Origin of the sequence: Lentibacillus salicampi (assembly GCF_004565465.1) — a bacterium.
In the GTDB taxonomy this organism is placed as follows: Bacteria; Bacillota; Bacilli; order Bacillales; family Amphibacillaceae; genus Lentibacillus; species Lentibacillus salicampi.
On the sequence record NZ_SRHY01000027.1, the window covers coordinates 1 to 46,381 of the forward strand.

The 46,381-nt window shown below is 41.8% G+C and carries 36 protein-coding genes and 3 pseudogenes; 2 read left to right on the plus strand and 37 right to left on the minus strand.

Going from position 1 to position 46,381, the window contains the following annotated elements:
• Positions 1-436: 436 nt before the first annotated feature.
• The 18 genes from E4U82_RS13490 to E4U82_RS13575 form a co-directional block, all read right to left on the minus strand.
• Complete coding sequence (locus E4U82_RS13490) at positions 437-2,371, minus strand: BglG family transcription antiterminator (RefSeq protein WP_135110698.1); 1,935 nt, start codon at positions 2,369-2,371, stop codon at positions 437-439.
• 116 nt (positions 2,372-2,487) lie between these two features.
• Positions 2,488-3,876, minus strand: coding sequence for a glycoside hydrolase family 1 protein (locus tag E4U82_RS13495; RefSeq protein ID WP_135110699.1), 1,389 nt, complete (start codon positions 3,874-3,876; stop codon positions 2,488-2,490).
• A gap of 17 nt (positions 3,877-3,893) precedes the next feature.
• Entirely contained in the window at positions 3,894-4,205 is a 312-nt protein-coding gene (locus tag E4U82_RS13500; protein ID WP_135110700.1) for a PTS lactose/cellobiose transporter subunit IIA, read from the minus strand.
• Between the two features lie 85 nt (positions 4,206-4,290).
• Positions 4,291-5,586 (minus strand): PTS cellobiose transporter subunit IIC, encoded by a 1,296-nt coding sequence (gene celB / locus E4U82_RS13505; RefSeq protein ID WP_135110701.1) that lies wholly within the window; start codon positions 5,584-5,586, stop codon positions 4,291-4,293.
• A gap of 23 nt (positions 5,587-5,609) precedes the next feature.
• Positions 5,610-5,918, minus strand: a complete 309-nt coding sequence (locus E4U82_RS13510) for a PTS sugar transporter subunit IIB (protein ID WP_135110702.1) — start codon at positions 5,916-5,918, stop codon at positions 5,610-5,612.
• Between the two features lie 154 nt (positions 5,919-6,072).
• Positions 6,073-6,357: a hypothetical protein gene (locus E4U82_RS13515; protein ID WP_245183587.1), complete on the minus strand. Its 285-nt coding sequence runs from the start codon at positions 6,355-6,357 to the stop codon at positions 6,073-6,075.
• A 122-nt stretch (positions 6,358-6,479) separates the two neighbouring features.
• Positions 6,480-9,608, minus strand: coding sequence for an alpha-mannosidase (locus tag E4U82_RS13520; RefSeq protein WP_135110703.1), 3,129 nt, complete (start codon positions 9,606-9,608; stop codon positions 6,480-6,482).
• A 32-nt stretch (positions 9,609-9,640) separates the two neighbouring features.
• Complete coding sequence (locus tag E4U82_RS13525) at positions 9,641-10,486, minus strand: carbohydrate ABC transporter permease (RefSeq protein ID WP_135110704.1); 846 nt, start codon at positions 10,484-10,486, stop codon at positions 9,641-9,643.
• Positions 10,476-11,402, minus strand: a complete 927-nt coding sequence (locus E4U82_RS13530; RefSeq protein ID WP_135110705.1) for a carbohydrate ABC transporter permease — start codon at positions 11,400-11,402, stop codon at positions 10,476-10,478. The genes E4U82_RS13525 and E4U82_RS13530 overlap by 11 nt, the downstream gene beginning before the upstream one ends.
• Before the next feature lie 14 nt (positions 11,403-11,416).
• Positions 11,417-12,703 (minus strand): extracellular solute-binding protein, encoded by a 1,287-nt coding sequence (locus E4U82_RS13535; RefSeq protein WP_135110706.1) that lies wholly within the window; start codon positions 12,701-12,703, stop codon positions 11,417-11,419.
• Between the two features lie 234 nt (positions 12,704-12,937).
• Entirely contained in the window at positions 12,938-14,071 is a 1,134-nt protein-coding gene (locus tag E4U82_RS13540; protein WP_135110707.1) for a GntR family transcriptional regulator, read from the minus strand.
• A gap of 425 nt (positions 14,072-14,496) precedes the next feature.
• Positions 14,497-18,393 (minus strand): glycoside hydrolase family 84 protein, encoded by a 3,897-nt coding sequence (locus tag E4U82_RS13545; protein WP_167751417.1) that lies wholly within the window; start codon positions 18,391-18,393, stop codon positions 14,497-14,499.
• A gap of 611 nt (positions 18,394-19,004) precedes the next feature.
• Complete coding sequence (locus E4U82_RS13550) at positions 19,005-19,934, minus strand: LCP family glycopolymer transferase (RefSeq protein ID WP_135110709.1); 930 nt, start codon at positions 19,932-19,934, stop codon at positions 19,005-19,007.
• A 140-nt stretch (positions 19,935-20,074) separates the two neighbouring features.
• A complete protein-coding gene (locus tag E4U82_RS13555; RefSeq protein WP_135110710.1) occupies positions 20,075-21,241 on the minus strand; it encodes a nucleotide sugar dehydrogenase in 1,167 nt (388 codons plus the stop codon).
• A gap of 545 nt (positions 21,242-21,786) precedes the next feature.
• Positions 21,787-23,340: an ROK family protein gene (locus tag E4U82_RS13560; RefSeq protein ID WP_135110711.1), complete on the minus strand. Its 1,554-nt coding sequence runs from the start codon at positions 23,338-23,340 to the stop codon at positions 21,787-21,789.
• A gap of 3 nt (positions 23,341-23,343) precedes the next feature.
• Complete coding sequence (locus E4U82_RS13565; RefSeq protein WP_135110712.1) at positions 23,344-24,435, minus strand: S-methyl thiohydantoin desulfurase family protein; 1,092 nt, start codon at positions 24,433-24,435, stop codon at positions 23,344-23,346.
• Positions 24,432-25,748: a purine-cytosine permease family protein gene (locus tag E4U82_RS13570; RefSeq protein ID WP_135110713.1), complete on the minus strand. Its 1,317-nt coding sequence runs from the start codon at positions 25,746-25,748 to the stop codon at positions 24,432-24,434. The genes E4U82_RS13565 and E4U82_RS13570 overlap by 4 nt, the downstream gene beginning before the upstream one ends.
• The gene (locus E4U82_RS13575; RefSeq protein WP_135110714.1) at positions 25,738-26,337 is read right to left on the minus strand and encodes a TetR/AcrR family transcriptional regulator; all 600 of its coding nucleotides are present in this window, start codon (positions 26,335-26,337) and stop codon (positions 25,738-25,740) included. Before E4U82_RS13575 ends, E4U82_RS13570 begins: the two co-directional genes overlap by 11 nt.
• A gap of 209 nt (positions 26,338-26,546) precedes the next feature.
• Here E4U82_RS13575 and E4U82_RS13580 point away from each other — a divergent pair, with 209 nt between their 5' ends.
• Positions 26,547-27,230, plus strand: a complete 684-nt coding sequence (locus E4U82_RS13580; protein WP_135110715.1) for an Ltp family lipoprotein — start codon at positions 26,547-26,549, stop codon at positions 27,228-27,230.
• 518 nt (positions 27,231-27,748) lie between these two features.
• Here E4U82_RS13580 and E4U82_RS13585 read toward each other — a convergent pair.
• From E4U82_RS13585 to E4U82_RS13600, 4 genes are read right to left on the minus strand one after another with little or no spacing between them, the layout of a single operon-like run.
• Positions 27,749-29,236, minus strand: a complete 1,488-nt coding sequence (locus E4U82_RS13585) for a sodium:solute symporter family protein (protein WP_135110716.1) — start codon at positions 29,234-29,236, stop codon at positions 27,749-27,751.
• A gap of 3 nt (positions 29,237-29,239) precedes the next feature.
• Positions 29,240-29,491 carry a hypothetical protein gene (locus tag E4U82_RS13590; RefSeq protein WP_135110717.1) on the minus strand — a complete coding sequence of 84 codons (252 nt, stop codon included), beginning with the start codon at positions 29,489-29,491 and terminating at the stop codon, positions 29,240-29,242.
• Between the two features lie 55 nt (positions 29,492-29,546).
• The gene (locus E4U82_RS13595; protein WP_135110718.1) at positions 29,547-30,452 is read right to left on the minus strand and encodes a hydroxymethylglutaryl-CoA lyase; all 906 of its coding nucleotides are present in this window, start codon (positions 30,450-30,452) and stop codon (positions 29,547-29,549) included.
• A 12-nt stretch (positions 30,453-30,464) separates the two neighbouring features.
• Complete coding sequence (locus tag E4U82_RS13600; RefSeq protein WP_135110719.1) at positions 30,465-31,661, minus strand: CaiB/BaiF CoA transferase family protein; 1,197 nt, start codon at positions 31,659-31,661, stop codon at positions 30,465-30,467.
• A gap of 227 nt (positions 31,662-31,888) precedes the next feature.
• On the opposite strand from E4U82_RS13600, the gene E4U82_RS13605 reads away from it, so the two are divergent.
• A complete protein-coding gene (locus E4U82_RS13605; protein ID WP_135110720.1) occupies positions 31,889-32,566 on the plus strand; it encodes a GntR family transcriptional regulator in 678 nt (225 codons plus the stop codon).
• Between the two features lie 277 nt (positions 32,567-32,843).
• Here the strand turns inward: E4U82_RS13605 and E4U82_RS13610 are convergent, their stop codons facing one another.
• The 15 genes and pseudogenes from E4U82_RS13610 to E4U82_RS13680 all read right to left on the minus strand — a co-directional run bounded on the left by E4U82_RS13610 (position 32,844) and on the right by E4U82_RS13680 (position 46,018).
• On the minus strand, positions 32,844-33,497 hold the full coding sequence (locus E4U82_RS13610) for a class II aldolase/adducin family protein (protein ID WP_135110721.1): 654 nt from the start codon (positions 33,495-33,497) through the stop codon (positions 32,844-32,846).
• Positions 33,498-33,510: 13 nt separating this feature from the next.
• A complete protein-coding gene (locus tag E4U82_RS13615) occupies positions 33,511-34,785 on the minus strand; it encodes a TRAP transporter large permease (protein ID WP_135110722.1) in 1,275 nt (424 codons plus the stop codon).
• Positions 34,782-35,282 (minus strand): TRAP transporter small permease, encoded by a 501-nt coding sequence (locus E4U82_RS13620; protein WP_135110723.1) that lies wholly within the window; start codon positions 35,280-35,282, stop codon positions 34,782-34,784. The genes E4U82_RS13615 and E4U82_RS13620 overlap by 4 nt, the downstream gene beginning before the upstream one ends.
• A 14-nt stretch (positions 35,283-35,296) precedes the next feature.
• Positions 35,297-36,298, minus strand: a complete 1,002-nt coding sequence (locus E4U82_RS13625; protein WP_245183588.1) for a TRAP transporter substrate-binding protein — start codon at positions 36,296-36,298, stop codon at positions 35,297-35,299.
• 12 nt (positions 36,299-36,310) lie between these two features.
• The gene (locus E4U82_RS13630) at positions 36,311-37,339 is read right to left on the minus strand and encodes a zinc-dependent alcohol dehydrogenase (protein ID WP_135110724.1); all 1,029 of its coding nucleotides are present in this window, start codon (positions 37,337-37,339) and stop codon (positions 36,311-36,313) included.
• A 13-nt stretch (positions 37,340-37,352) separates the two neighbouring features.
• On the minus strand, positions 37,353-37,976 hold the full coding sequence (locus E4U82_RS13635; RefSeq protein WP_135110725.1) for a GntR family transcriptional regulator: 624 nt from the start codon (positions 37,974-37,976) through the stop codon (positions 37,353-37,355).
• A gap of 26 nt (positions 37,977-38,002) precedes the next feature.
• Positions 38,003-39,337: a four-carbon acid sugar kinase family protein gene (locus E4U82_RS13640; protein ID WP_135110726.1), complete on the minus strand. Its 1,335-nt coding sequence runs from the start codon at positions 39,335-39,337 to the stop codon at positions 38,003-38,005.
• A 200-nt stretch (positions 39,338-39,537) separates the two neighbouring features.
• A pseudogene (locus E4U82_RS13645) lies at positions 39,538-39,726 on the minus strand (NADP-dependent phosphogluconate dehydrogenase); the annotation flags it as partial.
• An 88-nt stretch (positions 39,727-39,814) separates the two neighbouring features.
• Positions 39,815-40,825 (minus strand): annotated as a pseudogene (locus tag E4U82_RS13650) (FGGY-family carbohydrate kinase); the annotation flags it as partial.
• Positions 40,826-40,830: 5 nt separating this feature from the next.
• Positions 40,831-41,052, minus strand: a pseudogene (locus tag E4U82_RS13655) (PTS sugar transporter subunit IIA); the annotation flags it as partial.
• Between the two features lie 92 nt (positions 41,053-41,144).
• Complete coding sequence (locus tag E4U82_RS13660) at positions 41,145-42,470, minus strand: 6-phospho-alpha-glucosidase (RefSeq protein ID WP_135110730.1); 1,326 nt, start codon at positions 42,468-42,470, stop codon at positions 41,145-41,147.
• 19 nt (positions 42,471-42,489) lie between these two features.
• Positions 42,490-44,100 carry a PTS transporter subunit EIIC gene (locus E4U82_RS13665; RefSeq protein WP_135110731.1) on the minus strand — a complete coding sequence of 537 codons (1,611 nt, stop codon included), beginning with the start codon at positions 44,098-44,100 and terminating at the stop codon, positions 42,490-42,492.
• Positions 44,101-44,248: 148 nt separating this feature from the next.
• The gene (locus E4U82_RS13670) at positions 44,249-44,998 is read right to left on the minus strand and encodes a MurR/RpiR family transcriptional regulator (protein WP_135110732.1); all 750 of its coding nucleotides are present in this window, start codon (positions 44,996-44,998) and stop codon (positions 44,249-44,251) included.
• Positions 44,999-45,225: 227 nt separating this feature from the next.
• Positions 45,226-45,429, minus strand: a complete 204-nt coding sequence (locus tag E4U82_RS13675; RefSeq protein WP_135110733.1) for a hypothetical protein — start codon at positions 45,427-45,429, stop codon at positions 45,226-45,228.
• 157 nt (positions 45,430-45,586) lie between these two features.
• Positions 45,587-46,018 (minus strand): sigma-70 family RNA polymerase sigma factor, encoded by a 432-nt coding sequence (locus E4U82_RS13680; protein ID WP_342447741.1) that lies wholly within the window; start codon positions 46,016-46,018, stop codon positions 45,587-45,589.
• Positions 46,019-46,381 lie beyond the last annotated feature (363 nt).

Here is a 46,381-nt window from a genome sequence, read left to right on the forward strand (position 1 = left end):
TGACGAATTCCGTTTGTACCTTGAAAAATTAATAAGAAATTCATTCGCAATCGCAGGGATAAACTGGCTGGCAAGGTTATGTAAAAAAGTATTGCCAACTTATGTACTTTTCACTTGCCAAACACACTTCCCAAACGGTTAATAACTGTGCATCCCGTAACAACCGCGGTGTGACAAAATCCTCGATATAACCATTCCCGTTTTTTTGAAACATTTTCCCGAACAAATTTTTCATGTCGTTACATTTGTAGTAGATAAGTTTCGCTAAATAAACATAAGCACTTTTTAGGGAAACTTATAAACATAAAACCGGTAAATAGGCCTCCAGTTCTCTTCCTTATTCGCCTCATTAAATAGAAAGATTCGATTTTACGTTGCCTCAACCCAACCATACAAAAACAAGCTGCGGCTACATTCAAACCTAACAGCTAGCTCTTCACTGCAATAAAACCTTCACAAACTCGTCATACGTTTCTGCTTTAATTAATTCCTGCACAAGGGATGGACTATCAATAATGTTGCCAAGCAATTCATACATGGACTGCAAATCTTCCGTGCTATTTCGTTTAACACTCAGGACACAGACAAACTGGACAGATTGGCCTTCCCAAGTAATCGGGTTTTCCAGTGTACAAACATACAAAAATGTCTCGTCAGATTGCGGCGATATCGGATGGGGTACAGCAACCAGATTACCATACGCGGTTGCAGCAACTTCTTCCCGTTCATAAATGGCATCCAAAAACGCTCCATCGATCCGACCTTTTTCCTGCAGATACCTAGACATAAAGCAAAGCACAGCCTCTTTGGAATCAAAGTCCCTCCTTAGGTGCAGCAGTTCCGGCTGAAAATAGTCGTAAATCGATTGTTCATTTTCAATGAATGATTCGATATTATCAATATCCTGCTTCCCAAGGACGGAATTCACTTCAATTACCGGTATAGAAATCTCTGCTGGTATTGGAACAGAACTGATAATAAAGTCAATCGTACGCAAATCATGCTGGTTCAGTTTATAATATTCGGTCGTTCCAGTAACTTCCAACTTGCCTTCAAATTTTGACTTGATTCGATAGTATAGTAAACGGGCACTGCCCAAGCCTGATGCACAGACAATAAGACAGCGTTTCGGTTCTGTCTCCATTTTGCACCGTTCCATGGCAGCACCGATGTGTAACGCCAAATAACCGATTTCATTTTCATTTATTTCTGAGCCGGTTTGTTCTTCAATCGCCAACCCGGCTATAATCCCAGCTTCATACGCTAAAGGATAATTACGTTTAATGTCCTCCAGCATTGGATTCCGGATATTCATACCATATTTATATCGATTAATAGCAGGCTTAAGATGTAAACCAAGAGCAACCATCAATTCCTGATCCCCATTGATTTTTAAATTCATTTTATCTTCTATCTTTTCAAGAATGGCGTCTACAAGATGGTACGTGCCGGGTTCAATCAAGTGATCAATCGTTTTTCCTTCACTTGTTCCGGATACAGATACCATTTTCGTTCCCAGTAAATGTATGGCTACATAAGCCACTTCTTCTTCAGGAAACGTTACACCAAATACAGTTTCAACCTTCTTCACGATACGCTCGGCTACTTGAAATTCCTTCTGTTCCACTATTTCCTTAAAATCTGTGTGATACAACGAAACGTGATGGCCTTCGTTGACGCGCTTATAAGCAATGACAATATGGATCAGGAGATTGTTAATCGCAATATCCGATAACGTAATATTATTGTCCCTGATTTCACTTACAATAATAGCCAGCACTGCATCCATATCTTTTTTATTAAAAGAAGAAAAAACTTCATCCGGCAGTTTATCGCCTATTTCTTCACTCCGGTCAAAAATATACTCGGCCATGCAAAATCTATGTTTCAGCTCATCGCCGACTGCCTTCAACCCATGATTTGGCCGGGAATCCAAATGGATATCATAATCATCCAATACGTTTTTTACATTTTTTAAATCATTTTGGATCGTGGATTTGCTGACATAAATTTCATCAGCCAAATCATCCAGCTTCAGATAGTTATTGCTGAGTAAGAGTCGTTTAATCAGGTATGCTGTACGTTCCTCCGGCAGACTTGGTACCATACGACCATCTGACACTTTCTCAGTAAATACAATCCCGAGAAAATTCCGGAACTTTTGGTTATCGGTAACTTCCAAGTGATAACCTTTTCCCATGGTTGTACAGATTTCGGCACCATGTTCAGAAATAATCTCATTTAAATTCTTAATATCATTCCTGGTCGTTCGTGATGTAACCTGATTGGTGTTAGCCAGATAAGTGCCTGTTATCGGTGAATCCAGTGCCATCAATTCTCGCAGTATATTTTTTATTCTGGCGTTTAGCATTTTGTTTTTCTCCTTATGCTACGGCAGTTATCGTTCAAAAGACATTAATGCTTAGCCGCTTCAAAGAATTTTGAAAAATAATCACAGAGCGCTTCCAGCATCTCATTACCACCTGACTAAAATCCATTATTTTCTGATACCGATTTGAACCAATGTGCACTTTTCTTCGCCGTCCGTTCTTTCGTTACCAAATCAACCGAGAAAAACCCATAACGGTTCTTATACGCATTCATCCAGGACCAGTTGTCCATGAATGACCACAGATGGTAACCTTTAGCATTGCACCCTTCTTCGATTGCCTTATGCAGCCATTTCAGATGTTCTCCGATGAATTCGATCCGGTAATCATCCTGAATCTCGCCATTTTCAATAAACCGATCTTCATTCTGCACACCCATGCCATTTTCGGAAACAAATGATGGAATATTACCATAGTTATCTTTTAAATTAATCATAATATCATAGATACCTTTTTCATAGATTTCCCAGCCGCGATATGGATTCATTTTCCGGCCAGGCATTTCATACATGTCGAAAAACCAGTCAGGCATAAATGGCCCATACGGGTTCGGCAGGCTTTCTTTCGCTTTGACACGGCGCGGCTGATAATAGTTGACACCCAAAACATCCGCTGTATTGGCTTTCAGTAAGTTCGAATCGCCTTTCTCCGTTTGCGGCAGCTGCCCATGTTCCTGCAAAAGATCAATCAGTTCCTGTGGGTATTCCCCTAAAACAGCCGGATCCAGAAAACTCCGATTGAAAAATAAATCCGCTATCCGGGAAGCCCTCAAGTCAGCAGGATTCTCGCTTCTAGGATACGACGGTGTCAGATTCAAAATAATCCCAATCTGACCCATCTTTACATTATGCTCCCGGAAGACTTCCACAGCCTTCGCATGAGCAATCATGGTGTTGTAGGCAACCTGAAACGCACGTTTAGCATCGACTATATTTGGATAATGAAAATCATATAAGTAGCCGCCCTCAACAGGAACGATGGGCTCATTGAATGTGAACCATTTCGAAACACGGTCACCGAACAGTCTGAAGCATTCATCCGCATACTTGGTGTATGCTTCGACAACATCTCTGCTTTCCCAGCCGCCTTCTTCCTGTAATTCCATCGGCATATCGAAATGGAACAGATTAACGAATGGTTCGATATCGTTTTCCAAAAGCTCATCAATGACATGATTGTAAAATGTCACAGCTTCCGGATTCACCTCACCACGGCCACCGGGAATCAGTCTTGCCCAGGAAATCGATAATCGGAATGTGTTATGGCCGATTTCTTTCATCCGTCGTATATCTTCTTTATAGCGATGATAAAAATCCGACGTCGCTTCCGGTCCGATATTTTCAAAGAAACGATTCGATTCTGTTTCATACCAATGATCCCAAATATTCTTTCCTTTACCGCCCTCTGAAGCGGCACCTTCAATTTGTGTAGCGGAAGTCGCACTTCCCCACCAGAAACCTTCTGGAAATTGATACGTAATTGTCATGATCTTTTACCGCCTTCCTATTTATTTCGATAAATTTCAACAAGTTCGATTGCAAGGTCCCGGACCGTCATGGACGTCATCAAATGATCCTGGGAATGAACCAGCATCAGATTTAAGGGAGACTCATCACCATTGGCCTCACCTTGAAGCAATTGAGTCTGAAAATCATGTGCTTTATTTAGCTCTTCGCCGGCTGCTTCCATCAATTCGTCCGATTTCTCAAAGTTTCCTTCTTTCGCTTCCTGGATAGCTTCCATTGCGTTGGATTTACCATTACCCGCGTAAAGAATAATTTGAAATGCTGTTTCCGTTATATTTTTAGTTGTCATGTGTACTCACCTCTGAAGAAGATAGATTTTCCTATAACTAAGATAATGGCCCTGCCAATGAACAAGGCCATTATTAATCTGTTGTTTAACTTGCTTGACTATTTTCCCCTTTATTCTCAGATTCATAATAACTTTTATCGAGGATTTTCAAGAATGGCCACCATATCAGGAATACGACCGCCATGTTAAAGAACTGCAGCACTGCACCCTGCCAGGCATTCCCTGTTGCAAGAAATCCACTCAGTCCTACCGGCGTCGTCCACGGCACAATAATCCCAGCTGGTTTTGGCACCAGCCCCGTAGCCATCGAAAAATACGTTATGAACGTAACAACAACCGGAGCTAATAGCCATGGAATCAGTGCCAACGGATTCATGATGATCGGCAGTCCGAAAATAATTGGTTCGTTCACGTTAAAGATACCTGGAGGACCGCCAAGTTTACCGAGTTCCTTAAGCTGTCGGCTTCGGCCAATCACAAATATACCAATGACAACTGCCAGCGTCATACCTGATCCGCCCATACCTACCAGGAACGTGTCAATAAACTGCTTCGTAACAATATTCGGCAGTTCGCTTCCAGCCTGAAATGCTTGCAGATTTTCATCATTCAGTGCATACCAGATTGGGTCAAACACCGAGTTAATAATAATCTGTCCGTGCAGCCCAAAGAACCAGAACACCTGAATCAGAAGCACAGCTACAAGGGTAGCCGGTAATCCACTTCCCAAAGCAGTCAACGGTTCCTGTATAATCGTATAAATAAAGTTCTGAACTGTATCGAACGGGGTATAACTAAAGATTATCCGAACAACTAAAAATACACTCAGTGTTAATGTGATTGGAATCAAAGCGCTGAATGACCGTGACACCGCATCAGGTACACCAGCAGGCATCTTGATTGTCCATTTTTTTTGGACAAAGAACCGATAAAGCTCTGCAGCGATGAATGCCGTGAAAATACCAAGGAACATTCCCTCTGCACCAAGTATCGACGTCGGAATGACACCTGATACGCCTTCCAATGTCTGTGGCGTCAAGATTAAAAATGCCGCAAATGCTGCCACACCACCATAAATACCTTCTATGTCATATGACTGTGTTAATTTCGTACCAATACCAATAATTACAAAAGCACCCATAATACTAAGTGTCGCAGCAGACGCAGGTCCCAATGCACTTTGATAAGTTGCATAAGCTTCTTCACCAATCAACATGTCCAGAAATGGCAGATTGGCTAACACGACAAAAATCGAACCAAAAATAATTAATGGCAATGCAATCATAAAACCATCGCGCAATGCGGTTAAATATCGGTTGTTATTTAATTTATCCGCAATGGGCATTAGAAAATTTTCAAGCACTTCCATAAACTTGTTCATTTTTTAACTCCCCTTTTTTGAATTTATCCATCTATCAGTTTAAGTGCATGCTCGAGAACTGCTTTTCCATCCACTCTTCCATAAGCAACCGGATCAATCACATCCAACGGTGTACCTGCCTCTTCAGCTGTCTTTGAATACTTCTTCTTCATGAATCGCATCTGCGGACCTATAAGCAGCACATCTGCATTTTCAAGCTCTTCCATTGCTTTGTCCTGAGCAACAGCCCATATCTTCACCTCAATTCCCTTATTTTCCGCTTCCTCTTCCATTTTCTTGACTAATAGACTTGTTGACATTCCTGATGAACACGCTAGTAATATATGTTTCATATTAGTTCCTCCCAAAAGTATGTTTATCTTGATTTAGTTTCATTATAAAATAAAAACGCTTTCATTAAGACACAACAATTTTCCGCTAGATGTAGGAAATTGTTACTATTTAAAAAACTGCCAGTGTCTTTACTAGCAGTTTCTTAAATAGTATTCAGCTTAACAAACGGATTTTCTGCAGGTTAGTGTGATAGAAGGGGAACTCGACTCTGCCAGTCACCTTCCATCTACTCACCCCAAAATAATCATTTTCAACGAGGTTTGTCATAGCCAAATCTCCCGAAACGACTTCTTCCTGTTTCAGCTTAGGAACCTGGTGCGGAACGTTCGTCACCGCTGCAGCTTTTTCTAGGTGCAATTCTCGTTTGTTTCCACCTGCATCTGTCCGGTCATAATCATACACACGATAAGTCGTATCCGAACTCTGCTGTGTTTCCAAAATAACGATCCCCTTGCCGTTTGCAATCTGTACGTGCTTCGACTTTAAGAATTGGAATATCTTCACTACCTGTCAAACCAGACTATTAAAGCCCTATTAAAAATAATAGGGCTTTAATATATTTAATTGTTTTTCATTTTAACTTTGAACGTTTTGATTTCATAAGGTGATATAGTTGAATGAATGGTATTACTGTTCATTTTATTTTGTATCGTGTTTTCCATTAAATCACATTCTGCCCATTCAACTATTTCATAATCACTCATAAGCTCGAAGTTATTTCTGTTCCCGGCATACTCATGTAACCTTACGATAATTTCATCACTTTGTTCAGCTTTTTTGATGGCGTCTATCATAATATTCTCTGATGAAACAGAAAATAGGGATTCCGTCTCCTTTTCAGCTTTACCTTGAGCGCAAGAAAGTGTATTGTTTAGATACCAGGCTTCTTTAACTGTTCCACCTTCAAACCAGTCACCTCTGTGAGGATATAATGAATATGTGAACACATGTCTTCCCTGGTCTTGCTCGCGATCTGGTTTCACTGCAGATTTTATAAGCGAGAGACGGATGACGTTATCTTTTATGTCATAGCCATATTTGCAATCATTCAAAAGGCTGACGCCATAATTTCTTTCTGATAAATCTGCCCACTGGTGACCGACCGATTCAAATCTTGCATAGTCCCAGCTTGTATTCCAATGTGTCGGACGCTTCACATTCCCATATTGAATATCATATGTGGCTTCAGTTGCTCGTATGTTTACAGGGAATTTCACTTTTAACAATTGATTATTTTCGTGCCAATCAACATTCGTACTAAAGTCAATTCTTCGGCTTTTTGCGAAGAGGACCATTTCCTGATCAATCAGCGAATCATGATACCGCCATTTAAATGACACAACCGCTCTTAAAGGGCCAATTTCTTTGATAGATATGCTTTCGATCTGTTGAACAACTTTATACTTTTCCTGGTAGAATAAATCGATATCCCACGCATCAAAATCCAGTGGTTTATCCTCAAATACCTGCAGCACATTTCCAGGGTTCTCTTTTAATACGTGTCGTTTATTCTCTATATCATAAATTTTTGTCAGCTGCCCCTTCTCGTTCCACTCAATTTCATAAAACGGGGTTACGATTCCATTTCGGGATGTTTCAAAGCCATAGACCTCATTTTCCTGAGCTGGAGACCCATCAAAATAGATTGTGGTATAACCCAATGAAGGGATATCGTTCACGTGGACATACCAGATGCCATTTTCATTTTGGGCTTCCAGTTTATTATAACTTTGGTCCTGCCAAACGCCGCTGATTGACTTTACACCTTCTATTTCTGCAATATTTGATTGCTTCCATGGCGACGAATTAAAAACGGTAAATGCATTTTCCTTTGTTTCGGATAAAATCGTATCCTGCTGCTTATCTCTTGATTGTGTAATCAGTTCATTTGCCTTTTCATATTCTTCCTTACTGTCCTTATATACTTCATGTATAGAACTTCCCGGAAGAATATCATGAAACTGGTTCCTTAAAATAATTTTCCAGCCCTCATCAAAATTTACCTGAGATTGCTGATCCCATTGACCTGAAAGCAAATAACCGAATACACTGAGCCATTCTGTTTCACGATAAGCCAATTCCATTTTCCGGTTCATTCGTTTATTGTGTGCCTGGCTGGTATATGTACCCCTGTGGTACTCCAAATACAGCTCGCCATCCCATGTATGGACATATTGACCACTGTTTTCAACTCTGTTTTTTAAATCGCAAAAATAATCATCTGCCCTTCCTGTTATCACATTGGGCATTCCGGGTATTTTATCGAGCCGGCGTCTCATCTCCAGCATATCACGGTTAACACCGCCGCCACCGTCCCCGTATCCGTAAGACAGTATAAGCTCTTGATTTAATGATTTATCTTTATACTCATCCCAGATACCTTTTACAGACTTTGCATTTATTACACCATTATAAGTATATCGGCTCACGTGAGATTCCGGAGTGGTTATAAAATGTGTCAAGATTTCTGACCCATCAATCCCTCTCCATCGAAATGTATCATGAGGCATGCGGTTGTATTGATTCCAGCTTATCTTAGTTGTCATAAAAACTTCTACACCGGATTTCTTTAAAATTTGCGGAAGTGCCCAAGAATACCCAAACACATCAGGCAACCATAGATACTTGAATGAAGTTTCCCCAAATTCTTTATCAAAAAATGTTTGGCCTTTCAGTATTTGTCTTACCAATGATTCGCCAGAGGGAATGTTATTATCAGGCTCAAGCCACATAACTCCCCCGACTTCCCATTTTCCTTCCTTAACCCTGCCCTTGATGCCTTCATAGATTTCCGGGTAATCATTTTTAATGTATTCATATAATTGTGGCTGAGTCTGCAGGAATATATAATCAGGATACTTTTCCATTAATCTTAATACAGTGGAAAAGGAACGTGCAGCTTTTTCACGCGTGTGACGCAGCCGCCATAACCATGCCACATCGATATGCGTATGACCAATGCCCCTAATTGTTACAATATCTTCCGTTTGTATTTTATCCAGTTCAGAATTCAGCACATCGACCGCCGATTGAATTGACTGATAAAAAGCCTCTCCTGCCGGATTGGACCAGTCAATCATCTTAAATGTCCTATCCAGTATTTTAAGAAGCTGTATTCTTGTTGCATCGTTTTCATCCATGACATATATCGATTCAAGTACAGCCTTTGCCGTATAGAATAAATCATCCGTGTGCTCATCCAGCCAAGACACCTCTGCCTGACGGATCTTATGTTCCTGCTCTTCATGCAATCCTTCCATTCCATCAAGGCCAGACCATAATCTGAAACAAAGGTCCAATTCATGGCCGGCATAATCATTTGCGAAAAAGACTTCTTTATGGTTTGAATCTACACCTTGATATGCCTCCCCGTTAACGTAAAGAAGCGACTCAAAACCGGAATTATGCCCCCCGCCTGTTGTACCGAAATCAAATTTTCCTATTACTGAACGGTTTTTCCATTTAACCGGAAATTGAACAGAGGTTCGCAGCCAAATATATTTGTCCCAGCCTTGCCAACGATCCTCAAGGCTGATTTTACCCCAGGGCCCCGATTCCGGTGGTCGTGCCCCGACCTCACCCTGCTCATCTTCCAAAAAAGCAAAATCCTCTATTTTAATGGAGTCCCGATACCTGTACACATTGAGTTCATCAATTCTTTTTTTAAGTTTTTCCAGCGTTTTAAACATCCGTAAGTTCCTCCTGTCTTATATAACTTTAATTAACCCTTTACAGCACCAGTAGTTAAAGCCCCCACAATAAATCGCTGTAACAGCACAAATAGAACAATAACAGGCAGTATTGAAAGGACACTACCTGCGGCGAGATAATGGGTTGTAACGGCTTGCTGTGTTGATTGCAGGTTAACGATACCCACTGAAACAGGATATAAGCTTTGCATATCTAGTAAAATGAATGGAATGACAAATTGCGACCAGCTCTGTACAGCCACCAATAATGTAACTGAGACTATTCCTGGCATACTCGAGGGGAGAAGAACCCGCGTTAATATTTGAAATTTATTACACCCATCCACAGTAGCCGCTTCGTCCAATTCAATTGGAATCGTATCGAAATAACCTTTCAAAAACCATGTGGAAAAGGGCAGCACAACGGCTACATAAACGATAATCAGAATTGCAAAGTTATTGAGCAATCCCAATTCTGCAAAAAGCCGGTATAAAGGGATTGATATGACGACTGCTGATATCATCTGCGTTAATATGATACCGAGCAATAATAACCCCTTAAGCTTAAACTTAAACCGCGATAAGGCAAAAGCAGCCGGGAGCACAATAATCAACGTAAGGATTACCGTTAGTGCAACGACCTGTACAGAATTGCCCAAGTATGCCAATATATTATTATTTTCAATGACGTGTTTATAGTTTTCAAATTGCAAATTATCTGGGAGCAGCGTAGGCGGTACATTATACAATTCCTTTGATGTCTTAAAAGACAATGAGAGAACCCAGAGCAAAGGGAAAAGAAATAAAATCCCAACGAAAAAATAAGAGATATACAAACTGAATTTCAGAACGGTTTGCTTATTCATTCTACGCTGCATTTTTCTCTCCCCTCCCCAGAAACAAGATATAGACAATAGTCATCGCAACATTAATCGTTAACAATACGACAGATGTGGCAGCTCCTTGGCCCAAATTAAACTGGTTGAAAATAGAATTATAGATACTGAGCGAGATAACCTCTGTACTTTGACCAGGCCCGCCACCTGTCAGCGCCATGACCATATCGAACGTATTAAAGGTATCGATTGATATGATAACCAAATTGATTAACAACATCGGAGTCAGCATCGGTAAAATAACTTTCATCCCGCGCTGGATGGCATTTGCCCCATCTATTTTTGCCGCCTCGATAACATCAGATGGCAGTGTTTTTAATCCGGCATAAATCAGGATCATACTAAAAGCAGTCCCTCGCCATACATTGGCAAATGTAACAGCAATTAGGGCTGTTGTCGGATCGGATAAGAACGGGACAGGGCCTATACCAACGATGCTCAGCAAGTAATTGATGATACCTGCATCCGTTTCATTGTATAACATTTGCCAAATAACCCCTATAATTACACCGGGGATTGCCCAGGCAGTTAATACGGCAGTACGGGTCAAAACGGTCCCTTTTAAATTCCATTTCTCCCCTTGGTCAATGATGAGAGCGACTAAAAACCCGAACAACATTTGAAATGTGATACTAAAAAACACGAAAATCCCTGTAACAATAAGCATTTGCATAAACCCTGGATTCGTAAATAAACTTATATACGAATCCAAGGTATAGCTGTATTCACCACCATTTAATGTTGCGTTCGTGAAACTTAATCTGACAATCTCCACGACCGGAAATAAAAAGACAAAAACTAATACGGACAGCAATGGTAATAACCATGGTAAAGCTGAATTGCTGATTCTTTTTTTCATTTTCGACTGACCGAGTCCATTTTTATTTTTTACTGACATAGCTCAAATCAACCTTACTCATTATTTACCACTTCCCAAGCATCGTTTACTGCCTGTTCTGGCTCTTTATTTCCCGAAATGACATCTGAAATGGCTATCTGCAACTGATTGGAAATTTCCGGGTAATCGTCTGATGCCGGGCGTACTCTAGCATCATTTTTAAGCATTTCTCTGTATTCATCACTAAACTGTGTTCCTTCGTAATGTTCTGATTCATAGACTGATGTTCTTGAAGGCAATTCTCCATAAATTGAAGTGAATTCGCCCATACCTTGCTCGCTGATAAACGTATTATAGACAAGATCAAATGCCGCCTGTTTCTTCTCCGGGTCATCTGTGAAGATTCCCCATGCCCAGCCACCTGAAGTTGTTGTTCTTTCGCCACCTTCAAGCTGGGGAACCGGTGCAACCTCCCACTTTTGAAATTCCTCTTCACCCAGCGTTTCTTTTAAAAACGACTCTTGCCAATTACCGCCGATAAACATCCCGACATTACCGGCTGCAATTTCTTCGTTCTGATCATTTTCACTGCCGTATCCGGCAACTCTTTGTGGCAGTACGCCTTCTTCCACAGCACTTTGTATGGTTGACAATACATCAACCATTATTTCTTTGTTTTTACCTTCTCCAAATATAGGATTCCCTTCGTCATCAACCAATTTTCCGCCTTGCCCCCAAAATAACGGCCAAAGTGTTGTAACCGAGGTTCCTTCCCCTCTCCCTCCAGGGGTTGAAATCCCGTCATATCCCTCGTCTTTCAATTTTTTACCTACTTCAATAACTTCTTCCCACGTCTTCGGTGGCTCAGGAATTAATTCACTATTATAAAATAGAACACGGGTATCTGTACTCATATACAGGCCATAGACTTTCCCATCAGGACCGGTTAACACATCTTGTGCAAAAGGTAAAAAGTCTTCCACTTTCATTCCTTTTTCCTCCATCAAATCATCGAGCGGCTGCAAATGTTCAATATATTGCGGAAATAAATATGAATCTATCACAGCCACATCAGGAGCCCTGTCCTGGTTAGCCTGCTCTAATATCCGTGCCATGGCTTCGCTGATATTTGATGATTGAATTTGTGTATTCAGTGAAATATCTGAGTGTTCCGATTCGAAGTCTTCCACTGTACCGGATATATAATCCGCAACAGCGGATGTTGTTGATTGTGGTGAATATCCTGTTGTTGTGCTCCATGTAAGTTCCTTATTTCCACTTTCTTCCCCTGAATCAGAGGAACATCCAACGATAAACGCTAAAAGCATGACAAACATAAATAAACTCTTCGAAAATCTCATTTCTTCACTTCACCTCCGAATTATTATCGTTTTAATAAATGGATCATAGAAAATTTGTTTATCCCTCCTGGATTCTATGAAAAAATGAATAAAATCTAGCTCACACTTCTTCTCTCCAGTTAATTACTTTTTACCCTGTTTAATTTTCATTAAATTCTAACTGATAGCGTTTTCATATAACATAATACATATTATGTTATATGTCAATATATAATTGGTATATTAATTGATATACTATCTATTATATTTCAATCTTCCATTTGTGGACGTCCCTTCAACAATAGCCGTTTCAAGCCTTATTGTTTGATCTTCTATTTTTTCACCATTTATCATTTTCAAAACAGATTCAACAGCCTGTTTTCCCATTTCTTTTTCATTCTGTTGAACAAAAGTGAATTTTCTTCTTTCGGTACTTTCTTTTGTGCTGTCGAAACATACGATTGATATATCTTCCGGGATTGACAATCCCATTTCTTTTACAGCGGACTCCGCTAACAGAGCAATACGATACTCCACTGCAAGGAATGCAGTGATATCAGGGCTAGTCTTCAATCGTTGTCTGATTTTTGAGGTGTCTTCTTGAATCGTTTCTTCTCCATATAAGCCCGCCCAGGTACTTGAAATATCATTCATAAATTGATGTTTTTCGATTTTGATATTATTATCCACATAAGCATCAATAAACCCATCGTTTCTTTCTTCTAATGCGGAAGTATCGTCTGGAAGGCGGGATAGAAGACATATATTTTCATGTCCTAAACCAAACAAGTACTCTGTGGCTTCTTTAGCTGCTTTACGATTATCCGAACAAACGGAAACTGCAGGTACACCTCTTAGATAGCGATCGATTAATACAATAGGAAAGTCATCATATACAAGTTTAAGGATTTCCTGATTAAAATGTTCAGCGTGTGAAGGTAAAATAATGAAAGCAGAAACCCCGATTTCTAACAACTCCTGAATAATCTCTTTTTCTTTTTGGGCATCTCCCAATGAACGTTTTAATATTATAAAACAATTGGACTTTCCTGCTTCACTTTCTATATTGTTAACCAGATCTATTCCGTAATTGTCCTCAAGGTTAGGGATTATCAATCCTATAAGCTGTGTATTATTACTAACTTTTATATTTCGGCCATTATTTCTAAGTTGATTATGTTCAACTACAAAGGATCCTCTTCCTGGATTTCTTTCAATAATTCCTTCATCTGCCAATATATCCAAAGATTTTTTAGGTGTAATCCTGCTTACGGACCATTGCTCTGATAATTCCTTCTCAGACGGTATCTTGTCACCGACTTTAAATTTCCCTTTAACAATATCCTGTTTTAATTGGATATATATTTTTTCATACAAGGGTTTATTCATTTTACTTCACCTCTATTATTATGCAATATAACATGATATAACAGTATAACAAAAAGAAAGTAATATCAATCATTGCCTTAACACCCATATTCCATGCCATTTGAAAACCTAAGATCTTTTGTTGCAGTGTTTTTTTAATGAAACATATGAGATATCGAAAAGAAAGGTTATAAATTTGATAACATTTAACGAAGCAATTCTGCAGATTTTCCGCTTTCAAAGTATGTCGAGGGGGCTGCTCCAATTATCGCCAACTAAAGCTGGCTAAAAACAAAAGAAGGAGAGTGCTACTTCAGTCGGAATATTCTCCTTTTCTACCCAGTTCTGGATATGGCGCCACTCCTTGTTTTAACTTCCATCCACTCCCCTCCACCAATAAATAAATGGAACCCCCAGCAATATGCCAGAGGGTTACCATTTCAGTTCTATTGCCACTTTTGGATTAAAATCTCGGCATGTCTGATTAAAGTTTCTGCCGATTTGCTATCCATTTGACCTTCTTCCTGATATTTTTCAACGAATTGTTTCAAGCCGTCCATGTGCTTCGCGGCCTTTTCCAATGAATCTTTTTTGACATAGTGATCGAGTGATGTCAAATGCGTCTGCAGCAAACGTGCATCCCGATCATTTTCGATTTTGCCTTCATCGGCGAACTGCTCCACCAATGATTTCATTGCCTTGATGGTTGACTCCACATTCCCTTTGTCCTCCGTCTTGTCAATTTTGACTTCATATAGTGCAGGGGGATTTCCGTCTGTCCATTTAATTTTCAGATCTAAGATTGCGTTCATGTCCGCTACATCAAAGAAGGTATACCCTGCTTCAGTCGTTCCGAGTTCTTTCCAGCCATTTAATGTTCGAACCGAAACCTTACTATTGGAAACGTTCGCTGAATCTTCCATCAAAGTGATGCCAGTTACGTCTTTACCAGCTTCCCCGATATGATAGACAACCTCACCGGCTTGTTCATTAGCAGGTTTGAATGGGGTACTTAGATTTCCATCGGCGATATTTCCAACATTGTTTCCCATGTTAACTTCTGACGTTGTTGTAATTGTTGGATCGTTAACTTCTCGTAAAAACTTATCGCCATTAATTTGAATTTCCTGCATTCGAAGCCAATTACCTGTCCCCTGTTTTGTTCGCGTTACTTTCAGACGTAAAAATCTCGCTTCTTGATCAATATCAGTTACTTCTTTTGTACGGTAGTCATCTTCCACTTTAGGAAAAACTTCTTCAATATTGTCTTCACCGCTTTCTTCACCCTTGTTCGGGCCGTCTTGATTTCCGAGGGTCATCACTTCATTCCATTTGTTACCATCCAATGAAGATTCAATAACCGCATGACGTGGAAAGTCTCCTTCATTTTTTTGAACATAGACTTTTAAACGATTGAGGTCAATTTTTTTCCCGAGATTATATGTCATAAACTGCCCTTTTGTTTGTCGTTTTGCAAACCAAATATAAGTTGATAAATCACCATCTAAAACATTTAACGGTAATGATGTTTCGTGCAGCTCAACATTCTTATCCTCCATTGTCGGGCCAGTAACTTCTTCCGGTAAAAATGTACCACCGTTAATTTGAATCTCCTGCATTCGCAGCCAGTTGCCTGTCCCTTCTTTTGTTCGAGTTACTTTAAACCGTAGAAATTTCGCCTCTTGGTTGATATCTGTTACTTCTTTTGTGCGGTAATCGTCTTCCACTTTAGGAAAAACATCCTCAATATGATCTTCATCGCTTTCTTCACCCTTGTTGGGACCGTCCTGATTCCCAAGAGCCATCACTGTATTCCATTCTCTACCATTCAGTGAAGATTCAATAACCGCATGACGTGGGAAATCTCCTTCATTTTTTTGCACATAAACCTTTAAACGATCAAGATCAATTTTTTGCCCTAAATGATAAGTAATATACTGGCCTTTCTTTTGGGCTTCTGCAAACCAAGTATAGGTTGATAAATCACCGTCTAAAACATTAAATGCCTCTGATCCGTGAAGCTCCACGTTTTTGTCCTTCACCGACTTCGGCTTTATCTCGTTTGAGGCCACCTTAAACTGATCCATTCGAAACTCAATAGGGTCAGAAGTTTTATTGATTAATCGAACATACCTTGCATCAGCAGGCTTGTCGGAATCCTCAACTGTTTCCCATTCAATTCCGTTCAGGGAAGCTTCCAGTGATAATCCATCCACTTCCGTTGCACCAATGTTGGACAGATCCTTGATCCGGCTTAGTTTTAAGCCAACGTACTCGTTTCTCTCCAACTCCACATCAGCCGGCTCATTAATGGTTGTAACTGCAAGCTTTTCAGTTATAGACAGATCTTGATAATCAGCTACATTTGTAAATACACTAGCCTCGGATTCACTAACATTAACATCTAACATTTTTTCAACGTTTTGTGTCACTTTTTCCTCCAAATGATCCGTAAACGGCTGCAGTCTCTTTTGGGCAGGCTTGACTTTCATAGTGCCATCTATTAACGGCCGATCATAATTCAAGCTTTGTTGCCGCAGTGCCGCTGCTTTCATGAGTGTGTTCCATGCTTCTTCTTCATTTCCCGCTTCAACTGCGATTGCTGCCTCCACAAATTTCATATCCGTACGTACCATATCACGCAATGCTTTAACAAATGGAGCCAATTCTTCTTTCAGGTTTTCATTGTTCGTTTTGGCCATGAATTCGTCCGCTGCATCCGCGATCTTTTGAAATTCATCCATTGCTTCTGGAGCAATTTCTTTCAATGATCCCCCATTATCCAGCTTTTCGGTTATCGCATTCAGCAGTTCCTTAATGTCCTCACTTTCGGATAGCTTCAACCCATCCGGATCTGCATCAGACATGTGTTTCGCAAGTTCGTGCAATTCTTCGGCAGCGTCTGGCTCGATATACTGAAAGCTGTCTTCCCAGCTCCTTTGGGCGTTGAAATCAACGGTATTCCATGTGTAATCTGCAATGGCAAAAAGTGCAATCTTTGATGCTTCCGCTTCCTGCATTGGATTGGTCACAACACCAGCAAGATTTTCGATACCCGTCTCCAGCATTTCACCTTTACCAAGAAAAACGCGTTGCATATCCACATCGTTTACCGGCCAATTCAGCCAAAATAGCGGGTCTCTTCGTTCAGTCCCATCATTGCTTTTGTTTTTAAATACATCGACCGTATTTTGCGTAACAGGTGCGGCGGTGGTGGATCCAGTCCAAAAAATATGGATATCTTCATCAAAGCCTTCTTCATAAGCGTTTAACTCTTCCGGGTTCCAGGCCCAACCCGAGTTGTAGCTTGCAGGGGTAAAGAGCGTGTCGCGTACATCCCCTTTTTCATCCGCCCATTCAGAGATGGCATTCATCATTTGAACGACGTATTCATGCGGCAAACTTCCAACATCGTCACCATTCACGCCGAATTGGCGAACTCCTGCCTCATATAACTGATCAAATTTGGCAAGCAGCTTGTCCGTATTTTCCTCCAGAACAGCCATTGCTGCATCTTCGCCTTCTTCTCTTGCAAGGTCCGCCACGTCGCCCAAGGGGGAAATGGTCCAGATAAATTGCGTTTTCGTTTCTTTCCCAACCTCGGCTAACTCCTCTAATTCTTTCAATTTATCTTCCGGGTACAGCTCTTCCCAATTTTCTCGATGATAAGGGTCATCCTTTGGTGCAAATACGTACGAGTTCATTTTAAAATTGCCGCCAAACTTCATGAGAGATTTCCTGTCTTCATTACTCCATGGAATGCCATAGTACCCTTCAATAAATCCTCTAACTTCTGTATTTGCAAAATCTTTCACACGCATATTACGAATTACCTTTTGCGGGCTTTGCTCCAAGATCGCCCCCAATGTAACGACCCCATAATAACTGGCATCTGTATCTTTTCCTAAAATCACGATATTGTTATCTTTAATATCTAATTGATAGGCGTCTATTTTGTCAAAATCCATCCCTTGACTATCCATATTTTCAGCAGCATAGTCATCAACAGGGCCATCCGATCCGTTTGTACCTACCATTAAGTTTATCTTATCGTTTGATGGCTCCTCCACAACAGGTGGCGCTTCCATCCCATTATCCGTGAATATTTTTTCTACCTTCCCTTTGGTAACGTCATCAATGGTGTCGTCATAGATAACTTGAACACCTTTGTTCAGTGAAAGCATCCCGTTATCATATTCGACGGTGTGTGGCGTCGGATAAATCTCATATTCTTTGACAGGGCTTTTACCTTCAGCACTTACAGCTGGTACAAATCCGCTTGAGACTGTGCTAAGCAGCATGACAGCTATGATCGTTAAAGAGAATCCTAATCGTTTTTTCATTTTCTTATCCCTTCCTTTCACGTTTTTGTCCAGATTGTTCACGTAAAAAATGCGCGAATAACTGTTTCCGCTGCACCTCCTTCTATCGTTGCTTGTTGGATTATTGAGTTCTAAATTAAGACCCAATGCCGTGAATGCCCGGACCGGCCATATAGGAAATCTGGAACAAAAAACCGGCTGACCTCTCGTTTTCCTGATTGTTCCGGCATACATACTCAGGATGGATCTCATTACTTGCAAAAAAAATAAAAGGCATGGCGATAACAATGGAGAGGGGGCCTTTCATCCATTTCGTTTATCACCATGCCTGATCGCGTCAGTAACATATGATTCAATATTCCAACATCTTTATTTTACTATGACCATAACCAAAGTCAACAAGATATGGAAACGTATTCAAAAACAGCGATTTATGCCCGGGTATTAATGCCTACGGGGTGTTAAAGGATTCTATCGTTTTAGTGCACTAGTCGGAGATAGCTCTTTTTCCTACGAACACCTTCTAGTCAATCCCCGGTATCCGTCTAATAATTCTCCACATGGCGACCAAACATTCCTTATATTTATTCATTTATAACGCTATTCTCTGAAAAACTCCAAGTCTCCAACCCTCACGATCCATACTCCGTAATCATCTTATGCACTTTCGCTACTTCTTCGTCTGACATCAACATATAATAAGTATCGTCAATTCGTTGGCCTTGGCCGGACATTTGATAGGTGCTGATGTCTTTCCTTGCGCTGCGGTAGTTGGTGGCGAGGTTGCGCATGTCTTCAAATTTCATATTTGTAACCATATTATCGCCGAGCACGTCCATGATGTTGTCAACTTTGTTAACGACGTTGAAGTTAGCACCTTTATTAATAATGCCTTGAATCACTTGGCGTTGCCGTTCATTACGTCCTAAATCACCCTGTGGATCTTCTTTACGCATACGTGCATAGGCCAGTACCTCTTTTCCATTCAGTTGCAGTTCCCCTGTCCCGAATGCGTGTCCTCCCTGGTTGAACGCACGATCGTTTGTTACGGTGATACCGCCGACTGCATTAACTAATTGTGCCAATCCTTCCATGTTCATGCGGACGTAGTAATCCAGCTCAATATCCAGAAAGTTTTCTACGGTATCAACGGACATTTCACTGTCGCCAAACGCATAGGCATGATTAATCTTATCCATTGTACCTCTTCCGACAATTTCGGTGCGGGTATCACGCGGTATGCTGACCATCTGCATCTGATCATTTGCCGGATCCAGTGTCATGACAATCATTGTATCTGAGCGTCCTTTGTCGTACTGACGTTCATCCACACCAAGCAGCAGAATATTGATCGGTTCTTTTTTCTCAACCTTTTTCTTAGTCGCTTCTGTATCAATTCCACCCACCGGCTTATGTAACTTTTTATCAACCGTACTTTGAACATTATGCCAAATAGAGTAGCCGTAAGCGGTCCCTAAACCTACCAAAACAAACAAAACGATTAATGTAATCCAAATCCACTTTTTCCTTTTTGGTTTATGGCGATCTTGCCGGTTAGCCATTCAAAACACCACCTGTTTAAATTGCTGAACATGGCCTGCTCAACTATTAGTCTTTCAATGTCATCTTGTTAGATCGATTGCCTATCCTTACTGAACTATTTCAACAATATGTTGCAACGGGGACCTTAACACCCCATCTATTAGTCCCGACTAAATAAATCACGTGTATATACCTTGTCCATCACATCACTCAATTGGGTATCGGGCCGGTTAGCAACGATAACATCTGTCAAGTTCTTAAACTCCTCAAAGTCATTCACAACACGAGAGTTGTAAAATGTCTCGTTTGTTAGTGCTGGTTCATATACAATCACTTCAATGCCCTTCGCCTTAATGCGCTTCATGATACCCTGGATGGCTGATTGGCGAAAATTGTCCGAGTCAGTCTTCATGGTCAGGCGATAAATGCCAACAACATCCGGGTTTCGTTCGATGATCATGTTGGCGACGTGATCCTTTCGTGTACGGTTAGCGTCCACGATGGCTTGCATGATGTTGTTTGGCACGTCCTCGTAGTTAGCGAGAAGCTGCTTGGTGTCTTTTGGCAAGCAGTAGCCTCCGTAGCCAAAGGATGGGTTGTTGTAATGGTTACCGATGCGCGGGTCAAGGGCCACACCGTTGATAATCTGCTTCGTGTTGAGGTCACGTACTTCGGCATACGAATCCAGTTCGTTGAAAAAAGCGACCCGCATGGCCAGGTACGTATTCGCAAATAGCTTGATGGCTTCAGCTTCGGTTGAATTCGTGAATAACACGTCAATGTCTTCCTTTGCGGCCCCTTGTTCAAGCATATTGGCAAATGTTTGAGCGCGTTCAGATTGTTCGCCGACGATGATGCGTGACGGATATAGATTATCGTATAATGCCCTGCCTTCTCGTAAAAATTCGGGTGAAAAGATAATATTCTCAGTTACAAATTTGGCATTGATTTCCTTTGTGTAACCAACCGGGATAGTCGATTTGATGACCATGACAGCATTTTGGTTGATGTCCAGGACATTGCCGATGACGGTTTCAACGGTTGATGTGTCGAAATAATTCTGGTCCGGGTCATAGCTGGTTGGTGTCGAAATGATGACATAATCAGCGTCGCCAAAAGCTTCTTCGCTGTCTGTGGTAGCGGTCAAGTTCAAATCTTTGTTGGTGAGGAAGTCTTCTATTTCATGATCGACAATGGGCGACTTCTTATCGTTAATCATATCGACTTTTTCCTGCACGATGTCGAATGCAGCGACTTCGTTATGCTGGGCAAGCAGGACAGCATTGGACAAGCCGACATAGCCTGTTCCTGCGACTGCAATTTTCATTTGTGTTCGCCTCCTATTTCCCTGTATGATAACATATTTTTCATCAAATTTCGGCAGTTTGTTCTACTTCTATCCTATCTTATCAAATTGCTTCGTGTTTTACTACGACAATAGTCCTGTGCACAGGGATGGTGGCAGGACTTAGCGTTAAAATCTTTGCCTATTTCTTCTGAATAGTAATCGATACGGATCGGAGAATTTCTGCATGCATCCACACGTGATTAATTCATGTATTGAATAAAGCGTAATTTCTGCCTTTTCCTTCATTATTCAAGTTACCATGAAATACAGTGGAAAACTATTAGAAAAAAGCTTAAAGAAGGTACAAGCCGCTTAATAAATGACGATGGAATGGCCTGATATATGAAAAGAATTGAAATGAAAAAGGCCAAATACTATTTAAAACAAACTCAGAACATCTGATAAATTCTTGAATTCCTCAGCATCATTCACAACGCGGTAATTGTAAAGGCACACCCGACAGAAATCTGTCAGGTGTGCCTTTTGATGACTATCCGCGTCCGGGGTGAACTCCGAGATCGTCTCTACAACGCCAGATCGCCGGCTGCTTTAATTTTAACGCGTGTTGCATTTCCGGGCAGATAAGCTAATGGGACGTTTTCGATATCGACAATCTCGACTTTTTCGCTGTCGGCGCCGGCTTCGATTGTTTCATTAATGGCGAGTTGCTTTGCATTGTTTAGGATTTCTTCGCGATTTTCCGGGCTGATGGCGTATATCTTCTCAATTTCACCGCTGATTTGCGAGATAGCGGAGCCAATGGCATTTGCTACGCCGCCGTTTTCCGGTTTATATACCTCAGAAGCGCCATGCAGGTCGTCCGGGAATAGAACGTTTCCGCCGCCGACCAGCGCTACCGGCATATTGTCGGCACTTGTTTTGATTTTATCAATCGACTCTTCCACCATGTCTGTCATGCGCTGATAGATGGCGCCAAGCAACTCGCTATCCAAATGGCTGACATTCTCGGGATTGCCGAGCGTGACTTTTCCGAGGGCAACCGCAACATCCGTGGCTGTCAGGGTGGAACCGCCGAATACCAATGCTTCTTCCTGGATTCGGTGGCCGACACTGTCGGGGCCGACCGTGAATTGATCGCCTTCAAGGTGAATGACCGTGCCGCCGCCAAGGCCGATGGAATGAATATCTGGCATGCGGAAATTGGTACGGACGCCGCCAAGCTCGACTGCGAGGGATGATTGTCTCGGGAAACCTTTCGCCAAAACCCCGATGTCGGTCGTGGTCCCGCCGACGTCCACAATGATGGCATCTTTGTTATCGGACAAGAACGACGCCCCGCGCAGGCTGTTCGTTGGCCCACACGCAACTGTTAAGATCGGATATTTTAACGTATAATGTTTGGACATTAACGTGCCATCATTCTGGCAGAAGAAAACTTTGGCATCGATACCTTTTGTGTTTAATGCTTTTTCAAATCCTTCAGCCGTCCTTTTGGCGACATCAATAATCGAAGCGTTTAAGATAGTTGCATTTTCGCGCTCCAGTAACCCCATGCTCCCGACCTCGCTGGAAAGGGAGACCGAAATGTCGTCCCCTAATACGTCTCGTAAAATCTCCTCTGTTCGTGTTTCATGACGTTTACTGACCGGTGAAAAGATTGAGGTGACAGCAATGGAATCCACGTTGCCTTTTAACTCTTCCGCGATTAGGCGGATTTTCCCTTCATTTAATGGTGAAATTTCATCTCCATTGTATTCGTGGCCGCCTTCTACCATATACGTGTAATTTCCGAGAATGGCTTTTAAATCATCCGGTACCCCTGCCAGTGGTTTAATCGCGGTTCCAGCTGGCGCACCGATGCGAATGATGGCGACTTTATTCAGATGTTTTCGTTCCACAATCGCATTGGTGCACTGGGTCGTGCCGAGCATGGCAAAATCAATATTGTCTGCATCGACATGTGCATCAGTAATAAGCTGATTGATGGTCTGATAGATGCCTGTTTCGACGTCGTCCGTTGTGGGGGTTTTTAACGAATGAACGACATTCATTTCCCTGTCTAACAGGACCCCGTCTGTATTGGTGCCGCCGACGTCTATGCCTAAACGAAATGTCATGATTTATTCCCCCTGCCTTTCATGTAATGTTTCAACTGGTGTAAAATCGTAATCATAGCCAAAGTAACGCGGACCCGCGACTTCAACCCCCTTTTCCGTGCGCCATTTCTCATCGGCAGGTATGCCAATGACGGTTACTCGTGCACCATACCGCAAGCCTTCTGTGGTCATCGGAAGCGCGGTCTCGGTATCGAGCACACAGATTAAATCAGGGGTCATGCAAAGAACGTCGTGATCGGTTTTGACGATCAGGTTTTCGTTTTGAAATTCCAGATAGCCGTTATCCCCTTTATGCTGATCCAGACCTTCAATCGTTGCTGTACCACGCACGAACCCGCCGTCTGTTTGTCGCTCAATGTCTATTACTTTTCCTGAAAATAACGTAAATCCGCCTAATAGTTGTAAAACTTCCTCGATCGGATTTTTTTGATTCGCTTTGGCTTCTTTGATGGTCCGGCCGATGTTTTCCTCGAGTGTCAAGGTACGATAAATGCTCGCATCCTTCACTTGTCTGCCGTTCATGGGATAGATGGCATTCATGACGGAGCCGCCCATCTCCATCGTGGCAGCCCGGGCAATTTTTTCAGCCCATTCCCCATTCACCATATTTAAGACGGCACTATTACCTTTTTCATCCGCTAAAACCATTGGCGTCGTGCTGACACCATTTAAGTAAAAAGTGACCATTTGCAATTCGGGAAAAGCTCTGCCCATCCCATCACCATCCACAATCGGCAAGCCGGTACTGGCAGCGAGTGCTACCGGTAATAATGAGTTGACACCACCCGCTTCAATCGGCATCGTGGCTTTGATTTTTTTGTTCAAAACGTCTTCCAGCGAATGAAAGGCCTCGAGTGCTTCATCGCCACTTGGAATTTTTTCTACCAGTACTGTTGGCGCACCCATCATCGCAGACGGTACAATGACATCTTCATCGTTAATTTCTGTAATATCCAATAACTCCACGGGGCCCTGTTCCTCGATGGCCTGAAAAGCCATCATTTTACCGACAAACGGGTCGCCCCCGCCGCCGGTACCTAATAGTGCGGCACCAATTGCGATATTTTCAACTTCTTCTTTTCCAATTAATCTCATGCTGTATCCCCCTCGATAGTTAATTTGTTATTTTTATACCTGAATCCAATAACCAACTGCATAATAAATGCGGCTAAAAAGGAATCAATGCCTGCCGCACTCGTAATCGTAAATAAGCCGAAACCAGTCGGACTTGGCGTCGTCATAAACGCGAGCATGGCCGCGACAAACCAGATGATCAGACTGTGAACGCGCATATTCGGGATCCGATGAATATTGGCAAAATGATATTCCCGGTGCCTAAAGATAAAGTCAGCTGTGTAAATACCCCCGATCGGCGGAATCAGGACGCTCAAGACGTTTAAAAACGGAATAAAATGATCGTAAATACCTGATATGGCAAAGATGATGCCAATAATACCTGCAATGATGGTCAAAATATATTTGGGAATCATTTTGAAAATAACTGAAAACCCTAATGCCGACGAATAAATATTCGTATTATTCGTGGTCCATTGGGCAAGAATCAGGACGAGCATGCCGCCGGTCCCCCATCCGATGCCGATCATGATGGCAACAACATCCACTTCACTTGTTGCTTTTGCCAGGACTGCTGCAATGATCAGAACGATACAGTAGCCGATAAAATAGCTGAGAACAGCTGAAACGGCAGCATCTTTGGCGGATTTAGCATATCTGGAAATATCCGGTCCAATAATTGCGCCAACGGCAAGAGACCCAATAATAGATGAGATTCCCATGCCAATCGTCAGCGGATCTGACGTCAATGCCATCTGATTCAGTTCATCAAACGTAAAATTTTTGCTCGTAATATAAACCGAGCCAATTAATAAGATGGCAAGCAACGGCACAGCAATCGTACTCAGTTTTTCAATGGCCTGGTAGCCAATACAGGCGGTCAACGTCATTAAGGCCCCACCAATGATCATGAGAACGCTGGGAGCGATATGGACCCCGAACACATCGTTAATCACTTTATGTAAACTGGATCCGAATAAATCCAGCTGCACACCGAACCAACCGAATAACGATAGCGCAATAATGACCGATACAGCCATTGATCCGTATCTACCAAGGGCAAAAGACGATACGAGTGCTGTCGATAAACCTGTTTTGGCTCCAACAATGCAGCAAAGGGCGCTTAACAGGGATAACAGAAATGTCCCGATAAGTGACGCGATAATAGAATCGGTCAAATTCATGCCACTGCCCAATGCTCCCCCAAGTGCAGTTGCTGATAACGCAACAATCCCCGCGATCCAGACCAGTGTTTGTTTAAACCAGCCTTGTCTCTTCTCATCCGGAACCGGGTCCAATTCGTAGTCTTCAATGAACTTTTTGTTATCGTCCATCCTTCTCACTCCCTATCACGTGACTTAAGCATTGATTCATTAAGGTAACGGCTTGTTTAAGATTTTTGTCAATTGTTTCCCGGTCATAAATAATCACACCCCAAAACAAGCCATTTCCGATAAAGATAAAATAATCGATGATTGCTTCGATTTCCGATTCATGCAAATCCGGATATCTCTGACGAATGACCTGAGTTAAATGGTCAACAAGCCAGCTATCATATTTTTCCAGATACACACGGACTTCTTGTTTAATGTCCGGTATTGGTGACGTGACCATCATGATATAGCCTTTCGTTTCTTCTTCATGTTGCGTATGATGAAAGACAATTCTGTTGAATAATTCTGAAAATAATGGGCTAATTTGTTCTGATTCATGATTCTCATAGGCCGCTTTCATATTGGCAAAATGGTGTTGCAGAATGACCCGGATTGATTGAATAAAAAGTTCCTGCTTATTCGCAAAAAAATAATAAATAGACGCTGTTTTAATGCCGACTTTCTCAGCGATTTTCCTCATGGACGTTCCCTGGTAGCCATATTCTGCAAAATTTTCGATAGTCGCCTCAATAATCTTATCTCTTGTCATAGTTTTCACCTAACTAATGTTTGTTAGGTGAAAATAGTAGCACTATTTCTTCATTCCGTCAATATTTTTAGAAAAATATTTTAACTTAACACGACTAGACGAACAAAGTATTGGACCAAAGTGGCGAATTAAATAAGTCCCTTCATTTTCTTTTCTAGTTGTGATAAATTTGTCACGTATATCAAATTGATAAGGGGGGCTTATTTTCCATGAGAAAAGTAATGCTATTATTTATCATTATACTATTAGCAGGATTACTTGCTGCTTGTGCAGAAGACAATGCAGACGCATCTGGGGATGAAGGTACAGTCGAAGGTACTGAAGAAACATCCGATGAAGGAACAACTGAAGAGGAGGTTAAAGAAGAACCTGCGGAAGAAGTGGCCGGGGACGAGGTTAAAGAAGAACCTGCAGATGAAGCAAACACAGAAGCCGATGTCCCAACCGAATACATATCTGCATTAAAGTCAGCAGAAAGCTATTCAGGTACGATGCATATGTCTAAGGCAGGGATTTTTGACCAGTTGACTGCCGAATTTGGTGACCAGTTCCCTGACGATGCAGCTCAGTATGCAATTGATAATATGGAAGCGGATTGGAACGAAAATGCATTAAAATCAGCAGAAAGTTACAGTAAGACTATGAATATGTCTAAAGCGGGGATATACGATCAATTAATATCGGAACAAGGGGAAAAATTCACAGAAGAAGAAGCGCAATACGCTGTGGATAATATAAAAGCAGATTGGAATGCGAACGCACTAGAATCAGCAAAAAGTTATCAGGAAACAATGGATATGTCGCTTGAAGCCATTAGAGATCAATTAACTTCAGATTATGGTGAAAAATTCACTCAAGAACAAGCAAATTACGCAGTTGAAAATTTAAACTGATCATTTAAACAGAACTTATGCAAGCTCGGATATTCATACCTGAGCTTGCTTGTTTATTTTAAGACCTCCGCCACGATTCCACCAATATTTCCAACCCTCCCCCCTTTCATTACCCACCATTTAAAAAAGGAAGATCATTACTTTAGTAAAGCCGAAACACGTCATATCTGGACGCCTGTTAATAGTACAGTATGTCCAAGGGGAGCTTAAAAAAATTGAGGGCGAGGCGCATTAAACCGAATAGGTTCATTAATCCTGACTAAACAATTATATACGCCTCTCAACCTCCTTCTCATCACCACTTGACTCTACCGCATAATTCAGCACCATCACTCGAGAGAGGACAGCGCCCATCTTAACCATTATTCATCATTTATTTGAGGCAGATTCTCATCTTTTAATACTGACCGGGAATAAACTTACGTTAAGATTAGCCTGTCTTGATTCTTATCGTCGTCCAAATAGCCCAGAAGCGCTGTCGACTAATTTCGGGGCGTTACTGGAATAGACCTGCCCATCTACATTCCAATAACCTCCCGTGACTCAGTTTCTTCCGCTTCGGTGACGCTCATCACGAGGCTTCCGACTACACAGATGCTTAAGTTTAAGAGAAGCCCCCACAGGCCGCTTGCAATATTAAGCAATGACAGGTCCATTATGGTCATGACAGAGGCGACAATTGTTCCTGCCAGCATTCCTGCAAAAACTGTTTTTGTATTAAGACGGTTCCAATAAAGTCCCAGAATAAATCCTGGCGAAATCTGGATTAGCAGTTCAAACTTCAGGACAAAAATTTGGTAAAGCGTCCCGGGCGGGAACCATGCGATTAATATCAGAATAGCAACAGCCGCCACACCAACCAATTTACCCACGAGAAGCTTCTTCCGATCTGAAGCCTCAGGGTTAATATAATGCCCATATAAATCATTTGAAATAATCGATGAAAATGTTAGTAGTATGGAATCAGCTGTCGAGACAATGGCTGCAATAACGCCGCCAAACAAGAAGATCATCGCCCAATAAAATAGCGCGTTCTGACTTGCTATACTGCTTGCCATCTTACCGACAAGCTGTTCAGATTCACCGGTCGACAAGCCGGGGAACGCATTAATGCCGATGATGCCTATTAAAAAAACGATTCCAGCCGTTACAAACGGCATCCATGCCATTCTGCTGAATGAACGTTTTAATGTTTTTTCGCTCTTTGCTGAAAATATTCGCTGAATTGCATGCGGGTACACGGCAGCTCCGATTCCAATTAAAAGCAGGAGGCTAAGCCAGTTTCTGACCCCTGGTGCATCAGGTATGCCAAGTTTTTCAGGCGAATAGGCCTGCATATAATCCGTCGATGTCGGCACCCCGCCGAAGTAAACAATCGATCCGATTAACAGCATAAACACGCCGAACAGTAACGCAAAACCCTGCATCGTATCGGTGTAGGCAACGGACCGCATGCCTCCCAGCCAGCCATAAACCAGCATAATAATCACAAAAAAGATAACACCTAACTGATAAGGAATCGTGCCTCCCGTGAGTCCAGAAACACCCTGACCGATGGCAACAAATTGCTCAAGCAAATAGTTTCCCAGCCCGTAAAGCATAAGCAGTGACGCCAATATTGTCACCGCTTTCGATTTAAATCGTTTCTCCAACCATTGAGCAGGCGTCACCAGCTTATATTTTTTGCCGATACTATAAAGCCTCGGCGCGAATAAAAGATAGGCCATAATAATCATGATAAAAAAAGGGACAGACACCAAGTATTCAAAACCCTGCCGATATGCAGAAGGTGGATAACCGACAACCGTATTGCCGCTATATTGTGTCGCAAAAAAAGTGAAAAACAACACGGTAACACCAAGGCCACGCCCGCCAAGATAGTATTCATCAAGACTTTCATGGATATTCCTGTTTCGTAAATACGTGAAAAGCCCAACTCCCAGCATGATTGCCCCATACACAGCAAGAATTAATATGCCAGACCAGCCCGAAAATGCTAAATCCATCTGTTATTTCACCCCTTTCTCATCCATCTCTTCTTTTTCTTCTTCAATCATCCAATGATTTTTTATCACATACGATAAAAAAGCTGACAGAAGTATTGAAACAACGATGATGCTAATGGCCCACAGAGGCATGCCAAAGATGAACATATCATCAAAACTGCCCGGGAAATACCATGGCGTTAATAACGCCAGTAAAATAACGAAGACTATCCATAGTTTCGGATTTTTGATCGGTTCTTTTCGAGGTTTGCCCATGGTCGTTCCTCCCTCATGACTTCGAATTTTCAGTTATTTGTTCATAAAAGTCGATTTATACAGCATGCAGATCAGTAATTTTGCCAGCCTTTACAACCTGTCCAGGAACGTCATGACCCAACGCCGTTCCCAGCTTTTTCGAGGCCGCTAACAATAGATCAAGGTCCGCGTTCATTTGATAACCCATAAAGACGAGCATATGTACAAGATCTTCAGTGCAAATATTTCCCGTTGCACCAGGGGCAAACGGACATCCCCCTAAACCACCCAGGGATGCATCAAACCTTACAGCACCTGCTCGAATCGCCTCCATCACATTAGCCAATCCCATTCCGCGGGTATTATGAAAATGTAAGGTCAATGGTACATCCGGCCAACGGTCTAATATTTCGGTGGTGAGCCGATTCACCTGCTTTGGCGTTGCCATCCCTGTTGTATCAGCAAGTGTTATACCGTCCGCTCCAAGCTCAAGATAGTCTTCAACCAAATTCAGAACACGATCGTCCTCAACCTTTCCTTCAAATGGACAGCCAAACGATGTCGCCAGCGATCCATTGATTTTAATGCCTGTCCCACTGAGATGATTCGCGACCTTCTGAAAATCTGCAAAAGATTCATTGACGGTCCGGCGCACATTTTTTTGATTATGTGTTTCACTGGCCGAGACAACTAAGTTTATTTCATCAGTCCCACAAGCTACAGCTCGTTCAGCCCCTTTAACATTCGGTACTAATGCAGCGTAAACGGTACCATCTTTGCGATCGATGCCTGTCATGACATCTTCAGCATCGCGTAAATTTGGGACAGCTTTTGGTGACACAAACGATGTGACTTCAATTTTATCAACGCCGGAATTGGACAAACGATTGATCAAATCAATTTTTTGCTCAGTCGGCATGAATTGATCCTCAATTTGCAGCCCGTCACGTGCCATGACATCTTGAATATAAATGTGTTTCATATCAGTTCCTCCTTAAAGAACGCCTTTATCTTTCAATTCGTGTACTTTTTCGTCATCATAGTCGAGCAACTCTTTCATCACTTCATCGGTATGCTCCCCTAAATCAGGACCCAGCCAGTTCGTTTTCCCGGGTGTGTCACTCATTTTCGGAACAACACCCGGCACTTTCAACGCTTCGTCTTCATTTAATTTAAACTCATTGATCATTTCTCTGCTCATATAGTGCGGATCATGCACGATGTCTTCAATACTATAGATCGGTCCGGCCGGCACTTTCGCATTATCAAGCACTTCAAGCGCCTTCTGCAGTGATTTGGTTTGTGTCCAGCTTTCGATTACGTTATCGAGATAATCAGCGTGCTCAGCCCTGCCACTGTTCGATTGAAATCGCGCAGCATCTCCCAGTTCAGAGTGGCCGATCGCATCCATTAACCTTTTGAAAATCGCATCGCCATTTCCACCAATGACGATATATTTTCCATCGCTACACTGGTATGTGTTCGAAGGCGCAATTCCCGGAAGCGATGACCCGGTCCGCTCACGAACAGCCCCTAGTTTGTCATATTCAGGCAACGCACCTTCCATTAAGCTAAACACGGCTTCATACAACGCAACATCGATGATTTGTCCCTTGCCAGTTCCTCTCACATCACGATGATAAAGCGCCATCAGGGCCCCATTGACGGCATACAGCGCAGCAAGCGAATCACCTAAACTGATGCCCACTCGGGTCGGCGCCCGGTCCGGATAACCAGTTATGTGCCGCAATCCTCCAATTGACTCACCTACACTTCCGAAGCCTGGCTTATCCCGATAAGGACCCGTTTGGCCATAGCCGGAAACCCGAACCATAACCAACCCTGGGTTAATCGCCGATAAGGTGTCATAGCCAAGGTTCCATTTTTCCAACGTACCCGGCCTGAAATTTTCGATAAGAATATCACATTCTTTTACAAGCGAATGGATAATCGCCTGACCCTCTTCAGATTTTAAATTGACAGTGACCGACTTTTTATTCCGGGATTGCAGCCTCCACCACAACGAGGTGCCTTCGTATATATGCCGCCAATCACGTAGCGGATCACCTCTTCCCGGCGTTTCAACTTTGATGACATCAGCACCAAATTCCGCCATCAAGCGCCCGGCAAATGGACCGGCAATGAGACTCCCTAATTCGAGAACCTTCACACCTTCCAAGCTTTGCTCCATTTGAATTCACTCCTCTTGTTGACTATACTTTTTTGGCTTCAATTACGAATTAAAGTATTTGAATAAATTTTCATTTTATTTCGTTATATTATAGCTACCTGTATACAAAAATGCAATGAACACGTAAAAAGTCGCCAAAAATAACTGCTTTTGTCCTAGTTTGTATACAATAGATAATTGAATGTTAGAACATTTTTTTATATAATACATGAGAGGTGTTGTTTACAATGGATGCATATACCTATATCAAAAAGCGGATCTTACACGGAGAATTTCCACCTAAAATGCGGTTAACAGAAGAATATTTAGCAAAACAATTGCAAATCAGCCGAACCCCGATACGCGAGGCTTTAAAACAACTTGAGACAGAAGGACTTATGTTCCCTATGAAAAGAGGCGTCCGTGTTCGTCATTATACGAAAGAAGATATCCGACAAATTTACGATGTACGAACACTGTTGGAGGGGTATGCTGCTTCTCAGGCTGCGCTTTACCGAACGCGTGAAAACCTGGCGGAAATGAAAGAAGCAAATGATCGATATGAGCAAACAATCAATCATTATTTTCAAACCGGGGAAACGACAGTGGAATCTATTCTGGAGTTGAACCAAACATTTCACAAAAGTATCGTGAAGGCATCGAAAAACCAGCACATTATGGACCTTATCTCAAAGACGGTGGTCTTGCCATTAATCTTTCGCTCCTTCTATTGGTTTAATGAGGAACAAATGAGAGATTCTCACGAAGCACATCATACGATTCTTCATGCTATAGAGGTACAAGATATTGAACGAGCTCGCGCCGCCATGCACGAGCACATTTACCACGGAAGAGATCAGGTTCTGCCACACATAGAAACGATTGCAGAAGATTATTCAATCCCTCATCAACATCCATCGAAATAAGCGGGATGAACGGTAAAGACATAAATCCTATTAGTGTTCACACCGGCCGTATTCGGGCAAATATCGTTCGACAAACCGCGGAAAATAAAAAGTTCCTTCAGTCTTAGCACATACTCGAGGCACTAAAAAAGAGAAACCCTGGCAGTCCAAAGTTTCTCTTTTAACCGGATACGTGATTCAGTAGCTGTTAAATTCTCAGCTGACGTACTCAGATTATGAATGGTGTAATCCAAACGGTTTTAAAAGCCTCTATTCACTGGGGCTTTTTGAAATATTTTTATGTCGTCGGCCATTCTCTTACTGGCTTGTATCCGGAATTTTGCAGAAAGTCTTTCTCTGTTTTCTGACTCAATCCTCGGATATCAATCTGACTCTGCAGTGCGGTGACGTGCATTTTTGCTGTATATTCTAATGTTTGTAATGCCATTCTTGCTTCTTTTAGACTTGTATCATATACAATGATGCCATGGTTTTCCAGAAGCAAGACGTTGGCGTACTTAGCTTTTTCTTTCACTGCCTGTGCCAGTTCTGTACTGCCTGGATGATAATATGGGATACGCTCTACTCGTTCCAAATAGTACATAGCTTCCACAAAATAGTTTGATGGAATATCAATATTCGAATTTGCCAGTAGTGTACTATAAAACGGTGATGCATGAAGGATCGCATTCATTTCTGGTCGTTCTTCATAAATTCCCTGGTGCATTTTATATTCCTTTGATGGCTTTGATCCTTCCAAAAGGCTTGCACTCGAACATAATGAAAAATCATCGATCGCCAATTCCCCTAGATAGGTCCCACTTGCTGAGACATAAAATTCATCGGCGTTCAATCGGGCACTAATGTTGCCAGCAGTGCCCCATGCCAGATTTTTTTCCATCATGAATAGACCTGTTTGCTGCAATTCTTTAATAAGTTCTAAACGACTCATTCTGACACACCCCTTATTGAAGTAAATTGACTAAGCCAATCGATAGTGATGGTACAAATACGATTAGTGCTAAGGTAATTAGGATTGCAATATAGAACGGGAGCAAGTTTATAGCAAGCCGATCAATTCTTGTATGGGCAATTTTACCAACGACAAATAAATTCAAACCTAACGGTGGTGTTACCATACCAATTGCTAAGGTTACAATCATGACAATGCCAAAATGTACAGGATCGACGCCAACTTCCAATGCAACTGGTGCCAGGATTGGTGCCAAAATAATGATGGCAGCATTTGTTTCGATAAACATTCCTACAACTAACAACAATAGCACAGCAACCCCCAAAAATACCATCGGGTTATCTGAAATAGAAGTTATTGACTGTGCGACTTGTTGTGGTACATTTTTAATCGTTAAGATCCAGCTGAACAGCCCTGCAGTCCCTAAAATAAACATAATGGTTGATGTCGTTGCTGTGGCTTGCGTTAATACACTCTTAATGTTGTTCAGATTGATCGCTTTATAGAAAACAATACTTACAATCAATGCATAAACCACTGCAACACCAGCAGCTTCAGTGGCTGTGAATACGCCGCTATAAATACCGCCCAGGATGATAAATGGCATGATTAACGCTGGCAGAGCCTCAAGGAATGCCTTCCATACTTCTTTGCCTGATTTTTTCGGTTCTTTTAAGTAGTCTCGTTTTTTAGCTAGAATCATAACGGTAATGACCAAACCAATACCGATGACGATGCCTGGAACCATTCCTGCAATAAACAAATCGCCAACTGACGTGCCGGCAGCTACGCCATACAAGATCAATGGAATACTTGGTGGAATAATAATGCCTAGTGTTCCTGAAACGGCCTGTACACCACCTGCGAATTCTTTATGATAACCACGAGCCACCATAGCGGGGATTAAAATCGAACCCAAGGCAGCAGTTGCGGCCACACTCGAACCTGATATTGCCGCGAAAAACATTGTCGTGACAACGGTAACAATGGCCAGTCCACCAGAAACGTGACCTGTAATCGCATTGGCCAAATTGATTAAACGTTGTGATATACCGCCATATTCCATAATAACACCAGCCAGCATAAATAACGGAATCGCCATTAATGGAAAAGAATCCAGTGACGTAAATGCCTGTTGTGCTAATACCATTAGAGGCATATCCCCATCGACTAGAAGAGCTAACGCTGATGAAAGCCCAAGTGCAATAGCCACAGGTACGCCAAGTAAAAATAATACGAGTAACGATATAATTAAAGTCGTAATCATTGAGCTTCACCCTCCACTTCATCAGTACGCTGCTTTCTCGTTTCAATCAATACTGCCATCCCATTTAAAAACATTAATAATGAACCAACAGGCATCGATGCGTATGCCCACGCCATGGAAAACTGTAATGTCGGGGTTGATTGCCCGGTAACCAAAAATGTCAATTGAAAACTAACGTAAGTCAGCATGGCAAAGAAAAAGGCACTTATTAAAAGAATGACGATATTCAGCCGTTTTTTATTCTTAGCGTTTACAACCTCCAGCAAGAAATCAATCGCGATATGCTCATTTTTTCGCACCGCTAATGCTGAACCGAGGAAAACAATATATATCATGATATAGCGTGAGATTTCCTCCGACCAAGCTAATGGAAAATTAATCACAAAACGTGTGACAACTTGCATAAACACGAGAACTACTAAAGCTATAAATAAAACGGATACAACATATTTCACAACACTATTGATTCGATCTATAAATTTTAGATATGCGTCCATTCAAACCCCTCCAATCATCTTAAATTATCAATGGTTTCATACAGATCACGTCCATATTCATCGGCCAAACGGTCATGCACAGGCTGAACAAGCTCTTCAAAAGGTGCTGTGTCTACTTCTACAACTTCTACACCTGCATCTTTCATCACCTGAAGCGCTTCTTCTTCCTCTTGGAAAACAAGCTCGTTTTGGTATTGGCGTGCTTCCAGCGCTGCTTCTTCAACAGCTTGTTGCTCAGAACTATTCAATTTTTGATAAGTCTTATCACTCATGAGCAATTGTACATAGCCATACACATGGTTTGTCTTAACTAAATAATCTTGAACCTCTTGAATCTGAGCATTTGTGCTAAACGAAACCGGGTTTTCCTGTGCATCAATGACACCAGTCTGAAGTGATGAATACACTTCACTAAAGTTCATTGGCGTAGGATTAGCTCCCATTGCTGTCCACCCTTCAACGGATGCTTCTATATTAGGCGTTCGGATTTTAATTCCTTCCAGATCTGCAGGACTTTCAACTAACTTATTGGTTGTTAATTGTCGAGGTCCACGAATCCAAAATTCTAATCCACGTACGCCTGTTTTTTGTAGCGTGTCCGCTTGCAATTGTTCACCAGCATCCCCATAAAGAAAAGACTCGAGATGTTCTAAGTCCTGGAACATATAAGGTAATTCCAGAAGTGCGTATGGTTGATGGAAATTCGACATGACACCGGCTACAAGCGCAAAATCAACGGAACCGATTTGCATGCCCTCGACAAGGTCACGATCCGACCCTAATGTCGAGCTTGGATATATCTCGACTTGTACGGAGCCATTTGTTTTTTCACCGACCAGCTCAGCAAACTTCTCAGAACCTTGATGCCAAGCATGCGACTCGTTTTGAATATGGCCAAGCCTTAACGTGGTAACGTCTTCATTATTCTCTTCAGAACTTGCAGGCTGCGTGCAACCTGCAAGTACCATGACAGTACTAATTATTAAAAAGATAGATAGATTCTTAAATAACTTCACGTATATACCCCCCTAGGCATCAAATTCAACAAGTACTTTAACGGACTGGTCTTCCTTTTTGTCCACCATCCGAAATCCTTTGGCGGCATCTTCACAGGAAAGACGGTGGGATATGACTTTTTCAACAGGAATTTCCTGTTTTTCAATAATCGATAAAGCTTCTTCGGTATCAGGTCGGTTATATGTCATGCAGCCGATAATTTCTTTTTCATTCTGCTGCAGTTGTTCGATATCGACTTCTTGCTGGTTTCGGAACATCGCAACGGTTACGGCACGACCACCTTTTTTCAATAAGGATAGTGCTTCATTTACAATACCTGGCACACCGGCTGTAATGAATACTTTATCGAAGCTGCCTCCCATTTCTTTTTTGACTGCTTCTATCCAGTCAGGCTGTTCTTTGGTATTGACCGTTTTGGCCGCGCCTAACGTCTGTGCGTACTCCAACGAATAATCCAGGACATCTGTTACAAGTGTGTGTTCAACACCTCGAGCTTTTACAGCAGCAAGCGTTAATAGACCAATCGGACCAGCGCCAATAACTGCAACACGATCTGTTGGTTTTACGTCACCTTTAAAAGCTGCATGGACACCAACAGCCAGTGGTTCAACCAGCACACCTCGATCATAGCTGACGGAATCAGGCAATTTAATGACTAGTGATTCCGGGGAAACAAAATATTCGGCCATTGTACCGAGCCAATCACCCATACCAGGTGCTAGGCGTTCATCGGAATAATTGATGTTGCCTGTCATTTCGCCTTCACTTTCACCAGTTCCCATTTGTGGTTCAACTGTTACACGGTCCCCAACTTTAACCGACGTCACATTGCTCCCAATTTCCGTCACTTCCCCAGCAACTTCATGTCCAATAACAACGGGAGGTTGCCGAAACGGGTGCAGTCCCTTATAAGTATGGATATCAGAACCACAAATGCCAGCAACATTAACTTTCATTAATACCTCATTTTCTTTTATCTTTGGACGATCGATGTCCTTAACTTTAATCGTTTCAGCTTCTTCAACGTATACTGCTTTCATGATGCGATCACTCCTAATTATTGAAGTATATTGATTTTGAATTTTGTAAATGAGCTTGCATTAAATCGATGCTATCTGAATGATGGCTTTCCAACGCTTTAAAAATTGCTGTATGCTCCTGATAAAACGTACGTACTCTCAGTGGATCCTTGTTAAGATGGCGCAGCGTTATTCTACGCAAATGATCCTGATAATTTAATAAGGTGCGCGTTATCTCGGTATTCCCAGCTATTTCACTAATAATCAGATGAAATTGATGATCCAATGTCGCAAATGCCTTCACATCTAATTTATCAGTCGCATATTTTGTCTCATCTAAATTATCGCTTAGTTCCTTCAATTGCTCACCAGTAATTGTTTGATAAACCGACTTACAATTAAAAATTTCCAGTGCAATACGCAAATTATAAATGTCGTTAATTCTTTCAACGGATAAGTCATTGACAATAATCCCTTGTTTGGAAGAAACGTTCACGAATCCCTCTGTTTCCAGGCGTGCCAGTGCATTTTTAATCGGGGTTTTACTCATGTCCAAATCGTTAATTAAGGCACGTTCTGACAGAAAATGCCCCGGCTGGTAGGCCTCGTCTAAAATCTTTTCTTTAATCTTTTGGTAGGCGATATCTTTTAAAAGCATGTCCCTATTTCCTTCCCTTCTAAATTTTATTGACCCGCTTTAAAAACATTTTCAAGGAAGTCTGTTCCACCTAGTTGACCGCTTTTTAAAGCAATTTCAAGATGATTGAATGACTCGCTTTCAGAATACGCCCGACATAATGGCGCACCAGGAGCAATGGACTGTAGTACCTCCAGCCCGAAAATGCCCAGTTGAGACGTGACAAATCCTGACGTATCTCCTCCTGTAATGACCAATCGTTTCAAATCACCGTTTTCCACGATGAATTTTGCCCATTCTCCTAGCTGTTTGCCAATATGAAAACCAATATCTTTTTTGATGCCATGTTCAAGAAAATGATTCTTCGTAGACTCAATGACCGGATCATCAGCACCCTTAGCGGTATATAATACGACTTTCTTTTCGGTTTTAAGCAAGTCTATGACATGGTTCAAGTAATTTTCCGGAATCTCGTTTTCTGTAAGTAACTCATATGGAATCTGCTCCATATGAAATCCAGATTGCTCTGCATGTTCCAATTGTGCTTTTGTGACATCTGATACACTTCCGGAAATGACCAGCATTTGTTCTATTTGTTCAGGCTTTTGTTCTTTTTCCTGATTGTTAACAATACCTTCTTGGCGCCATTTGTTTCCCAAAGCATATTCAATACCTGATGACCCAACAAGAAAATGGGATCCGTCATCTCTGGTTTCCCAAACGGCTTCCCCAAAGGCCTCCATATGCTGCTCTTCCAGTGCATCAAATAAGATGATGTCTTCTTCAACGTCATTCAGCCTCACCTTGTTTTCTGATGCAGAATTCATATCACGAACAGTAACGGTTGCAATGGTTTGTTGCGTCTGTTCCTGCAAATGGACAGCCAAATCCGCCTCATCCATTGGGGTAACGGGGTGTTTGGACATAACAGGGTGTTCATCAAGCCGGTAGACAGTGCCATGAAAATTAGCAAAATGGTTGCCGAATACGGTATAACGACCCAGTGCAGGCGCTGCTACCAGTAGTGGGTAAGTCCCTTTTGTAAAGTAATCCCTTGCCACGTCCATTGCGTAACCAATACTTCCTACCTCAGGCGAAGAATCAAACGTCGAACAGACTTTATAATGCACAAAGTAAGGATTGATATCTTTGAATTTCTCATAGACAGGTGCGATTTCATTTTTCATTTCCGATTTGTCTTTTGCTCGAGCTGTACCGGCAACACCTATGCATTGAACGCCCTCAAAACGTTTGAGCATGTTTTCATTGGGCGGCTCCAGAAACAGAATCGTTCGTAAACCATATTGATCTAAAGCTTCCATGGCATCCGTAGAACCCGTGAAGTCATCGCCATAAAAAGCTAGTAAAATACGATTATCCATGAAAATACATCCTTTCGACTTGAGATATAACATAGATCTAAGTTGTATCTAAATAGATTCTAACAAAAGCGTTTTCATAAATCAACAGTAATTTTTTGGGGAAATTGAGCGGTAGATCGCGAGAATTTATATAAAAAGACCGGCACAAATTGAGTTCGCCGGTCTTCTTATCGAAGGTTAGAAAATTGTTATACCCTCTACTAAACTTCCCATTCGGTATGAAAACTACCTGGTTGGTCAACACGTTCATACGTATGTGCACCAAAATAATCCCGCTGTGCTTGTATCAATTCAGCCCCGCTGTTTGGAGAACGGTAACCATCATAAAAGGAAAGTGACGTACTAAAGCCAGGCAAAGATAAATCTTTTTCGATTCCTTTCATCGTGATCAACTTTGGCAATACTTGCTCCCATAACATCAAGTCCGAACACGCCAATTGTATTTACCATTTCACCACAATCTCCCCTATCACACGTTTACGAACTATGTCGCTCGTGATCATTTCTTTTTTGAAATACTGCGAGTTTTTCATATTCATGTTCCAAATTGCTTGCTATACTGCTAAAAATCGGAATCAATTCGTTATATAATGCTTGATGTTCGGGCTCCGGGACGTGTTGATAAGTGGCGCCCATTAGATCCTTCGCAGTATCAAAAGAATCGATTTTTCCCTGTCCATATAAGCCTAGAAGACAGGCACCTAAACAGGATGATTCATAGCTTTCGGGTACCGTTACCGCATGCCCAAAGATATCCGCCAACATTTGTCGCCAAACTTTAGACCGGGAAAATCCACCCGTTGCTTGAATAGAAGTAACGGGTACGCCCATGACGTCCTGAATAGCTGAAAATACCATATATAAATTAAATATAACGCCTTCTAAGGCTGCCCTTATCATGTGCTCTTTTTTGTGGTTTAACGTGAGTCCAATAAAAGAGCCCCGTACGTTGTCATTCCAGAAAGGTGCTCTTTCTCCAGCTAAATAAGGATGAAACAAAAGACCGTTCGCCCCCGGGTCTACCCGATTCGCAATATCCGTTAAGGCATCATATGGATTGATCCCTAAACGGTTGGACGTTTTAACTTCACTCTCCGCAAGTTCATCACGTGTCCACCGCAGTACCATCCCCCCATTATTAACGGGGCCGCCTATAACCCAATGATTCTCAGTTAATGCATAACAAAAAATCCGTTCTTTTGTATCGGTTCTTGGCTCAGGTGCCACGGTCCGGATAGCGCCGCTTGTTCCAATAGTTATGGCCATGTCACCTTCATGAATGACGCCCACCCCAAGGTTAGAAAGAACACCATCACTTGCCCCCACGACAAAAGGTGTGTTCTCCAAGATCCCCATTTTCTGGGCCAATTCCTCGTTACAACCTGACAGGACTTTGGTTGTTGGCACGAGACGTGATAATTTTTCTTTTGTGATATGGGCAGCTTTCAGAGCATCTTGATCCCATTCAAAGGTGCTAAGATTCATCAACTGGTGCTCTGAATGCCAATCGCATGCTTTGTATGAAAAAATTGAACAACCTCTCCATCAATAGGAGCAACGACAGTACCTTCTGTTGGCTCAACGGCAATGCCATCACCCATTAATTTCTGACTAAACATCTCATCTGGTACATCTTCCATGCTGATGACATTCCCCGTAAACGGAGACAAAATGGTTTCCGTTGTGTCTTGTTTTCCAAATAGTTTCTTGAACATCTATTCCACCTCCAGCTAAGATATAAATTAAAACGTACATACAACAAGCGAAAAAGCGAAAATTGACTTTCGCCCTTTGCACATTAATTGGTTTATTTGAATTCCGGCCAGTACTCCTGATTAGCTTCAATTAAATCATCCAACACATTTTTCGCTACTGCTGCACTTGGCACTGTTTTGGAAAGAGTTAACGCTTGCCAGAATTTCTGATAGCTGCCCTCAATGTATGCTTCAACAGCTAATTTTTCCACCGTTACTTGTTGATACATCAGCGCCCTTTCAAATTCCGGAATCTTACCTTGGCTCAAGGTCTCCGGACCATCCGACCCGATAATGCATGGAACCTCTACCATAGCGTCGTCGTCAAAGTTGGCAATGGCGCCATTGTTTTCAACGATCATCAGCATGCGTTCATGCGTGTTAAACGCAATAGCTCGGGCTAAGTCAACGATGAATGTCGCGTGACTACCAATTGAGAAGCCACTGCCCGCGGCTGTTTCGTTTTCAATAATAGTTCTTGCTGTCGAAAATACTTCCTGCTCTCTTCCATCGATGACTTCATTTGCGCGTGTATAATCAGCATCCGAATGTTCCACTTCATAATCAGGGTAGAAATAATATTTTAAATACGTATTCGGCAAAAATCTCGGATCCACAGCTAAAAGGTCTTTTGCTTTTTTATGCGTATCTTGCCAGCTTTGATCCATATGCTGTGTATCGACTTCGATTTGAGTGAGATAGCCGTTTTCTGCAACATAATCGCGAATTTGCGGTAAGTATTCATGCCCTTCTTTATCTTTGACACTTGTCCACCAGCCAAAATGGTTCAAGCCAAAATAACGGACTTCTAAGTCGTTAGGTTGTTTATCTATAATTTGCGACATTCTCCTTAACGTTCCAACAGGCATATCACAAATATTTAACACCTTGGAATTCGGACGAAGAATACGACAAGCCTCCGCGATAATAGCTGCAGGGTTTGAATAATTCAACATCCAGCAGTCTGGCGAATATTGTTCCATCAAATCTATAAGTTCAACCATAGGCCCAATACTGCGCATTCCATACGCAACTCCGCCGGGTCCGCATGTTTCTTGCCCGACTACACCATGTTTTAATGGGATCTTTTCGTCTTTTTCACGCATATCATATTTTCCTACACGGATGTGCGCAAAACAGAAATCTGCACCGGTAAATGCCTTTTCAGGATCTGTTGTATAATGAAACGTAATATCTGGCGCTTGCTCTTTTAATAAGATATCCAATGATTCACCTAAAACATTTTGTCTATCCGCATCATTGTCGTATAATGTCAGTTGTTTTATTGGAAATCGATCCAAATTGTCCAACAACATCATTACAATTCCTGGCGTATACGTACTTCCGCCCCCTGCAATGACAACTGAGAACTCTTTCATATGAATCTTCCTTTCTTTTCTAGTCGATTTCTTTTGTACCTAAATAGTTATCAACTTGTTTTCGAATGCTGTTCACTGCTAAGCCGTAGACTACTTGAACATTTTGGTCTTTCACAATAATGCCGTTTGCCCCCGTCTCGCTTTTTAATGCTGCTTCATCCACCAGATCCGGTTCGTCCAGTGTGAGTCTTAAGCGAGTATAGCAATTGGTTACTGTTTTTATATTATTTGCACCGCCCAAAGCATCGACAATAACGCTTGCCATCCCCGGGCTCTCTTGAGCAACAGGTTCTTTCTCTTTAGTTTTCTTCTCATTACTTTTCTTCTCTTTATATTCTTTTTTGGAGTACATTTTCGTATCCTGCTCAGCATCCTCGCGGCCAACCGTTTTAAAATTAAATTTCGTGATAAGGAAGCGGAAGACAACATAATAGATAACAAAGAATGCTAAACCGACTAAAATGTACATAGGCCAGCTTGTTTTTTCAATTCCAAGCGGAAGATTATATAACAGGAAGTCGATCATTCCATTTGGCCCAATCGCCCGGACATCCAATAGATTCAATGCCACAAAACTCAAACCGCTTAACGCAGCATGGACAACAAATAGAAGTGGTGCTACAAACATAAAAGAAAACTCAATCGGCTCTGTTACACCCGCAATAAATGATGTGAAAGCTACCGGAATTAAAATCGCTTTCGCCTTTGCCTTGTTTTCGGGTTTTGCTGTATGATACATGGCTAAACATGCCCCAATTAACCCAAACATCTTAGAAATACCACGCGCATCCCAAATCACACTTTCCGACAGCCTGGAAACACTTGGATCGGCAATTTCGGCATAATAAATGTTGCGCGCGCCTTCAAATACTTGTCCGCCAACTTCTTCAACACCGCCCAATGACGTATATAAAAAGGGTGTATAAATGAGATGATGCAAGCCAGTTGGAATTAATAGTCTTTCTAAAGCACCGTATAAGAACAATCCAAAGTTTCCGCTTCGTTGGATTAATCCCCCCAAACTGTTAATCCCACTTTGGAAGAAAGGCCAAATATATGTGAGTACAACCGCTAACAAAATAACGGTCGGGATTAAAACGATAAAGACAAAGCGGGAACCACCATAAATCTGAAGGGCCCCTTTAAGTTCGGTCTCGATAAATTTATTATGGATAAAAGCCGTAACAAGTCCCAGAATAATCCCCAAAAAAACACCCATGTCCAGGATTTGTACACCCATAATCAGTTTCTGACCAGCACCTTGCATGGCCTCCGCTTCAGCTAACAACCCATTCAGTTCCATGAATTTATTCATCGCATTAACGAACACCAGATACCCCAGCAAAGCTGTAAACCCAGCGACAGATTTTTCCTTCTTAGCCAAGCCCACTGTGATACCTACACAAAATATCAATCCCAAGTTACCTAGAATGGAAACCAATGAACCAGATAAAATGGTCCCAAACCCTGTGGTAATGGGGTTATCCAATAATGGAACGGCTTCAAGTAACCGTTGATTGGTAAACACATTTCCAAGTGCAATCAAAATCCCTGCAATCGGCAGAATCAGTACAGGAATAAACATAGCTTTGGAAAATCTCTGCATCCCCTCCATTACTTTCTCTTTCATAACAATCCCCCCATTTCTATTTAATGTAGTCTTATTTTTCCACGTGGCTGTTTCGTTGTAAATGCTTTCAAGCACAATGAAAACGTGTTTCATAAGAAGAAACACGTTTCACACACTGAAGCTCCAACAGCCCTTATTATTTTTGTACCTACAACCGGTCAAAATATGTCTTCATGATCATTTCAAACGCCATTAGCAGCCTCGGAAAGAAGATATTTGGCAGCATATTTCGATCATCCAATTTACTGTTATCAACGATTTTAAAATTCAGATCAGATAAATTACCCACTCGGTTGCTTATTTCCTTGGTGAAAGAAACGGTCGTGATGTTATGCTCCCTAGCAGCATTCAGTTTATCGATCACTTGCTGAGTTTCCCCGGATTTCGATATTACAACCAACGCGCCAATATCCTCTATGTTATTCTCAAACACTCCAACTGAATCCGTCCCGCTTGCCAGAATGGTCTTTTTCCCTAATACCAATAGCTTTTTATACAGATATTCCGCTGCAATCCCAGAAAAGCCAGTAGCATAAATAAAAATATAATTTTGATTTAAATTTAAAACCCTTTCAATAAATTGCTCCGCATCATCCATTGTATTGTATTTAAAAAAATCCTGAGATGTTATATCCGGAAAGTTCTCGACCACCCCAGTTTGTTGATATTCCGTTGATTTGACCTGTGGTAAGAGATTATAATACATATCCACGAACCCTGTGTAACCTAATTTTTTTGATAAACGGATCACTGTGGCTGCAGATGTATAGTTTTCCTCTGCTATTTGTCTGACACCTTTTTGTAAAACATTATCGAAATTGCTAATAATATAGTTTAAAACCTGCTCATCGATTTCAGTTAAATTTTTTCCTTGAGTAATTTTACTGATATCAATCATGTTTGATCAACTCTTTCAACTCTAAAGTCATAACTTCATTATAGTGGATAATGTGTTAAACGACAATTTGGTTCCCTCTTTGTCATCGACTTCTGCAGTAACAGAAAACGATAAGAAAAACGAAAACCTGCCGGACACATAACAGCATCGGCAGATTGTTAATATACTTTTATTCCCACAGGTAAAATTCTCTATCTCTCAAAGCCCAGTCTCTTTCCACGGCGCCCCTAACCTTCTTCTTCAGTATTCCTAGTCTCCATAAAAAAGGGGTACGCTTTCAATATTTGCCCATAAGTGCCGGAGTCCTTAATCGGAAAGCAGTTCTCCCTGTCAACACAACGGGAATGTGTAATCGTGTTAACGATATCCAGCACGACAAGGTCTTTTTTCCGATATAAGGTGCCGCATAACGGGCATCTAATTAAATTCATGAATCACACACCTCCCCGTGAAAGCCATACTTATCAAGATCCGTTCATATCTATTGGACTTCTATTATACATGATTAGATAGAATTGCGAAAAATTCCACTGCTTTATCAGGCAAAAAAAGACCGGCTCTCCCTTCATAAACGCATTCCCTCTCCATCTACCAAACAGACCCCAACGCTTTTTCATCCACTAACCCACCCAGCTTCCGCCTAGCCTGCTTGCCCCAGCTTTTCACCGCTTCCACCGAAACACCTTCCTGTTCCGCAATCTCCTTTACCGACATTTCCTCAACAATAAAACACTTCACCCACTTCCACTGATTGTCCGACAGCTGCTCACGTACTGTCTGCCAAAAAGCTGCGTCACGCTTCTTGCCTCCATTCTGCCTCACCGGATAAGCCAGGCCATTACTTCGATAATAATTACCGTTATCGATATGCGTCCGGTATTCCTGTGCGTAATGCACCGTTTTTTCAGCTTCTTTATTCTGTTTCCGAACCAAATCGATCATGCGGTTGCGGATCGTGTAATTGAAGTATGTCGCCATCGGCCCTTGATCCGGCTGATAATTCTCATAGGCATTCCTCATGGCGACCAACCCTTCCTGGTAAAATTCCTGATGCGAGTACTGAATATTTAGCCGGTAAATTTGGTAATGAATTCGTGCTCGTTCTACCTGAAAATCTCCTCGAATGTGATCATGTCTTTTTCCATCTTTATTACCCCATGCTGCCCAGTAAGCACAAACTTAATAGGCTATCTCTTCATAACTATAATCGCAAGAAGCCGAGCATTTGGGGGCATGAATTTGAAAAATATTTTCTAATATTTTTTACCGAAAGATGCCACTTTTTCCGGATTCGCTTCGATTGTAGGGGTGAGAAAGGTTATTGAGTCGTCAAATCAGTTAATCCGCTGTTCCGATAGTCGTTGTCACCATCCTGCTTGCCGT

Coding starts and splice junctions, on each gene's coding strand:
- E4U82_RS13490 (WP_135110698.1), bottom strand. CDS start 2,371: ATGCTAAACGCCAGAATAAAAAATATACTGCGAGAATTGATGGCACTG.
- E4U82_RS13495 (WP_135110699.1), bottom strand. CDS start 3,876: ATGACAATTACGTATCAATTTCCAGAAGGTTTCTGGTGGGGAAGTGCG.
- E4U82_RS13500 (WP_135110700.1), bottom strand. CDS start 4,205: ATGACAACTAAAAATATAACGGAAACAGCATTTCAAATTATTCTTTAC.
- celB (WP_135110701.1), bottom strand. CDS start 5,586: ATGAACAAGTTTATGGAAGTGCTTGAAAATTTTCTAATGCCCATTGCG.
- E4U82_RS13510 (WP_135110702.1), bottom strand. CDS start 5,918: ATGAAACATATATTACTAGCGTGTTCATCAGGAATGTCAACAAGTCTA.
- E4U82_RS13520 (WP_135110703.1), bottom strand. CDS start 9,608: ATGTTTAAAACGCTGGAAAAACTTAAAAAAAGAATTGATGAACTCAAT.
- E4U82_RS13525 (WP_135110704.1), bottom strand. CDS start 10,486: ATGCAGCGTAGAATGAATAAGCAAACCGTTCTGAAATTCAGTTTGTAT.
- E4U82_RS13530 (WP_135110705.1), bottom strand. CDS start 11,402: ATGTCAGTAAAAAATAAAAATGGACTCGGTCAGTCGAAAATGAAAAAA.
- E4U82_RS13535 (WP_135110706.1), bottom strand. CDS start 12,703: ATGAGATTTTCGAAGAGTTTATTTATGTTTGTCATGCTTTTAGCGTTT.
- E4U82_RS13540 (WP_135110707.1), bottom strand. CDS start 14,071: ATGAATAAACCCTTGTATGAAAAAATATATATCCAATTAAAACAGGAT.
- E4U82_RS13545 (WP_167751417.1), bottom strand. CDS start 18,393: ATGAAAAAACGATTAGGATTCTCTTTAACGATCATAGCTGTCATGCTG.
- E4U82_RS13550 (WP_135110709.1), bottom strand. CDS start 19,934: ATGGCTAACCGGCAAGATCGCCATAAACCAAAAAGGAAAAAGTGGATT.
- E4U82_RS13555 (WP_135110710.1), bottom strand. CDS start 21,241: ATGAAAATTGCAGTCGCAGGAACAGGCTATGTCGGCTTGTCCAATGCT.
- E4U82_RS13560 (WP_135110711.1), bottom strand. CDS start 23,340: ATGACATTTCGTTTAGGCATAGACGTCGGCGGCACCAATACAGACGGG.
- E4U82_RS13565 (WP_135110712.1), bottom strand. CDS start 24,435: ATGAGATTAATTGGAAAAGAAGAAGTTGAAAATATCGCAATTGGTGCC.
- E4U82_RS13570 (WP_135110713.1), bottom strand. CDS start 25,748: ATGGACGATAACAAAAAGTTCATTGAAGACTACGAATTGGACCCGGTT.
- E4U82_RS13575 (WP_135110714.1), bottom strand. CDS start 26,337: ATGACAAGAGATAAGATTATTGAGGCGACTATCGAAAATTTTGCAGAA.
- E4U82_RS13580 (WP_135110715.1), top strand. CDS start 26,547: ATGAGAAAAGTAATGCTATTATTTATCATTATACTATTAGCAGGATTA.
- E4U82_RS13585 (WP_135110716.1), bottom strand. CDS start 29,236: ATGGATTTAGCATTTTCGGGCTGGTCTGGCATATTAATTCTTGCTGTG.
- E4U82_RS13590 (WP_135110717.1), bottom strand. CDS start 29,491: ATGGGCAAACCTCGAAAAGAACCGATCAAAAATCCGAAACTATGGATA.
- E4U82_RS13595 (WP_135110718.1), bottom strand. CDS start 30,452: ATGAAACACATTTATATTCAAGATGTCATGGCACGTGACGGGCTGCAA.
- E4U82_RS13600 (WP_135110719.1), bottom strand. CDS start 31,661: ATGGAGCAAAGCTTGGAAGGTGTGAAGGTTCTCGAATTAGGGAGTCTC.
- E4U82_RS13605 (WP_135110720.1), top strand. CDS start 31,889: ATGGATGCATATACCTATATCAAAAAGCGGATCTTACACGGAGAATTT.
- E4U82_RS13610 (WP_135110721.1), bottom strand. CDS start 33,497: ATGAGTCGTTTAGAACTTATTAAAGAATTGCAGCAAACAGGTCTATTC.
- E4U82_RS13615 (WP_135110722.1), bottom strand. CDS start 34,785: ATGATTACGACTTTAATTATATCGTTACTCGTATTATTTTTACTTGGC.
- E4U82_RS13620 (WP_135110723.1), bottom strand. CDS start 35,282: ATGGACGCATATCTAAAATTTATAGATCGAATCAATAGTGTTGTGAAA.
- E4U82_RS13630 (WP_135110724.1), bottom strand. CDS start 37,339: ATGAAAGCAGTATACGTTGAAGAAGCTGAAACGATTAAAGTTAAGGAC.
- E4U82_RS13635 (WP_135110725.1), bottom strand. CDS start 37,976: ATGCTTTTAAAAGATATCGCCTACCAAAAGATTAAAGAAAAGATTTTA.
- E4U82_RS13640 (WP_135110726.1), bottom strand. CDS start 39,337: ATGGATAATCGTATTTTACTAGCTTTTTATGGCGATGACTTCACGGGT.
- E4U82_RS13660 (WP_135110730.1), bottom strand. CDS start 42,470: ATGAAAGAGTTCTCAGTTGTCATTGCAGGGGGCGGAAGTACGTATACG.
- E4U82_RS13665 (WP_135110731.1), bottom strand. CDS start 44,100: ATGAAAGAGAAAGTAATGGAGGGGATGCAGAGATTTTCCAAAGCTATG.
- E4U82_RS13670 (WP_135110732.1), bottom strand. CDS start 44,998: ATGATTGATATCAGTAAAATTACTCAAGGAAAAAATTTAACTGAAATC.
- E4U82_RS13675 (WP_135110733.1), bottom strand. CDS start 45,429: ATGAATTTAATTAGATGCCCGTTATGCGGCACCTTATATCGGAAAAAA.
- E4U82_RS13680 (WP_342447741.1), bottom strand. CDS start 46,018: ATGAGGAATGCCTATGAGAATTATCAGCCGGATCAAGGGCCGATGGCG.